We start from the raw sequence: 50,093 nt of genomic DNA, 5'->3' as shown, positions 1-50,093 counted from the left end.
ACTTCAACGGCACCAAGCTGCTGGACGGCTCGTTCTCCAGCCAGCTGTTCCAGGTGGGCGCCAACGCCGGCCAGGCCATCGCCATCGACAAGGTCGTGGATGCCAAGGCCGACGCCCTGGGCGGCGCGCAGTTCGTCACCGCCACCGCCGCTGCCCCGACGGTCGCCGCCGACGGCACCTCGACGGTCGCCGCCTTCAGCCTGACCAGCGCGTCGGGCACGGTGTCCTTCGCCGAGCTGAAGCTGACCGAGACCACCACCGCCAAGGCGGGCCAGTCGCTGGCCGCGCACATCAACGCCAAGATCGGCGAAACCGGTATCTACGCCGAAGCCGATGCCACCACCGGCGCCCTGACCCTGACCTCGGTCAAGGACAGCGTCGACAAGGACGGTGCCGTGGTGCAGCTGAGCGGCACCGACATCACGCTGGCCGGCAACGCCGCGGTTCCGACCAAGCAGTTCGCCGACAAGATCGACGTGTCGACCGTGAAGGGTGCCCAGCAGGCGCTGGAAATCGTTGACAAGGCGCTGAGCTCGATCAACAACACCCGCGCCGACCTCGGTGCGATCCAGAACCGCTTCACCTCGGTCGTTGCCAACCTGCAGACCTCCTCGGAAAACCTGTCCGCGTCGCGTAGCCGCATCAAGGACACCGATTTCGCCAAGGAAACCGCAGAGCTGACCCGCACCCAGATCCTGCAGCAGGCCGGTACGGCCATGCTGGCCCAGGCCAACCAGGTGCCGCAGAACGTGCTCAGCCTGCTGCGCTGATCCACGCGTCCACGCCGCCGGCCAACGCCGGCGGCGCGGGCAAACCCCGAAAAGACAGCCAACTGTCGCGCAGGAACGGGCCATGGCCATGGGCCGGACTCTCTCCCGGTCGCCACATCCACCGTGGCCATGGCCCGCCCCTGCGGCCCAACCGTTATCAGCGCTGCTTGTTTGACTGAACTCCCCGGGTGGCTTCGTCTCCCCCCGCTTTTCAGTAGCCTGAGCCCTCCTCTACTTTGGAGGAGGGTTTTTTACAGACCCCTGGCCGGACCTGCACTGCGTCCCGCCCCTATGCCCCTGCAAAGCGCGTGCCATTCCTCCGCGCCACGCCACTGGCACAACTCCTGCATCAACGTGGTTCTAAAGACCTGGCGGCTACGGCCGCTACCTTCGTTGACAGCACGGCCACGCGGCAACGCCGCGGCGGCACACAGACAGGAGATACAACGTGGCTGACTTTGGTTACGGCGGCATCGGTTCCGGACTGGATATTTCCGGCATGGTCGCCAGCCTGGTGGCGGCAGACCGCAAACCTTCGGACAACGCACTCAACCTGCAGCAGTCCAAAGCCAAGATGCAGCTGTCGGCGGTGGGCACGGTCAAGTCCGCGTTCGACCTGCTGAGCACGTCGCTGAAGGCGCTGAAGGCCTCTACCGCGTTCGACGCCCGCCTGGTCAGTGCGACCAAGGAAGGCACCGACGATATCTTGACAGTCAGCAGCACCAACTCGGCCGCCACCGGCAACCATGTCATCCAGGTCGACCAGCTGGCCACGGCGAACAAGTGGATCGCCGACACGGCGGTGTCCAAGACCAAGACCTTCGGCGCCGGCACCCTGTCGCTGGAGGTGGGCGTCGGCGACAAGAAGAAGACGCTGGAGATCCAGGTCGAAGCCGATGACACCCTGTCTTCGATCCGCACCAAGATCGAGAAGGCCGGCCGCAGCCTGGGCGTGCAGTCGACCCTGATCGCCTCTGGCGACAACCAGTTCCTGTCGTTGTCGCAGGAGAAGTCCGGCACCGCCAATGCGATCAAGCTCAGCGCCGGGTCCGGCAACGCCGAGCTGACCGCGCTGGCCAACAGCCTGACCGAACGCACCCCGGCCGCCGACGCCAAGCTCACCATCGACGGGGTGGAGGTGGTGTCCAGCGAGAACACCGTCGCCGACGTGGTGCCCGGCCTGACCCTGAACCTGAAGAAGCCGGGCAAGAGTACCGTTACCGTCAGCACCGACGTGGCGGCCGCGCGCAAGGTGATGCAGGACTTCGTCACCGCCTACAACGGCGCGATCAGCGCAATCAGCACCGCCACCAAATACGACATCGAGAACAAGGAGCCCTCCTCGCTCACCGGCGATGCGCAGATGCGCGGGGCCTCCAGCCAGCTGCGCGCGATGATGGGCGGCGTGCTCAAGGACCTGGCCGCCGTTGGCCTGGACCCCAAAACGCTGGGCCTGCAGACCCGCGCCTATCCCAATGCCGATGGCAGCCTGGTGCTGGATGCCACCAAGTTCGAGGCGGCGCTGGTCAACCAGGCCGGTGCGGTGCGCCAGGCGCTCACCGGTGATGATGGCGCGGCCACCAAACTGTTCAACATGGTCGACGGCTACGTCAGCACCACGGTGGGCAAGGAAGGCGCCTTTGTTTCGCGCACCAAGAGCATCAACGCCACCCTGACCGACATCGACAAGCGCCGCAAGGCACTGGACGTGCGCATGGCCGGCGTGGAGGAACGCTATAAAAAGCAGTTCCTGGCACTGGATGCGTTGATGGGCAAGCTGAGCCAGACCACCTCCTCGCTCACCTCCCAGCTCAGTCAGCTGGCCCGCTGATCGACACGGCCGCCTGCTCAAGTAAATCGCACACGCGGCCGATACTGGTACCAACGCAGCAGCCATTGCAGCAGCCAACGCAGGCTCCACCCCGGTGCCGCAGACCCCGCAAGGCACGCGGCCCCGCACGAAGGAGACATGATTGATGTACGGTTCAAACCGTCAATTCACCGAGCAGTACCGCAAAGTCGGCGTGCAGAGCTCGATCGTCGACGCCGACCCGCACAAGCTGGTGGCGTTGCTGCTGGCCGGTGCGCTGGAACGCGTGCGGCTGGCCCAGGCCTGCCTGGAACGTGGCGATCAGGCGCGCAAAGGCAAGGCGATCGGCGAGGTGTGCGCGATCGTCGGCCACCTCAACGGCTCGCTCGACCATGAAGCCGGCGGCGAAATCGCCGGCAATCTGTCGGCCCTGTACGATTACGTCATGCAGCGCCTGACCGAAGCCAACCTGCACAACGACCCGGAGGCCCTGCGCGAGTCGCTGGAGCTGCTGGGCGAGATCGACGCGGCGTGGAATGCGATCCCGCGCGACCAGCGCGCGCCCGCGCAGGCCGCCGTGTAATGGCCACCGCGCCCACCCTGGCCGACCTCAACACCGCCCTGGACACGCTGGAAGCCGCCCTGCTGGCCGGTGACCACGAGCGTGCCGGCGCCTGCCTGGACACCCTGCACGCCGACCAGACCCAGCTGTTGGCGCAGCCCGGCGGACTGGATGACGTCGCCGGCCTGCGCGCACTGGAAAGCCGCCAGCAGCGCGTCATGGTGATGATCATGAGCCAGCGCGACGAAGCGGCCGGCCACGTGCGCAAGGGCGCTGCGGCCAACCGCGCCGCGCATGCCTACCTCACCGCGGAATCCCTGTCATGAACGAGCCGCGTCCCAGCGCCATCCATCATCCAGCCGAAAGCGAGCTGTTCGATGAAACGCTGAGCTGCGAGGTCGCCTTGCCGGCCGAGTTCCGCCTGGGCAGCGCGGTGGTGCGCCCGGGCAGCGCCGAGACCCTGCTGCGCAGCGTCGCCCTGGTGGAAGATTCGCGCGGCGATGACGGCCACGACGAGCGCGGCGAAGCCACCGCGCAACTGCAGCGCCTGGAGGCCAAGCTGGACCTGACCATGGTCCTGCTCGGGCGGCTGGTGCGACAGACCGCGCAGGACCTGGACCTGCGCCCGCTGCGCTGGTCACGGCGCGGCATCCGCCTGGAACAGGGGATGCGTACCGGCGCGGCGGCCGGCAGCCTGGGCGTGATCCGGCTGCAGCCCTGCGATTGGTTGCCCGACCATATCGACCTGCCGGTGTCGGTGCTGGCCGAAGCGGCCACCGGCGCCGGCGCGCACTTCCTGTGGTTGCGCTTCGAGCCGATGAGCGATGCGCTGGAGATGGCACTGGAACGGCACCTGTTCCGCCTGCACCGCCGCCAGATCGCGCAGGCGCGGCTGGCCGACCGCCGTCCGCTGGACCCCTGAGCGACGTTTTTACGGGTTGCCGGCCAACGGCCGCCACTACCGTGACGGGATCGGCTTGGCGGTAGGCCGCCACTCCGTTAAGGTGGTCACCCCGCCTTAACATCTGCCGAAGCCTGCCTGTGCGCGTTCTCATCGTCGACGATCACACCCTGGTCCGCGCCGGCCTCAGCCGCCTGCTCCAGGGCTTTGCCGACGTGGACGTCGCCGCCGAAGCCAGCAATGCCGAACAGGCGCTGCAGCTGGCCATCCAGCACAGTCCGGATGTGATCCTGATGGATCTGTCCCTGCCCGGCCGCACCGGCCTGGAAGCCCTGAGCGACATCCTGCTGCGCGCGCCCGGCACCCGGGTGGTGATGATGACCATGCATGACGATGCGGTGCACGTGCGCGATGCGCTGGACCGTGGCGCGGTCGGCTTCGTGGTCAAGGATGCCGCGCCGCAGGAGCTGGAGCTGGCCCTGCGCGCCGCGCATGCCGGCCAGGTGTTCCTGAGCCCGCAGATCTCGGCCAAGATGCTGGCGCCGATGCTGGGCAAGGAAAAACCGGTGGGCGTGGCGGCGCTGTCGCCGCGCCAGCGCGAGATCCTGCGCCAGATCGGCCGGGGCGAGAGCAACAAGGAAATCGCCGCGGACCTGGGCATCAGCGTCAAGACGGTGGAGACCCACCGCGCGCGCATGATGGAGTCGCTCGGCTGCCGCCGCGCCAACGATCTGCTGCTGCTCGCCGCGCGCCACCAGCACGAACTGGAGTGAGGCGCCAGGCAGTCGGCGTCGGTTCCCCGACACGCTGAAGGCTTCAGACTTGGCAGCGTCGGGATTTTGAACAGGCCCCAGCCGCCTTGGCGACTGAAACACAAGGGTTTCCGCCGCAGGCAGCGTCAAAAGTCCGAGGTGTTGTAGTGGTTTTCCTGACAAGGTGTCAGGAAACCAACGACACCACTCAGGAACCCCCTGATTACGGTGTCGGGATATCACAAGCAAGATGCGTTCCATAACGCACCGGGGAGTCGGTGCGACGGGGAAAACGCATGAAGCCGACGATGTCGACCCAGCTGGGTCAGCAGCTCCACCTCACGCCGCAACTGCTGCAGTCCATCCGACTGCTGCAGCTGGACGGCATGCAGCTGGAGCTGGAGATCCGCCGCGCACTGGAAACCAACCCGCTGCTGGAACTGGAAGAGGCGCCCGACGCCCCGGCCGATGACACCGCCGAAACCACCACCGTGCAGGAAATGGCCGCCTTCGACGAGCTGCCGGAAAGCGCGATGTGGGACGTGCCCGGCGCCAGCTGGCAGGACGGCGACGACGACCGCATGCAGCGCATTGCCGCCGACGAATCCAGTGACCCCCAGCTGCGCGCCCTGCAGCGCCTGTCGCTGGAGCTGGATGCGCGCGAACTGGGCGTGGCCAGCTTCTGGCTGGAGCACTGCGACGACGCCGGCTACCTGGACGCGCCGCTGGCGCAGCTGCAACTGCTGGCCAGCGCCCACTGCGATGTGGATGCCGCCGGTGTCGAAGCCGTGCGCCAGCAGATCCTGCACGGCGAGCCGGCCGGGCTGGCCGCGTGCGACCTGCATGAATGCCTGAGCGTGCAGCTGCGCGCCCTTCCCGGCCGCGTGCCGGCCCGCCACCTGGCCCAGCGCGTGCTGGATCAGGGTCTGGCCAGCCTGGCTGCGCACGACTACGTTGCCCTGGCCCGCGAACTGGATGCCGAAGTTGCCGACATCCATGAAGCGGTGCGGCTGATCCTGTCGCTGCAGCCGCGCCCCGGCGACAGCCTGCGCCCGGACGACACCGGCGTGGTCATCCCCGATGTGATCGCCTGGCATGCCGACAACCAGTGGCGCGTGGCGCTCAACCCGGCCACCAGCCGTCGCCTCAGCATCAACCCCGGTTACGAAAGCGCCCTGGCCGAGGCCGGCGATGCCGCCCAGCCGCTGCGTGACATGCTGCAGGAGGCGCGCTGGCTCACCCGCGGCCTGTCGATGCGCTATGACACCCTGCTGCGCACCACGCGGGTGATCATCGAACGCCAGGCCGGGTTCCTGACCCGCGGCGAAGAGGCGATGGCACCGCTGACCCTGAAGGAAGTGGCCGATGCGATCGGCATGCACGAGTCCACCGTCTCGCGCATCACCACCGGCAAGTACCTGCAGACCCCGCGCGGCACCCTGGAACTGAAGCACTTCTTCGCCGTGCGTCTGGAAGGTGCCAGCGTCTCCGGGCAGGCGGTCAAGGCCATGGTGCGCCGCCTGATCGATGCCGAGCCGTCCGCTCGCCCGCTGGCCGACGAAGCCATCGCCGGCCTGCTGTCCCGCCAGGGCGTCAACATCGCGCGCCGCACCGTTGCAAAATACCGCGAACAACTGGACATCGCTCCGGCTCGCGAACGCCGTCGGATCAATGCCCGCACCCCGCAACTGGCCCGGGTGGGCTGAAGGAAATGGAAGACATGAACAAGCTCACCGTCCTGCTGGTCGATGACCACGAAGGCTTCATCAACGCGGCGATGCGCCACTTCCGGAAGGTCGAGTGGCTGGACGTGATCGGCAGCGCCGCCAATGGGCTTGAAGCCATCGAGCGTTCCGAATCGCTGCGCCCGCAGGTGGTGCTGATGGATCTGGCCATGCCGGAGATGGGCGGCCTGCAGGCCACCCGCCTGATCAAGTCGCAGGACGACGCGCCGTACATCGTCATCGCCAGCCACTTCGACGATGTCGAACACCGCGAGCATGCCCTGCGTGCCGGCGCCGACAACTTCGTCAGCAAGCTGTCCTACATCCAGGAAGTCATGCCGATCCTGGAAGGCCTGAAGGGGAATGGATCATGAGTGAGTCGCGCATCTTGGTGCTGGATAACGACGCCGTGCGCGCCGAGCGCACCGTCGCCCTGCTCGAATTCATGGATTTCAACCCGCGCTGGGTGGCCGACGCGGCCGACATCGACACGGCCCGTCACCGCCCCAACGACTGGGTGGCGGTGATCATCGGCAGCCTGGACCCGGGCGCGGGCAGCGATGCGCTGTTTGCCTGGGCCGGCAAGGGCGCGCTGCCGCCGCCGGTGATGCTGATCGACGGCGATGCCGCCCGCTTTGCCCAGCAGCACGGCCTGCACGAAGCCAACGTGTGGCCGCTGGAGGCACCGCTGCGCCACGCGCAGATGGAGGCCCTGCTGCGCCGCGCCAGCCTCAAGCGCCTGGATGCCGAGCACCAGGCCGGTGCCGTGCAGGAAACCGGCCCGACCGGCGACGGCGCGGCGGTGAGCGCCTTGCGCCTGATGATCGAACAGGTCGCCGCATTCGACACCACCGTGCTGGTGCTGGGCGAATCGGGCACCGGCAAGGAAGTGGTGTCGCGCTCGATCCACCAGCGCTCGCCGCGTCGCGATGGCCCGTTCGTGGCGATCAACTGCGGTGCGATCCCGGCCGAGCTGCTGGAGAGCGAGCTGTTCGGTCACGAAAAGGGTGCTTTCACCGGTGCGCTCAGCGCCCGCAAGGGCCGTTTCGAAATGGCCGAAGGCGGCACCCTGCTGCTGGATGAAATCGGTGACATGAGCCTGCCGATGCAGGTCAAGCTGCTGCGCGTGCTGCAGGAGCGCAGCTTCGAGCGCGTGGGCGGCAACCAGACCATCCGCTGCAACGTGCGGGTGATCGCCGCGACCCACCGCGACCTGGAGTCGCGCATTGCCGACGGCAAGTTCCGCGAGGATCTGTTCTATCGCCTCAACGTCTTCCCCATCGACGTGCCGGCGCTGCGCGAGCGCAGTGAAGACCTGCCGGCACTGGTGACCACCATCGCCGCGCAGCTGGCACGCACCGGTCGCGGCGAAGTGCGCTTCACCGCCGAAGCGCTGCAGGCGCTGGCCACGTACGAATGGCCGGGCAACGTGCGTGAGCTGACCAACCTGGTCGAGCGCCTGGCCGTGCTGCATCCGAGCGGCAACGTGCGCGTGCAGGACCTGCCGGCGCGCTACCGCGGTGATTTCACCGCCGCCGCGCCGGTGGTCGTGGCCGCCCCGGCACCGGTGGCCGACGAGCGCCTGGACCTGCGCAGCTTTTCCTTCCACACCCCGGCCCCGGGCGTGGCTGCTTCGCTGGAAAACGGCATCGGCCCGGTCACCCGCGCCGCCGGCCTGCCCGATGCCGGCCTGGACCTGCGCAACCACATGGCCAACATCGAGTTGACGCTGATCAACGAGGCCCTCGAGCGTACCCAGGGCGTGGTCGCCCATGCCGCCCAGCTGCTCGGCCTGCGCCGTACCACCCTGGTGGAGAAGCTGCGCAAATACGGCATCGAACGCGACCAGACCGAACTGGCCGGTTGAGCCCACCGCACGCTGGAATGACACAGAAGCCCGGGCCTGTCCCGGGCTTTGTCGTTGTGGCGTTCGCGGCAACGGCCGGCAGACAGATTGCAACGTTTCCTACAGACCCGCGCCATGCACTGACTAGCATCAAAGGCACATCCCCTTGGAGGTCATCCGATGCGCCAGTTCCCCGTGTTGCTCCTGCTGGCCCTGCTGCCCACCACCTCCCTGGCCACCCCGGCCTGCACCTTGCCGACCACGCTCGACGCGCGCCAGTTCATCAATGTCAGCGATCCGCTCTATCGCCCCGACAACCCCAACGCCGGGCGGATGGTGCAGGTGAATTTCGCGGACGACCAGTACGTGCTGGAAATTCTGGGCACCCCGATCCGCGTGCAGGGCACCTATCGCTACCAGCGCCACGCCCCGCACCTCGGTGAAGTCCGCATGCGCGAAGCGTTCCCGGGCGGTGCGGCCGCCTACACCCTGCTGCTGACCTGCCTGACCGACAGCGAGGGCATGTTCGTCTTCACCCAGCACGCCGGTCCCATCGCCCCGGCCCGCCGCCAGAACAGCGGCCGCTGGACGCTGACGCCCTAGGAAGAGCAGCCACCCATGGGGTGGCTCTACCCCGATACCGCCCCGCGGGTAGCCGCACCACCGGCACACCCCCGGTAGAGCCACCCCACGGTTGGCTGCACGTCCCCCCGCCGGTTTTCCGACGCCGGCTCCCCGACACGCACGCCGCGTCAAAACGCCGCAGCAACATTCCGTCGCGCGCCGCGACCGGCCGCCCATTCGCCGTCGCCGCGTGAAGGCGCAAGCCCTTGTGCCACCAATAAAACTGAACCGGTAAACGGTTTCGGCACGGCACTTGCAACGTATTCACTCGAAACCCCATCCCAGCTTCGGAACGTTCCAGATGTCGCACTCCGTCACCTCCGTCCTTTCCCAGATCCGCACCCTCCAGACCCAGATGGGGCAGTCCGCCGTCAGCCCGCTGACCGAGGCGCCGAAGAGCAATGCCATTCAGGGCCTGGTCTCCCCGCAGGACGTCCAGGGCCCGAGCTTCACCGACACCCTGCGTGGCGCCATCGCCGGCGTCAACGAAGCACAACAGAAATCCGGCGCCCTCGCCAAGGCCTTCGAACTGGGTGAACCCGGTGCGGACCTGGCCAAGGTCATGGTCGCCTCGCAGCAGTCCCAGATCGCCTTCCGCGCCACCGTGGAAGTCCGTAACCGTCTCGTCCAGGCTTACCAGGACGTGATGAACATGCCGCTGTAAGGATAGAAACGCATGGCCCTGTCGCTCTCCAAAGAATCCCTGAACACCGAAAAGGCTGGGCAGTGGTTCGACCGGCTGCAAAGCCTGCAGATCACCCGTCGGCTCGGACTGATGGCGATGATCGCCGTGGCCGTGGCGGCAGGCCTGTTCGTGTTCTTCTGGTCGCAGAAGCCGGGCATGGTGCCGCTCTACACCGGCCTGGACCAGAAGGCCACCGCCGAGGCCACCGACCTGCTGCGCACCGCGCAGATTCCGTTCGAACTGGACCCGGCCACCGGTGGCATCACCGTGCCGGAGAAGAACCTGCACGATGCGCGCCTCAAGCTGGCCGGTTCGGGCCTGACCGACAGTGGCCGGCTCGGCTTTGAGCTGATGGAGCGCGATCCGGGCTTCGGCGTCAGCCAGTTCATGGAAAACGCGCGCTACCAGCATTCGTTGGAAACCGAGCTGTCGCGCACCATCAACACCCTGCGCCCGGTGCGTGATTCGCGCGTGCACCTGGCCATTCCCAAGCCCAGCGCCTTCACCCGCCAGCGTGATGTCGCCAGCGCCTCGGTGGTGCTGGAACTGCGCGGCGGCCAGCAGCTGGAACGCGGCCAGATCGATGCGATCGTGCACATGGTGGCCGCCAGCATCCCCGACCTCACCCCCGAGCGGGTGACCGTGGTGGACCAGAGCGGGCGCATGCTCAGCGTGTCCGATCCGAACAGCGAAGCGGCGTTGAACGCGGCGCAGTTCGAACAGGTGCGCCGCCAGGAAACCTCCTTCAACCAGCGCATCCGCGAACTGCTCGAACCCATGACCGGTCCCGGCCGGGTCAATCCGGAAGTCAGCGTGGACATGGACTTCTCGGTGATCGAAGAAGCCCGTGAGCTGTACAACGGCGAGCCGCAGAAGCTGCGCAGCGAGCAGATGAGCGAGAACAGCAGCAGCACCCCCGGTCCGCAGGGCGTTCCCGGTGCGGCCAGCAATACCCCGCCCGGCCCGGCCGCCGCCCCGGCCACGGCTGCGGCACCGACCGAAACCTCGAAGAACGCCACCCGCAACTACGAGCTGGACCGCACCCTGCAGCACACCCGCCAGCCGGCCGGCCGCATCAAGCGCGTGTCGGTGGCGGTACTGGTGGACAACGTGCCGCGTGCCGGTGCCAACGGCAAGATGGCCGACCAGGCCCTGTCGGCGGCCGAACTCACCCGCGTGGAAGCACTGGTGAAACAGGCGGTCGGCTTCGATGCCGAGCGTGGCGATACCGTGTCGGTGATGAACGCGCCGTTCGTGCGCGAAGTGACTCCGGTCGAAGGGCCGAAGTGGTGGGAACTGCCGCAGGTGCAGGACGGCCTGAGGCTGCTGCTCGGTGCGATCGTGGTGCTTGCCCTGGTGTTCGGCGTGCTGCGCCCGGCACTGCGCTCGATCACCGGCCAGCCCAAGAAGGCCGGCGATGACAGCCTGGAACCGCACCGCGCCGACGTGCAGCTGGTCGATGACGGCGAAGGCCTGCCCGCACTGGGCAGCGAACGCCTGAGCGCGGCCGGACATGAAACCCTGGCACTGCCGGTGGACTCCTACGAGGAACGACTGCGCATGGCGCGTGAAGCTGTAAAGACCGATTCCAAGCGCGTGGCCCAGGTGGTCAAGGGCTGGGTGGCCAATGACTGACGCCGGCACCGCCCCCCTGTCCGGCGTCCAGCGCGCCGCCGTCCTGCTGCTCTCGCTGGGTGAACTGGACGCGGCTGAAGTGCTGCGCCACATGGAGCCCAAGGAGGTGCAGAAGATCGGCATCGCCATGGCCACCATGACCGACATCACCCGTGTCCAGGTCGAAGGCGTGATGGACCAGTTCAACAGTGAACTGGGCTCCAAGACCTCGCTGGGCGTGGGCTCGGACGACTACATCCGCAACATGCTGATCCAGGCCCTGGGCAGCGAGAAGGCCGGCAACCTGATCGACCGCATCCTGCTTGGCCGCAACACCACCGGCCTGGACGCGTTGAAGTGGATGGACCCGCGTGCGGTGGCCGACCTGGTCCGCAACGAGCATCCGCAGATCATCGCCATCGTGATGGCCCACCTGGAAACCGACCAGGCCGCCGATGCGCTCAAGCTGCTGCCCGAACGCACCCGCGTGGACGTGCTGCTGCGCATTGCCACGCTGGACGGCATCCCGCCGAACGCGTTGAATGAACTGAACGAAATCATGGAGCGCCAGTTCGCCGGCAACCAGAACCTGAAGTCGTCCAACATCGGCGGCGTGCAGTGCGCGGCCAACATCCTGAACTTCATGGACAGCGGCCAGGACCAGGCCATCCTGGGCGAGATCGCGCGCATCGACGCCCCGCTCAGCGGACGCATCCAGGACCTGATGTTCGTGTTCGACGACCTGGTCGACCTGGACGATCGCGAACTGCAGCTGGTGCTGCGCGAAGTCAGCGGCGAACGCCTGGGCCTGGCCCTGCGCGGCGCCGACATCAAGGTGCGCGACAAGATCACCCGCAACATGTCCCAGCGCGCCGCCGAAATCCTGCTCGAAGACATGGAAGCACGCGGTCCGGTGCGCCTGTCGGATGTGGAAGTGGCGCAGCGCGAGATCCTGGCCATCGTCAAGCGCATGGCCGATGAAGGCACGGTCACCATCGGTGGCAACGCGGAGGCGATGCTGTGAACAACGCCGTGCGCTGGCTTGCCCCGGATCTGCTGGCGGTGCCCGAACCGCCGCAGGACGAGCAGTTCGAACTCACCGGGCCCGATCTGGAGCACGAACCCGAACCGTTGCTGCAGCTGCCCACCCTGGAAGAAATCCAGGCAATCCAGGACAACGCGGAAAAGGATGGCTTCGAGCAGGGGCACGCCGATGGCCTGGCCCAGGGCCAGGCCGAAGTGCGTCGCCTGATCGCGCAGATCGAAGGCATCCTGGACAACTTCAGCCGGCCGCTGGTGCGGCTGGAAAACGAAGTGGTGGCCGCGCTCGGCGAACTGGCCGTGCGCATCGCCGGCACCCTGGTCGGCCGCGCCTACGAAGCCGATCCGGCGCTGCTGGCACAGTTGGTCAATGAAGCGGTGGACGCCGTGGGCGGTGCCAACCGCGAGGTCGAGGTGCGCCTGCACCCCGACGACATCGCCGCACTCGCCCCGCTGCTGCAGCTGTCACCGACCCAACGCCTGACCGCCGACCTCAGCCTCAGCCGTGGCGACCTGCGCGTGCATGCCGAGGCCGTGCGTCTTGATGGCACCCTCGAAGCGCGCCTGCGTGGTGCGCTCGATGCGGTGCTGCGCAAATCCGGAGCCAGCACATGAACACCGAACCCCTGACCGCCCCCGCCGCCGAGTGGGCCGCCGCGCGCAACCTGCGCCTGGCCGCGCGCCTGGACAGCATCAAGCCCGATGGCAACCACGGCCGTGGCCTGATCCGCGAAGGCGTGCTGCGCCGCGCGGTCGGCCTGACGTTGGAAGCGGTCGGTTGCGAATCGCCACTGGGCGCCAGCTGCAAGGTTGAAGTTGCCGATGGCGGCTGGGTGGATGCCGAAGTGGTCGGCTTTGCCGGCGAACGCACCTATCTGATGCCCAGCGCCGAACTGCACGGCCTGCTGCCCAACGCCCGCGTCGTGCCGGCACTGGGCCGCGGTGGCGTGGAAGTCGGTGAAGGCCTGCTGGGCCGGGTCATCGACAGCGACGGCGTACCGCTGGACGGCAAGGGCCCGATCCGCGCCGAAGCCACGGTCGGCATGGCGGGCGTGTCGATCAACCCGCTCGCGCGTGAGCCGATCACCCAGCCGCTGGATGTGGGCGTGCGCGCGATCAACGCGCTGCTGCCGATCGGGCGCGGCCAGCGCGTGGGCCTGTTTGCCGGCTCCGGCGTGGGTAAATCGACTCTGCTGGGGATGATGACCCGGTATACCGCCGCCGATGTGATCGTAGTCGGGCTGATCGGCGAACGTGGCCGCGAAGTCCGCGACTTCGTCGAGAGCACGCTCGGCGAGGAAGGCCTGCGCCGCGCGGTGGTGGTGGCCAGCCCGGCCGACCGCCCGCCATTGGCGCGCCTGCATGGCGCCTACCGTGCCACAGCCATTGCCGAGTGGTTCCGCGACCAGGGCCTTAACGTGCTGCTGTTGATGGATTCGCTGACCCGTTTTGCCCAGGCCCAGCGTGAGATCGGCCTGTCGGTCGGCGAGCCGCCGACCACCCGCGGCTACCCGCCGTCGGTGTTCGCCAAGCTGCCGGCCCTGGTCGAACGCGCCGGCAACGGCGCCAAGGGCCGCGGCTCGATCACCGCCTTCTACACCGTGCTGACCGAAGGCGACGATCCGCAGGATCCGATCGCCGATGCCGCGCGCGCCATCCTCGATGGCCACATCCTGCTCTCGCGCCGGGTAGCCGACAGTGGCCTGTACCCGGCCATCGACGTGGAATCCTCGGTCAGCCGGGTGGTCACCGAAATCGCCGACGAACCGTGGCGCCTGCGCATCCGCAAGCTCAAGCGGCTGGTGTCGGCCTACTCGTCCAACCGCGACCTCATCGCGATCGGCGCCTACCAGCGCGGCAATGACCCGGCCACCGACGAAGCGTTGGAGCGCTGGTCGGACATCGTTGAATTCCTCAGCCAGGACGTCGCCAAGGCCGCCGACCTGCCGCACAGCCAGGCCGCGCTCAAGCGCCTGGTGGAACCAGAGGCATAACCCATGATCCAGTCCAAGCGCATCGATCCCCTGCTCAAGCGGGCCCAGGACCACGAAGACGAAGTGGCACGCGACCTGGCCGAACGCCAGCGCACGCTGGACACCCATCTGTCACGGCTGGATGAGCTGCGCCGGTACGCCGAGGAATACGCCAATGCGCAGATGGCCGCGACCAGTCCGGCGCAGCTGCTCAACCGGCGGGCCTTCCTGGACCGCCTGGACAGCGCGGTGGCCCAGCAAAGCCAGACCGTGGACAGCAACCGCGAGAAGGTTGAAGCCGAGCGCGCCCGCTTGATCCTGGCCAGCCGCGACAAGGCCGTGCTGGAACAGCTGGCGGCCAGCTACCGCGCGCAGGAAAAAGTGGTGACCGACCGCCGCGACCAGCGCGACATGGACGACATCGGCGCACGCCGGAGCCGCCAGGCCCAGCGCGAAGATGCCGACAACGAGACCGGAGGCACGCCGTGATGCCGCCCGCACTGCTGGGCAGCGGCGCTGCCACCGTCACCCCCAAGACCGCCGCCAACAGCCCGCGCAACGACAGTGCTGGCGGCGACCGCCAGGACTTTGACGCGATGCTCAAGGGCGATGCCAACACGCCGAAGCCGTCGGATCCAACCGCCAGCAAGCCGGCCAAGCCAGAGGCGAGCGGCAAGCCGACGCCCGACGCGGACGCGGCCAAACCGGGTGATCCGGGCAAGCGCCCGGTTAGCGAGGACAGCGGCGAATCCGCTAGCGAGGTCGCTGCTGCTACGCCTGCCACCCCGGCCAAGCCGGGCGAGGACACCGCCGAAGACACCGATGCCGCGCCCTGGCCGCCGTTGGGCCTGGCCGGCCTGGCCCTGATCGGGCTGGAACCGGCCGCAGCGCCTGCGCCACCGCGGCCCCCGGCAGCAACCGGCACAGCCACCGATCCGCTGTTGGCCGCGGCCCCGCCTGCGACCGCCGCGGCGGCACCCGCGCTTCCCGCCACGGGCGCTGCCGGCACCGCCGCCCCTGCCGCACCGGCCGCTGCGATCGTGCTGCCGACCGATGCCGAGGTGACCGACGACCGCCAGCTGCTCAAGGCCGTCACCGATGCCATCGCCGGCAACGACGGCGGCGATGCACCGGCCACGCCACTGCTGCACGCCCTGCATGCCGCCGCGGAACTCAAGGGCACTGCGGTCAGCGCCGCCTTCACCGGCAGCCCGACCGCCACCCCCGATGTCGGCGCCGATGACTTCGGCGACGCCATGAGCGCGCGGGTCGGCTGGCTGGCCGACCAGAAGATCGGGCATGCGGTGATCCGCGTCACCCCGCACGACCTTGGCCAGGTGGAAGTGCGCCTGCAGATCGACGGCGACAAGGTCCACGCCAGTTTCAGCAGCGCCCATGCCGAGGTCCGGCACGCGCTGGAAACCAGCCTGCCACGCCTGCGGGAAATGCTCGGCGAGCAAGGTTTCCAGCTGGGCAACGCTGATGTCGGCCACCAGCACACGGCACAGGATGGCAAGGCGGGGGGAGACCGCACCGGCCACGGCGGTGGTGACGGGGAACCGACGTTGGCCGATATCACCGTGTCCCCCGCGCAGCTGATGCGCCAGCGCGGCCTGGTCGACGCCTACGCCTAAGCGCCCCAGGTAGTGCCGGCCGCTGGCCGGCTCCCCGCAATGCCGGACGGAGCCGACACGGCCGGTAATGCCGGCCGCTGGCCGGCTCCCCGCAATGCCAGACGGGGTAGATAAGGCCTCACCCACGCATGGCGTGGCTCCACCCGTAGGCGGGCGGACCGGTAGAGCCACGCCATGCGTGGCTGCCTTTCGTTCCGACCACGCCATGCGCGCAACACCGCGCACCCGCCAGAAACACGACGCGCCCCGCCTCCGGCATTCAGGCACGCCCTTTGCATGTAGCCAGGAAGCAATCCAATGGAGCTTCCCCTCGTGGCCGCAGCCGCCGACAAAACCAAGAAATCCGCCGACAAGGACAAGGCCGCCAAGCCGCGCAGTCCGTTGTTGATCACTGCCCTGGTGGCCGTGCTGGCTGCCGGTGCCGCCGGTGGCGGTGCGTGGTATTTCGCCACGTCTTCCCAGCACGACACGAAGACAGCCAAGCCCGCCGCCACCAAGGCCGTGCCGGCCCCGGCGCAGTACTTCGGCCTGGAGCCGCCGTTCGTGGTCAACCTCAACAGCAGCTTCGACGGCCCGCGCTACCTGCAGGTCGAAGTGCAGCTGATGACCCGGGACCCTGCCGCGCTGGAGGCGATCAAGCTGCATGCGCCGGCCATCCGCGCCAAGCTGCTGATGCTGTTCTCGCAGGTCGAGCCGACCCAGATCGCCGATCGTGCCGGCAAGGAACGCCTCCAGGCCGACTCGCTGGCCGAAGTGCAGAAGCTGCTCAAGGCCGAAACCGGCACCAAGGGCGCCGACGAACTGCTTTTCACCAGCTTCGTCACCCAGTAAGGGCACACCATGAATGACCTGCTTTCCCAGGACGAGATCGATGCGCTGTTGCATGGCGTGGATTCGGGTGCGGTCGAAACCGATGTGGATGCCCCCACCCCCGGCGAGGCGCGCAATTACGATTTCGCCAGCCAGGACCGCATCATCCGTGGGCGCATGCCGACCCTGGAGATGGTCAACGAGCGCTTCGCGCGTTTGTGGCGGATTGGCCTGTTCAACCTGATCCGGCGCTCGGCCGAGCTGTCGGTGCGCGGCATCGAGCTGATCAAGTTCAACGACTACATGCACTCGCTGTACGTGCCGACCAACCTCAACCTGATCCGCTTCAAGCCGCTGCGCGGCACCGGGCTGATCGTGTTCGAACCCACGCTGGTGTTCGCCATCGTCGACAACTTCTTCGGCGGCGACGGACGCTATCCGACCCGCATCGAAGGCCGCGAATTCACCGCGACCGAAATGCGCGTCATCCACCTGCTGCTCAAGCAGACCTTCGCCGACCTGCAGGAAGCCTGGGCGCCGGTGATGGACGTGGAACTGGAGTACATCAACTCCGAGATCAACCCGCACTTCGCCAACATCGTCACCCCGCGCGAGTACGTGGTGGTGTGCCGCCTGCACGTCGAACTCGACGGCGGTGGCGGCGACATCCACGTCACCCTGCCCTACTCGATGCTCGAGCCGATCCGCGAGCTGCTCGATGCCGGCATCCAGAGCGACCGCAACGACCGCGATGCCAGCTGGGGCGTGATGCTGCGCGAACAGCTCAACGTCGCCGAAGTCACCCTGTCCAGCGTGCTGGCCACCAAACGCATGAGTCTGCGTGAGCTGACCCGGCTGAAGATCGGCGACGTACTGCCGATCGAGCTGCCCAAACAGGTGCCGGTGTGTGTGGAGAACGTCCCGGTGTTCACCGGTGAGTTCGGCGTCGCCAACGGTTTCAACGCGGTGAAGATCACCGCCACCCATCCGCCGGGCACCCGCCCGCGTGCTCCCGTACTGCAGGAAGACCCGCAATGAACGATATCGACACCAACGAACCGGCACCGGCGCAGTTCACCCAGCTGCAGTCCGACGACACCTCGATCGGCGACGAGCTCAACCTGGATGTGATCCTGGACGTGCCGGTGACGCTGTCGCTGGAAGTAGGCCGCGCCCGCCTGCCGATCCGCAACCTGCTGCAGCTCAACCAGGGCTCGGTGGTGGAACTGGAACGCGGCGCGGGCGAATCGCTGGACGTGTTCGTCAATGGCACCCTGATCGCGCATGGCGAAGTGGTGGTCATCAACGATCGCTTCGGCGTGCGTCTCACCGATGTGGTCAGCCCCAGCGAACGGATCCGGAGACTGCGTTGATCGCATCGCTGCTCATCGCCGCCGGCACGCCGGCGGCCAAGGTCGGCCAGCACGCGGCCGCCGCACCGAGCATGTTCGGTGCGGTGCTGGCGCTGCTGGCGGTGCTGGCCTTGATCGTCGGCCTGGGCTGGCTGCTCAAGCGCATGCCCGGCAGCGGCTTCCGCCCGGCCGAGGGCCTGCGCGTGGTGGCCAGCCTCAACGTGGGCGCCAAGGAGCGCGTGGTGGTGGTGGAGGTCAACGGTGAGCAGCTGCTGCTGGGCGTCACCACCGGTGGCATCAACACCCTGCACCACCTGCCCGAAGCGCTGCCGACGCCGGTCCCGGCACGCCTGCCCGACTTCAAAAACCTCCCGAATTTCGCCCAGCTGCTGCAACAGCGGCTGCGCAAGGAACCCTGATCATGCGTGGCCCGAACGCCTCCTGGACCCGTTACCTGCCGTTGCTGCTGACCCTGCTGCTGTGCGCGCTGCCCGCGCTGGCGATGGCCGCCCCCGGCCTGCCCGGCACCCCGTCGCTGCCGGACGTGAATGTCGGCAAGATCGGCGGCCAGGCGGTCAGCCTGCCGCTGCAGACCCTGCTGCTGATGACCGCGATCACCCTGATCCCGTCGATGCTGCTGGTGCTGACCGCCTTCACCCGCATCATCATCGTGCTGGGCCTGCTGCGCCAGGCGCTGGGCACCGGCCAGACCCCCTCCAACCAGGTGCTGCTGGGCCTGGCCCTGTTCCTCACCGCGATGGTGATGCTGCCGGTCTGGCAGAAGGCCTGGGGCAGCGGCATGGCGCCCTACCTCAACGGCGAGATCGACTTCCAGACCGCCTGGACACTGACCACCGAGCCGCTGCGTGCCTTCATGCTGGCGCAGATCCGCGAGACCGACCTGATGACCTTTGCCGGCATGGCCGGGCACGGCACCTACTCCGGCCCGGACGCGATTCCGTTCCCGGTGCTGGTGGCCTCCTTCGTCACCAGCGAGCTGAAGACCGCGTTTGAAATAGGCTTCCTGATCTTCATTCCGTTCGTGATCATCGACCTGGTCGTGGCCAGCGTGCTGATGTCGATGGGCATGATGATGCTGTCGCCGATGCTGGTCTCGGCACCGTTCAAGATCCTGCTGTTCGTGCTGGTCGATGGCTGGGTGCTGGTGGTCGGAACCCTGGCGGCCAGCTTCAACGCGGTGCAGTGACATGACGCCCGAACTTGCCCTGACCGAACTGCGTGGTGGCCTGATCGTGGTGCTGTGGGTCGCCGGCCCGCTGCTGCTCACCGTGCTGATCGTCGGCGTGGTGGTCGGCGTGGTGCAGGCCGCCACCCAGCTCAACGAGCCGACCATTGCCTTCGTCGCCAAGGCCGCCGCGCTCACCGCGGTGCTGTTCGCGCTCGGCAGCCTGCTGCTCGGCCAGCTGGTGGAATACACCACGCTGCTGTTCCAGCGCATTCCCCACCTGATCGGGTAGCAACGATGGATTCTGCCACCCAGATGGCCGCCGACGGCCTGCAGGCTTTCGGCATGATCGGCACCATCCTGTGGACCATGCTGCGCATCGGCGCGATGATCATGGCCATGCCCTTGATCGGCACGCGTGCGGTGCCGTCACGGGTGCGCGTGGTGCTGGCCGGCGCGCTGGCCGTGGCGTTGTCGCCCATGCTGCCGCCGGTGCCGGCGTGGACCGGTTTTGATGCGGCCACCGTGCTGGGCATCGCACGCGAGCTGGCGATCGGCGTGTCGATCGGCTTCCTGCTGCGGCTGGTGTTCGAGGCCGGCGCGATGGCCGGCGAACTGGTCGCCCAGGGCACCGGCCTGGCCTTCGCGCAGATGAGCGATCCGCTGCGCGGCGGCAGCTCGGGCGTGATCGGGCAGTGGTTCTACCTGCTGTTCGGCCTGCTGTTCTTCAGCAGCAACGGCCACCTGGCGCTGATCTCGCTGTTGATGGACAGCTACAAGGCGGTGCCGATCGGTGCATCGCTGCCGGATATCGATGCCTTCCTCAGCGCGGCGCCGACCTTCGCGCTGCAGGTGTTCCGTGGCGCGCTCGGCCTGGCCCTGCCGTTGACGGTGGCGATGCTGGCGATCAACCTGGCCTTCGGCGTGCTCGCGCGCGCGGCGCCGGCGTTGAACCCGATCCAGCTGGGCCTGCCGGTGGCCCTGCTGCTGGGCCTGTTCCTGCTCACCGTGCTGGCCGGCGAAATGGGCCCGCCCGTGCAACGCCTGTTCGATGCCGCCTTCCAGGCCGCCGACGGCGTGACCCGCTGATTCACCCCGCCCTCACGAAAAAGTGTGCGCGGACACTTGCTCTCCCCCCCATCGTTGGCGGTAGGCTGTAGTCACCGCCCGCGTTCCGGGGCCGGGAGCCGCACACGCCGGGGAATGGCACGTGTGGCCTGCATGCCCAACGCCATTGCAGATGTGCGGACCAAGGAGAGTCATCGATGCTCGACGGCAGCTACACACCGTGGTTGGTCGTGGTTTCGCTGCTGGTCGCCATGCTCGCGTCGTTCACCGCGCTGGACATGGCCAATCGGATCACCACCGCGCCCAGCGCGCGGTTGAGCACCTTGTGGCTGTTCGGCGGTGGCTGCGCGATGGGGCTGGGCATCTGGTCAATGCACTTCATCGGCATGCTCGCCTTCCGCCTGCCCATCCCACTGGGCTACGACCTGGGCTGGACCGCAGTGTCGCTGCTGGCCGCGATGGCCTCCTCGATCTTCGCGCTGTGGCTGGTGTCACGCCCCACCCTGCCGCACTCGCGGCTGGCGCTGGGCGCCCTGCTGATGGGCAGCGGTATCGCCTCGATGCACTACCTGGGCATGGCGGCGATGCGCATGCAGCCCGGCATCGATTACCACCCCGGCTGGGTCACCGCGTCGCTGCTGATCTCGCTGGCGGCCTCGTGGACCGCGCTGTTCGTTGCCTTCCGGCTGCGCCACAGCCAGCGCCGCATGCGCCACCGGCTGATGCCGGCCGTGCTGCTGGGCAGCGCCATTGTCGGCATGCACTACACCGGCATGGCCGCCGCACGCTTCCCGGCCGACAGCATCTGCGGCGCCGCCGCCGGCGATGGCCTGCAGGCGCAGTGGCTGGCCGCGCTGGTGCTGGTGCTCACCACGGCGATCCTGGCTGTGGTGCTGATCGTGTCCTGGCTGGACCAGCGCATGCAGGCGCAGCTGCTACGGCTGCGCAACGACACACTGCGCAGTTCGCTGGACGTCGCCCAGGCCGAACTCACCCAGGCCGCCCTGCACGACCCCCTGACCCGCCTGCCGAACCGGCTGCTGCTGCAACAGCGCATCGAGCAGGCCCTGGCCGAGGCCGAGCAGCGCGGCAGCCGCTTCGCGGTGATGTTCATGGACCTGGACGGGTTCAAGCAGGTCAACGACGCCTACGGCCACCAGACCGGCGACGCGCTGCTGGTGGCCGTGGCCGAGCGCACCCGCCTGCTGCTGCGCCCTTCGGACGTGCTGGCCCGGCTCGGCGGCGACGAGTTCGTGCTGGTGGTGCGCATCGACAATGACGAGGACATCGCCACCCTGGCCAGCCGCATCATCCAGACCGTCGGTGGCGGCCCGCTGCTGCCCGACCACGATCTGCAGGTCACCGCGAGCATCGGCATCGCCATCTGCCCCGACCATGCCGCCAGCGAACGCCAGCTGATGGCCTTTGCCGACGCGGCGATGTACCAGGCCAAGGAAGCCGGGCGCAACGCCTACGCGGTATTTGCCGATTGGATGAACGACAGCGCCGAGCAGCAGTTCCAGCTGCTGGCCGACCTGCGCCGGGCGATCGGCACCGAGCAGCTGTTCCTGCATTATCAGCCCAAGATCCGCGTCGCCGGCCACGGCGTCAGCGGTGCCGAAGCACTGATCCGCTGGCATCACCCGCAACAGGGCCTGATTCCCCCGGACCGTTTCATCCGTCTGGCCGAACGCAGCGGCGTCATCAACGAAATCGGCCGCTGGGCGTTGGACGAAGCCTGCCGCCAGCTGCGCCAGTGGCAGAACGCCGGTCACGAAAGCTGGACGGTGTCGGTGAATCTGTCGCCCATCCAGTTCAGCGCGCCGCACCTGCTGCAGGAAGTGCGCGAGGTACTCAAGAAACACCGCCTGGAGCCGCGCCGGCTGGTGCTGGAAATCACCGAAAGCACGGTCATGCGCGACACCGACGCCAGCCTCAAGCTGCTGCAGGCGATGGCCAGCCTGGGCGTGGGCATCTCCATCGACGACTTCGGCACCGGCTATTCCAGCCTGCTCTACCTCAAGCGACTGCCCGCCACCGAGATCAAGATCGACCACGCCTTTGTGCGCGACCTGGAAAACAGCTCCGAGGACGTGGTGATCGTCTCGGCCATCGTCGCCCTCGGCCACGCGCTGGACATGGACATCGTCGCCGAAGGCGTGGAAACCGCCGGGCAGCGCGCGTATCTGGAGCGGCTGGGCTGCGATTACCTGCAGGGCTACCTGCTCGGCCGTCCGGTGGACCCGGCGCGCTTCATGCAGCTGCATGACCATCGGCGACCGCGGGTGGAGGTCGCGGCTGGCGCTACCGGCAACGCCGCGGGCGCCAGCAGCCGGTAGGGTCGCGCCGCACCCGACTGCCGATCTTCGGCAAACGTTCGAGGTTGGCATGACCATTGAACGCGGCCGGCGGCAGGCAACCAGCGCGCCAGGATCGGTCCCGGCCGCTGGCGGATTGTCCATGGGACCTTGAGGCATCGCCTGGAGCCGGCCAGCGGCCGGCACTACCCGGATCGCGCGCGGCCGTGGGTGGCCGGCCCCCGTCACGGAACGGTTCTTGCACGACACGGGTAGTCCCCCCGTGTCGTGCAGCCCATGTCCGAAAACGAACAAGCCGGCGAAAAGACCGAGCTCCCTACCGAAAAGCGCCTGCGCGATGCCCGCGAGCAGGGCAATATCCCGCGTTCGCGGGAGTTGGCCACCGCTGCGGTGTTCGGTGCCGGCGTGCTGGCCCTGATGGCCTACTCGGGCAGCATCAGCACTGGCGCCAAGGACTGGATGAAGCTGGCACTGAGCCCGGAGCCTGGCCTGCGCATGCACCCCCAGGCGCTGTTTGGCCACTTCGGCCAGTTGCTGCTGCAGTTGCTGCTGGCGATGTGGCCACTGGTGCTGATCTGCCTGCTGGCCAGTTTCCTGGCGCCGGTGGTGATGGGCGGGCTGCGCTGGTCCAACAAGTCGCTGATGCCCGACCTGACCCGGCTCAGCCCGATGGCCGGCCTGAAGCGCCTGTACGGCCCGGAGGCGATCGCCGAATTCACCAAGTCGCTGCTGCGCATCGCCTTTGTCGGCACCGCCGCCGGGCTGGTGGTGTGGCATGGCATCCGCCCGCTGCGCGACCTGCTCAACCAGCCCCTGGAAGCGGCCATGGTGCACGGCCTGGGCTTCACCCTGAAGCTGATGCTGGCCACCGGCGGGGCCATGATGCTGCTGGCCGCCATCGATGCGCCGTACCAGCGCTGGAACTGGATGCGCAAGCTCAAGATGACCCGGGAAGAGCTGCGCCGGGAAATGAAGGAAAGCGAAGGCAGCCCCGAGGTGAAGGGCCGCATCCGCCAGCTGCAGCAGCAGCTGTCCAACCGCCGGATGATGGAAGCGGTGCCCACCGCCGACGTGGTGGTGGTCAACCCCACCCACTACGCGGTGGCCCTCAAATACGAGGGCGGCAAGATGGGCGCCCCCACCGTGGTGGCCTTGGGCGTGGACGAAACCGCCCTGCGCATCCGTGAAGTGGCCGACGGCAACAAGGTCGCCATCGTCTCCGCCCCGCCTTTGGCACGCGCCTTGTATCGGGAAGGTCAACTTGGAAAGGAAATTCCCGTGAGACTGTATTCGGCCGTGGCCCAGGTTCTGTCCTACGTGTACCAGCTGCGCACCTGGCGCGGCGGGCCGATGCCGGCTGCGCCCAGCATCGATGTGGATGAATTCGGCAAGGGAGGCCGCCCATGAGCGCCCAGCCCGCCAGCGCCGGCATGAACGCGCGCAAGGCCCTGGACATGATCCGCAACGGCCTGGGCGCGCCCCTGATCGTGCTGGCGCTGCTGGCCATGGTGGTGGTGCCGCTGGCCGCGCCGGTGCTGGACGCGCTGTTCACCTTCAACATCGCCATCTCGCTGATGGTGCTGCTGGCGGTGGTGTACGTGAAGCGGCCGCTGGACTTCACCATCTTCCCGATCGTGCTGCTGATCACCACCATGCTGCGGCTGGCGCTGAACGTGGCCTCCACCCGCGTGATCCTGCTCAACGGCCAGAACGGCCACGAGGCAGCCGGCAAGGTGATCGCCGCCTTCGGCGAGTTCGTGATCGGCGGCAACTACGCCGTCGGCATCGTGGTGTTCGCGATCCTGACCATCATCAACTTCGTGGTCATCACCAAGGGCGCCGGGCGCGTGTCCGAAGTGACCGCCCGCTTCATCCTCGATGCCATGCCCGGCAAGCAGATGGCCATCGATGCCGACCTCAACGCCGGTTTGCTGACGCGCGAGGAGGCCAAGGCCCGGCGCGAGGAAGTGCGCGAGGAAGCCGACTTCTACGGTGCGATGGACGGTGCCAGCAAGTTCATCCGCGGCGACGCCATCGCCGGCATCCTGATCCTGTTCATCAACCTGCTCGGCGGCCTGGCGGTGGGCGTGCTCCAGCACGGCATGCCGTTCGGCGAAGCCGCCGCAACCTACACCCTGCTGTCCATCGGTGACGGCCTGGTGGCGCAGCTGCCCGCCCTGCTGGTGTCCTCGGCGGTGGCGATGCTGGTCACCCGCGCCTCGCGCTCGCAGGACATGGCCCAGGCCATGATGGGCCAGGTGTTCGGCCAGTACCGGGCACTGACCATCGCCGCGGCGATCATGGGCGTGGTCGGCCTGGTCCCGGGCATGCCCAACGTCGCCTTCTTGACGCTGGCCGCGATCCTGGGCTTCGTGGCCTGGAAGGCCTGGAAGAAGAGCAACGCCGCTGCACGTGCCGCCGAGACCCCGGCCGCCGGTCGCAGCGACGCCCTGGGCCTGCCCGGTGCCACGCCCTCGCCCACTGCCGAACTGACCTGGGACGAACTGCGCCCGGTCGATCCGCTCGGCCTGGAAGTGGGCTACCGGCTGATCCCGCTGGTGGACAAGAACCAGGGCGGCGAGTTGATGGCGCGCATCAAGGGCGTGCGCCGCAAGCTCACCCACGACATCGGCTTCCTGATCCCCTCGGTGCACATCCGCGACAACCTGGAGCTGCCGGCCAGCGGGTACCGCCTGCTGATCCACGGCGTGCCGGTGGCCACCGCCGACATCCATCCCGACCGCGAGCTGGCACTGGACCCGGGCAGCGCGCTGGGCACGCTGGAGGGGATTGCCGGCAAGGACCCCGCCTTCGGGCTGGACGCCACCTGGATCCAGCCGCACCAGCGTGCGCATGCCGAATCGATGGGCTACACGGTGGTCGATCCGGCCACGGTGGTGGCCACCCACCTGTCGCACCTGATCCGCGAACACGCCCCGGAACTGCTCGGCCACGAGGAAGTGCAGCAGCTGCTGGCCAACCTGGCCAAGAGCGCGCCCAAGCTGGTGGAAGACCTCACCCCCAAATCGCTGCCGCTGTCGGCCGTGGTGCGCGTGCTGCAGAACCTGCTCATCGAGCGCATCCCGATCCGCCAGCTGCGCAAGATCGTCGAATCGCTGGTGGAGAACGCGCCGGTCAGCCAGGACCCGACGGTACTGACCGCCGCGGTGCGCAACGCGCTGGGACGTTTCATCGTGCAGGAGATCGCCGGGATGTCCGCCGAGCTGCCAGTGTTCACCCTCAACCCGCAACTGGAACGCGTCTTGCAGGAGTCCACACAGGGCAACGGCGCTGCACTGGAACCCGGACTCGCCGAGCGACTGCATCAAAGTCTGGCCGATTGTGTCAGCAAGCAGGAAGCGAAGAACGAGCCCGCGGTCGTGCTGGTTCCCGGCCCGGTACGTGCCGCGCTGGCACGGCTGGTGCGCCACAGCGTCCCCTCGCTGTCGGTGCTGGCCTACAGCGAGGTGCCCGAGGACAAACGCTTGAAGCTGGTCGGCACGATCAGCTGACGCCGGAACGCCGACGGCAACGCGCCAGAAAACAGACACACCCCATTCGATATCAACGCAGCAGGACATAAAGGGAAACCCGGACCGTGCAGACCACCGACAACCAGCGCTTCCCTTCGACTACTCCGCCGCCCCAGTCCCGGTACCACAGCATGAAAATCAAACGCTTCGTCGCCTCCGATATGCGCTCGGCCATGAACCTGGTGCGCAAGGAACATGGTCCTGATGCGGTGATCCTGTCCAACCGGCGGATCGAGGAAGGCGTCGAAATCGTGGCGGCGGCGAACTACGACGAAGGCGCGGTGCAGCGTGCGCTGGAAGCGGCACGCAAGGATGTCGCGCCGCCGCCGGTGCCGCGTCCGCGCAATGCCGCCGATGCAGTCATTGCCGCAGTGACCCGTCGCCGGCCCGCCGCCGCCGCGCCGGAACCGGTGGCCGCCACCACCTCGGCCGTGGCCGCCCTGGCCCGCGCCGCCGTCGGCGCGACCGGTCGCACCCTGGATTCGGCCAACGAAATCGTGCCGCCGCGCGGCAGCAGCGGTTTCGCCGCCACCCTGGCCCACGCCAGCGCACCGTCGATGGCCGCAGCGTCGCTGCCGGAACAGATCTTCGCCCCCTTCAATGTCGAACAGGCCGCCGCCGCTGCGATGGCGCAGGACGAGCCCGCCGTGGCGATCGCCGTCGCTGCACCGGCCGCCGTCGCTGCCCCGGCCCCGATCAACCGCGCCCGCTTCATCATCGATCCGCCGATGGACGATGAGCCGCACTTCCAGATGCACGTGCCGGCCGCGCAGGTCGCCATGCCGCCGCTGCCGGTCAGCATGGCGGTGCCGGTCGAGCTCACTCCGATGGCCGCCCCCATCGTCGAGGCCTTGCCCACCCCGGTGCCTGCCGTACTGGCTCCGCCGGTTGAGACCGCGCTGCAGGCGCCGGCGCCGCTGGCCGCCGCCGAACCGGCGCAGGCCCAGCCGCTGCCGGTGACCACCGAACTGATGATGGTGCCGCGCGATGACGAAGAGATCCGCCAGCTGCGCCACGAAGTGGCCGGCATGCGCCAGGTCATCGAACGCGAAATGCACCGCTTCACCGACGAGCGCCTGCGCGGCGCGCCGGTGCGTGCCGCCGCGCTGGACCTGATGGACGAATACGGCTTCGACGCCGGCATCAGCCGCGACGTGGCCATGCAGATTCCGCTGGACACCGAAGCCCACCGTGGCCGCGGGCTGATGCTGGGCCTGCTGTCCAGGAAGCTGCCGATCGCCCCGGTCGATCCGCTCGAGGCCGGCGGCGTGATCGCCCTGGTCGGCCCGACCGGCGCCGGCAAGACCACCACCATTGCCAAGCTGGCCTCGCGCTTCGCCGAGAAGCACGCCGCCCGCGACGTTGCCCTGGTCACCACCGACACCGGTCGCATCGGCGCCCGCGAGCAGCTGTACGGCTTCGGCCGTCAGCTTGGCATCGCCGTGCACGAGGCCAGCAGCGGCAGCGACCTGAACCGGCTGCTGGAGCGCCTGAAGGACTACAAGCTGGTGCTGATCGACACCGCCGGGCTGGGTCCGCGTGACCGCGCCCTGGCCGCCCAGCTGCAGTGGCTGCGCGCCGCCGAGCAGATCCGCACCCTGCTGGTGCTGCCGGCCAACACCAGCTTCGGCGACATGGACGAGGTTGTCCGCCGCTTCAGCGCCGCCAACCCGCAGGGCGTGGTGCTGAGCAAGCTGGACGAAACCGGCCGCTTCGGCACCGCCCTGTCGGTGGCCGTGGACCACCGCCTGCCGATCACCTGGGTCACCGATGGCCAGGACGTTCCCGAAGACCTGCACCGGGCCAGTGCCGCCAATCTTGTACTTCGCCTTGAAGATTTGCGCCGCGCGGCCGATATGCCCTGCAACCCGGAGTTCAACCATGCCGTCGCGTGAGTACGCCAAGCTGACCAAGACCTTCCCGCTGTCTGCCACCCGCAGCCAGCCGCTGGGCCCTGTGCGCACCATCGCCGTCACCGGCGGCAAGGGCGGCGTGGGCAAGACCAACGTCTCGGCCAACCTGGCCGTGGCGCTGGCCGACATGGGCAAGCGCACGCTGCTGCTGGATGCCGACCTCGGGCTGGCCAACATCGATGTGATCCTGGGCCTGCAGCCCAAGCTGACCCTGGCCGACCTCGTCGCCGGGCGCTGCACCTTGGAAGAAGTGATCCTGGAGGGCCCGGGCGGCGTACTGGTGGTACCGGCCGCGTCCGGTCGCCGCCACATGGCCGAACTGCAGCCGGCCGAACACGTCGGCCTGGTCAACGTGTTCTCCGAACTGGAGCGCGAGCTGGACTTCATGGTGGTGGACACCGCCGCGGGCATCACCGATGGCGTGCTGACCTTCTGCCAGGCCGCGCAGGATACCGTGGTGGTGGTCTGCGACGAGCCGGCCTCCATTACCGACGCCTACGCGCTGATCAAGGTGCTCTCGCGCGAGCGCGGCGTGGACCGCATCCAGGTGGTGGCCAACATGGTCCGTGACCCGAACGAAGGCCGCGTGCTGTACGAAAAACTGACCCGGGTCTGCGAGAAGTTCCTCGCCGATGTGTCGCTGAACTACCTCGGCTGCGTGCCGCAGGACGACTGGCTGCGCCTGTCGGTGCAGCGCCAGCAGCCGGTGGTCAAGGCCTACCCGTCCAGCCCGGCCGCGCTGGCCATCACCGAGATCGCCCGCCGCACCGCCCGCTGGCAGGCACCGACCGAGCCACGTGGCGGGGTCGAATTCTTCCTGGAACGCATCCTCAAGCAACGCGGGGTGACCGCATGAAAGGCGCCGCAAGATACAAAGAAGTCCAGCGCACGGCCGCCAACGAGTGCATCGCACAGCACTCCGACCTGGTCCGGCGCATCGCCCACCACCTTGCCGCGCGCCTGCCGGCCAGCGTGGAAGTGGATGACCTGATCCAGGCCGGCATGATGGGCCTGATCGAGGCTTCGCGCAGCTACGATGCCGACCAGGGCGCCTCGTTCGAGACCTACGCCTCGATCCGCATCCGCGGCTCGATGATCGACGAGATCCGACGCGGCGACTGGGTGCCGCGTTCGGTGCACCGCCGTGCCCGCGATGCCGCCTCCACCATCCGTCGCCTGGAACAGAGTACCGGCCGCGCCGCCAGCGCCACCGAGGTGGCCGCCGCGATGGACATGCCCCTGCCCGACTACCTGCGGCTGATGGAAGACGCCGCACGCGGCCAGGTGCTGAGCCTGGAGTCCCGCATTGAAGACCAGGGCGAGCTGGACACCGTCGCCCAGGGTGGCCCGACCCCGCAGCAGGTGCTCGAACGCGGCGAGTTCGGCCGCGAGCTGGGCAATGCGATCGGGCTGCTGCCCGAGCGCGAACAGCTGGTGCTGTCGCTGTACTACGAGCAGGAACTGAATCTGAAGGAGATCGGCGCGGTACTCGGTGTGAGCGAGTCGCGTGTCTGCCAGATCCACGGCCAGGCGGTATTGCGCCTGCGTGGCCGACTGAAGATCTTCGAGGCGGCCGACGCCGGCCTCGAGAACCATTGATACCGAGGAAAGTGCTTTGAACAAGAACATGCGTATCCTGATCGTCGACGACTTCTCGACCATGCGTCGTATCGTCAAGAACCTGCTGGGCGATCTGGGCTTCACCAATACGGCCGAAGCCGAGGACGGGCATGCCGCACTGTCTCTGTTGCAGAGCCAGTCGTTCGATTTCGTGGTCACCGACTGGAACATGCCGGTGATGACCGGCATCGACCTGCTCAAGGCGATCCGTGCCGACGCCAAGCTCAAGACGTTGCCGGTGCTGATGGTGACCGCTGAAGCCAAGCGCGAGCAGATCATCGAAGCGGCCCAGTCCGGCGTCAACGGCTACATCATCAAGCCGTTCACCGCCCAGACCCTGGAAGAAAAGCTGGGCAAGATCTTCGAACGCCTGGCGGCGAGCGCCTGATGGAAACCCTTCGCGACAAATCGGCGCTGGTGCAGCGCCTGCAGGATGCCCTGGCCGCGCTGGAAAGCGGCGATGAAGCCGGCTGGCGTCGGGAAATCGACGCCCTGGCCGCGCTGCGCACCCAGCCGATGATGGCCGGGCTGAACCGGCTCGCCCGCGAACTGGGCCAGGCATTGGGCGAACTGCCCAGCCTGCCCAGCGAAGCCGGCGAGCTGGACGATGCCTGCGCGCGCCTGGACCACGTGGTGGCGATGACCGAACAGGCCACCCACCGCACCCTGGACCTGGCCGAGGAATGCCGCGCGCTCACCGAGCAGCTGCGCGCCAACGGGTTGACGGCCGACCAGGACCAGCAGCTGGACAAGATCCGCCACAACCTCACCGAGATCGCGCTCACCCAGAGCTACCAGGACCTCACCGGGCAGATCATCCGCCGCGTGGTCGGCATCGTGCGCCGCGTGCATGAGGGCTTCGGTGCGCTGGGCCTGCCGCCGCAGGACGACAACGCGCACAAGCGCGACAACGGCCTGGCCGGCCCGGCCGTGAGCGGCCTGGATCGCCACCAGGTGTCACAGGTCGACGCTGACGACCTGCTTTCCGATTTGGGGCTGTAAAACCATGAGTGCTGTTCCAGACGATATTGCTGCCGATTTCATCCTCGAGGCCCAGGAAATCCTGGATCGCCTCGGCGAACAGCTGGTGTCGCTGGAGCAGTCGCCCCAGGACAGTGACCAGCTCAACGCGGTGTTCCGCGGTTTCCACACGCTCAAGGGCGGTGCCGGCTTCCTCGGCATCCAGGCCATGGTCGAGCTGTGCCACGCCGCCGAGGAAACCCTGGGCATGGCACGCTCGGGCAAGGCGGTGCTGCAGGCCCATCATTTCGATGCGGCCCAGCAGTCGCTGGATTACCTGCAGTCCATGCTCGATTCGGTCGCCGCCGGCACCGAGCCGGGCTATGCACCGCCGGAGCTGATCGCGCAGTTCGACGTCAACGGCCCGGCGGTGCCGGCACCGGCCGCCGCCGCGCCCGGCGGCGACGGGCTGATCACCGACGACGAATTCGAAGCCCTGCTGGACACCCTGCACGGCGGCGCCGCACCGACGGCGGTGACACCACCGAAGAAGACCGACGACGGCCTGATCGGCGAAGACGAATTCGAAGCGCTGCTCGACCAGCTGCACGGCGGCGGCGCCCCCGGCGCCAAGCCCGGCGCTGTCGCCGCACCACCGGCACCGCGCGCCCCCGCCGCCGCGCCGGCACCGGCGGCCAAGCCCGCCGCCAACAAGCCGGTCGCCGAAGCCGAGCACACCGTGCGCGTGGATACCAAGCGCCTGGACGCGATCGTCAACCTGATCGGCGAACTGGTGCTCTCGCGCAACCGCCTCAAGACCCTGCGCGCGCGCCTGCACGATGAGGAGCTGGACCGCGCCGTGTCCACGCTGGATATCGCCACCGCCCGCCTGCAGTCAGCGGTGATGCGTACCCGCATGCAGCCGGTCGGCAAGGTGTTCTCGCGCTTCCCCAAGGTTGCCCGTGACGTGGCCCGCAACCTGAAGAAGGAAGTGGAACTGGAGCTGGTCGGCGCGGAAACCGAACTGGACCGCAACCTGGTCGAGGCGTTGGCCGATCCGCTGGTGCACCTGGTGCGCAACGCGATCGACCACGGCATCGAAACCCCGGACCTGCGCGAAGCCCAAGGCAAGCCGCGCAACGGCCACGTGCGCCTGTCGGCGCAGCAGGAAGGCGACTACGTCAGCATCGAGGTGCAGGATGACGGCGCCGGCATCGATCCGGAACGGCTGCGCCAGAAGGCCCGCGAAAAGGGCCTGATCGATCCCGAAGCCGCCGCCCGCCTGAGCAGCGAGGAATGCCTGCACCTGGTGTTCCTGCCCGGCTTCTCGACCAAGCAGGAAGTGACCGACATTTCCGGCCGCGGCGTCGGCATGGACGTGGTGCAGTCGCGCATCCGCGAACTCAGCGGGCAGATCCAGATCCAGTCCGAACTGGGCCGCGGCAGCCGCTTCATGATCCGCGTCCCGCTCACCCTGGCGATCCTGCCGACCCTGCTGGTACAGGCCGGCGAAGACGTCTACGCCCTGCCGCTGGCGCGCGTGATGGAGGTGCTGCACGCCCCCAACACCTCGCTGGGCTGGTTCGACGGCCGCGCCGTGCTGGACCGCAAGTCGCACACCCTGCCGCTGGTGGACCTGCGCCATTGGCTGGCGGTGGAACCGGCGGCCTCGCCGCTGCTCACCATCGTGGTGCTGCAGGCCGGCGAAGCCCGCTTCGGGCTGGTGGTGGACCAGGTCCGTGGCCGCGAGGAAGTGGTGATCAAGCCATTGCCCAAGGCACTGCGCGGGCTGCGCGGCTATGCCGGGGCGACCCTGATCGGCGACGGACGGATGTCGCTGATCCTGGACGTGGACGGGTTGCGCACCCAGCACGATTGACCGCCTGACCCCTATAAAAGTGTGACCGCTGCAACACCTGCCGCCGTCGGTGTCTCAAGTCCCATTCACACAAGCCGATAACGGACCCATGGACAGACTCAGCCTCATTGGACTTTTCCTCGCCCTGGCCTCACTGGTCGGCGGCAGCATCCTCAAAGGGGCCGGCCTGGCGTCGCTGTGGTCGCCGGCGGCCTTTGTGATCGTGATTGTCGGCACCATCGCCTCGATCCTGCTGCACACCTCCCCGGCGGTGTTCAAGCACGCCTTCAAGATCGTGCGCTGGGTGATCCTGCCGCCCAGCAGCGACCGCCACGACCTGATCAAGCAGATCGTCGAGTGGAGCAACATCGCCCGCCGCCAGGGCCTGCTGGGCCTGGAAGCGCACGTCGACGCACAGAGCGACCCGTTCCTGCGCAAGGGCCTGCAGCTGCTGGTGGACGGCGTGGAGCCGGAGACCATCCGCCACATGATGGAAATCGAGCTGAGCAGCCAGGAACACCAGGACCTGGCCGCCTCCAAGGTGTTCGAGGGCATGGGCATCTACGCCCCTACCCTGGGCATCATCGGCGCGGTGCTGGGCCTGATCGCGGTGATGAAGAACCTCGCCGACCCGAGCAAGCTCGGCCACGGCATCGCCGCGGCATTCACCGCCACCATCTACGGCATCGCCTCGGCCAACCTGCTGTTCCTGCCGGTGTCGGCCAAGCTCAAGAGCGTGATCCACCACAACAGCCGCGACCGCGAAATGATCATCGAAGGGCTGATCTCCATCGCCCAGGGCGAGAATCCGCGCAACATCGAAACCAACCTGTCCGGATTCCTGCACTGACATGGCCCGTCGCAAGCACCACGAAGAGCATGCCAACCATGAGGCCTGGGCGATTCCCTATGCCGACCTCATGACGCTGCTGCTGGCCTTTTTCGTGGTGATGTACGCCATCTCCTCGCTCAACGAAGGCAAGTACCGGGTCATGGCCGACGCGCTGACCACCGCCTTCGGCGGCGCGCCACGCACCATCAACCCGGTGCAGGTGGGCAACCAGCAGGTGCAGGGCGGCGGCTGGGACAGCCCGTCGGTGATCAAGGCCGGCAACCGCGTCGGCCCGTCCGCACCGGCCCCGTCCAACGACCCCACGCTGCTGCCGGCGATGGCCTCGCAGATGCGCATGCCGGTATCGGTGCGCAACCAGGAACAGCTGCAGCGCGCCGAGCGCCAGCTCAACACCATCGCCGACAAACTCACCGCCACGCTGGCCCCGCTGATCGATCGCGGCATGATCACCGTGCGCCGCACCGAGCTGTGGATCGAGGTGGAGATCAACAGCGACATCCTGTTCCCCACCGGCTCGGCCACGCTGGACGTGCATGCGCGCGACACGCTGTCCACGCTGGCCCAGGTGCTGCGCGATGCGCCCAATGGCGTGCGCGTGGAAGGCCACACCGACAACATCCCGATCGCCACCTCGCTGTTCCCCTCCAACTGGGAACTGTCGGCCGGGCGCGCGGCCAGCGTGGTGCACCTGTTCGCCGACCAGGGCCTGCAGCCGGCGCGGCTGGCGATGGTCGGCTATGGCCAGTTCCGTCCGCGCGAAGACAACGCCAGCGCCGAAGGCCGCAACCGCAACCGGCGCGTCATGGTCATCATCCTGGCCGATACCGCCCAGGGCGTGGACCCGATCGGCCCGCAACTGACCGCCGGGTCCGCACCGGCGCCGAAGGCCGCATCCCCCTCCCTTACCCCCCTCGCCCCGGTGCAGTTGCCACCGGTGCCGGCCGGCAGCCGCGTTGGCGCCGCCGTTCCCCCTGCAATGAAGGAGTGAACCGAATGCGCATCTGGGCAATCGCCAATCAGAAGGGCGGCGTGGGCAAGACCACCACCTCCCTGGCCCTCGGCCGTGGCCTGGCCACGCTGGGCCACCGGGTGTTGCTGATCGACCTCGATCCGCATTCCTCGCTCACCCGCGCCTTCGGCGTGCCGCTGGATCCGCCGCCGCAGGGCGTGCTGGAACTGTTCGGCGCACCGCCGGCCGAGCTGTCCACGCTCAGCCACCGCAGCGACATCCCCGGCCTGGACTACGTCTGCGCACAGGCCGCGCTGGCCACCCTCGAACGCCGCAGCGCCAACCAGCCCGGGCTGGGCCTGGCGCTGCAGAACGCGCTGGGCCGCCACCAGGGCCAGCACGACTACATCCTGCTGGACTGCGCGCCCACCCTGGGCCTGCTGATGATCAACGCCTTGGCCGCGGCCGACCGCCTGATCATCCCCACCCAGGCCGAGCCACTGGCCCTGCACGGGCTGGATGGCATGGTCCGCACCGGTGAAATGGTGGAACGCTCGCGTCGCCGCACGCTGCCGATGTCGATCCTGCCGACGCTGTTCGACCGCCGCACCCGCGCCGGCAATGAAACGGTCAAGCAGATGCAGGACAAGCACGGCCACCGCGTCTGGGAGGACGCGATCCCGGTCGACACCCGCATCTGCAACGCCGCCAGCCTTACCGTGCCGCCGCAGTCCGAGGACTACCCCGGTCGCGGCCTGGCCGCCTACCGCCGCGCGCTGGAATGGATCCTGGCCGACGACGCGCTGCAGATGGAGCGCGCGGCATGAACACCGCCGGCGTGCTCGACGACTACCTGGAGCAGCTGCTCGGCGATGCCGTGCCGACCGCGCCGGCACCGGCTGACGTGCCCGCCGCCCCGGCGGCCGCGGTGGTCGCGCAGGACGGCGCTGAAGCGGCAGGCGTCGCGCTGGCGATCAGCGCCGAGTTCGTCCGTTCGACCGCGCCCGCGGCCGACGCCATGCGCGACGCGGCTGTCGACACCACCCTAGGCGCACCGGCCGAGAGCCTCGCGACCGCTCACCAAACCCCCACCTCGCCCGGCAGCCCGGCCAACCTCGCGCTGCTCGACGAACTGATGAACGACCCTGCGCTCGGACCACCCGTCGATAACCGCGCGACCGCTCACGAAACACCGACCTCGCCCGGCAGCCCGGCCAACCTCGCGCTGCTCGACGAACTCATGAACGACCCTGCGCTCGGCCCCCCGGTCGATTCCCGCCCGATCGCTCACCAAACACCGACCTCGCCCGGCAGCCCGGCCAACCTCGCGCTGCTCGACGAACTACCTCGCCCGGCAGCCCGGCCAACCTCGCGCTGCTCGACGAACTCATGAACGACCCTGCGCTCGGCCCCCCGGTCGATTCCCGCCCGATCGCTCACCAAACACCGACCTCGCCCGGCAGCCCGGCCAACCTCGCGCTGCTCGACGAACTGATGAACGACCCCGCGCTCGGCCCCCCGGTCGATACCCGCGCGACCGCTCACGAAACACCCACCTCGCCCGGCAGCCCGGCCAACCTCGCGCTGCTCGATGAACTGATGAACGACCCCGCGCTCGGCCCGCCCGGTAGAGCCGAGCCACGCTCGGCTGCTCTAGCCGCTGCCGACGCCGCCCGCCCCAGCTGGGACGACCTGCCGGACGAGGTGCTGCACGACAGCGCGCCCGCCCCCACGCGCGCACCGATCGCCGCTCCCGCTCCGCTGCCTGCCGCCCGCTCCATGCCGACGACGATGCCAATGTCCGCCCCAAGCGCCCGTGCCGCAGCGCCCGCCCCGGCGCACACCCGCCCCGGCAGCTGGCAGGAACTGCAGGCGCAGGCCCGCAACCCGGCCTCCAGTCCGCGCGAGAACCGCCGCGCCGCCGAACGCACCTCGCGCTGGCTGCGGCTGCGCTGTGGCGCCCAGGCCTATGCGCTGGAACTGCTCAAGGTGCAGGAAGTGGTCCTGCCGGTCCCGCTGCTGCCGCTGCGCGGTAGCGCTGCGGCCATGCTCGGCATCATGAACCTGCGCGGCCAGGTGGTGCCGGTGATGGACCTGGGCATCCACCTCGGCGCTGGCCCGGCCCAGGACGACGCCAGTACCCGCATCGTCGTGCTCGAAGAGGATGGCGAAACCATGGGCCTGCGTGTCTCGGCCGTGGAGGATGTCGCCAACCTCACCGATTCGCAGATCGAACCGCCGGACACCGCGCGCATCTGCCAGATCTCCAACGACCTGTTCCGCGGCGTGGCGCGCGTCACCGCACAGCCGATGATTCTGCTGGATGCGACGCAGCTGTTGAATTGACCGCGTTCCGTTGGGCAGCCACCCATGGGGTGGCTCTACCTCGGCACTCTTCATCCTGTGGGGCGGCGCTACGCCGGCACCTGTTCGCCGGTAGAGCCACGCCATGCGTGGCTGCTCTCCGATCCGGCGCCAGGACGCCCGCGGGCGCCCGAACAGGTGCGCCGCGCTGGCGCGCCAACCACCCATGGGGTGGCTCTACCCGGCCATTGCCTCCCCCCTTGAAGATCCCTTGGCCCCTCCCCCTAAAGCTTCTCCGCTTTGGGCCGTTATAAACCTCGGAACCGTTTGTCCGGAGCAACGATGAGCATTGTGGCCCTGGGTGGTGATCTCGGTATCGAGACCAGCACCGAGCTGAAAACCCGCCTGGCCCCTTTGGTGGACCAGGCCGGCGAACTGACGCTGGATGCCAGCGAAGTGAGCCGGATCCATACCGCAGCAATGCAGGTCCTGTGCGCATTCGTCGACGCCCGCCGCAAGGCAGGCCACCCGACCGGATTCGACGGTTGCACTGCAACCTTCCGTGACGCCGCGCGACTGCTCGGCGTCACCCAGGCCCTTGGCCTGGACGCAACCCATGACAACCTGAAATCTGTGGAGAACGCTGCATGAGCGCACGTATCTTGGTGGTGGACGATTCGGCGTCGATGCGCCAGATGGTCTCTTTCGCCCTCACCTCGGCCGGTTTTTCCGTCGAAGAAGCCGAGGACGGTGCCGTCGCGCTGGGCCGTGCGAAGGGCCAGCGCTTCAACGCGGTGGTGACCGACGTCAACATGCCCAACATGGACGGCATCTCGCTGATCCGCGAGCTGCGCCAGCTGCCGGACTACAAGTTCATCCCGATGCTGATGCTGACCACCGAATCGGCCGCCGACAAGAAGTCCGAAGGCAAGGCCGCCGGTGCCACCGGCTGGCTGGTCAAGCCGTTCAATCCCGAACAGCTCGTGGCCACCGTGCAGAAAGTCCTGGGCTGAGCCCAGCAACGCGTCCCGCCCCACCCTTCCCTTCCCCGCAACCGGACCCCACGCATCATGAGCATGGATCTGCAACGTTTCCACGCCACGTTCTTTGAAGAAAGCCGCGAGGGGCTGGATGCGATGGAGGCTGGCCTGCTGGCGCTCGAATCGGGCCAGCAGGACCCGGAAATCATCAACTCGGTGTTCCGCGCCGCGCACTCGATCAAGGGCGGCGCCGGCACCTTCGGCTTCGACGCGATCGCCGCGCTCACCCACGTGCTGGAAACGCTGCTGGACGAACTGCGCGCCGGCAAGCGCGCACTCGAAGCCACCGCCGTGGATGCGATGCTGTCCTCGGTGGACGTGCTGCGCGCCCTGCTGCGCGAAGCCGAACACGGCCAGCCGGCCGACCCGCAGGCGGTGGCGGCGATCAAGGCGCGCCTGGAAGCGGTGCTGTCCGGCCAGGCCGCCGCCAGTGCCCCGGTCGCGGCGGCCAAGGTCGACGACACGCCCGAAGCATGGCAGATCGGCTTTGTTCCCTCGCCGTCGCTGTTCATGAGCGGCAACGACCCACTGCGCATCATCCGCGAACTCGAACACCTGGGCTCGCTGCAGGTCGCCGCGCGCATGGAGCGCCTGCCCGGCTTCGACCAGCTCGACCCGCTCGAAGCGCACCTGGCGTGGGACCTCGGCCTGGTCGGCAAGGTGCCGCGCAGCAAGATTGAAGACACCTTCGCCTGGGTCGTGGACGACTGCGAACTGGACATCCGTCCGGCCGCACCGCCCAGCCTGGCCACCAGCGCACCGGCTGCCCCGGTAGCGGCGTCACCCGTTGCGTCTGCTGCCGCTCCTGCGCCCGGCGCGCCGGCGGCCGCCGCGCACGAAGCGGAAACCTCGATCCGCGTCGCGGTGGAAAAGGTCGACGCACTGATCAACCTGGTCGGCGAACTGGTCATCACCCAAGCCATGCTCAAGCAGGTCTCGCATGCACTGGACCCGGTGCACGCCGAACAGCTGTTCGCCGGCCTGGACCTGCTCGAACGCAACACCCGCGACCTGCAGGAAGCGGTGATCGGCGTGCGCATGCTGCCGGTGGATGCGGTGTTCCGCCGCTTCCCGCGCCTGGTCCGCGATCTCTCCTCGCGGCTGGGCAAGCAGGTGCGCCTGCGCACCATCGGCGAAGGCACCGAGCTGGACAAGGGCCTGATCGAAAAGATCGCCGATCCGCTGGTCCACCTGGTGCGCAACTCGATCGACCACGGCCTGGAAATGCCCGACGTCCGTCGCGATGCGGGCAAGGACGAAACCGGCACCATCACCCTGGCGGCCTCGCACCAGGGCGGCCACATCGTGATCGAAGTCAGCGACGACGGCCGCGGCCTCAACCGCGAAAAGATCCTGTCCAAGGCGCTCGAACGCGGCCTGAGCGTGCCCGACAACCCCACCGACGCGCAGGTCTGGGACCTGATCTTCCAGCCGGGCTTCTCCACCGCCGATGCCGTCACCGATCTGTCCGGCCGTGGCGTGGGCATGGACGTGGTCCGCCGCAACATCCAGGCGCTGGGCGGCGAAGTGCAGCTGGAAAGCAAGGCCGGCAACGGCACCCGCGTGCTGATCCGGCTGCCGCTGACCCTGGCCATCCTCGACGGCATGACCGTGGCGGTGGCCGGTGAAACGGTGATCCTGCCGCTGGCCTACGTGCTCGAAGCGCTGCAGCCGCAGCCTGAGGACGTGCGCACCATGGCCGGCGAAGGCCGCGTGCTGCGCGTGCGTGGTGAGTACCTGCCGATCCTCTCGCTGAGCGAGTACTACGGCTTCGGCGCCCGCACCAAGGACGACTCGCTGGTGGTGGTGGTCGAAGGCGATGGCCAGAAGATCGCGCTGGAAGTGGACGAACTGGTCGGCCAGCAGCAGGTCGTGGTCAAGAACATCGAAAACAACTACCGCCGCATCAGCGGCGTGTCCGGCGCCACCATCCTCGGCGATGGCCGGGTGTCGCTGATCGTGGACATCGGCGGCCTGGTGCGCTCGCTGCGGGTGCCGCAGGCGGCGTGATCTTTCGCAGTCGCGAAACATCCCCACGGTGTGCGCTGCAAACCGCGGGCCCCGGCTTACCCGCACCCAACACCCCCGCCTGTCGACGCGCCCCCGCTACCCGCGGGGGCGCTTCGTCCGTGGGTTCGGCGGCCTCGGGCGCGCGTCCTGCGGCTCACCATGACCTGCGGAACCGGTAGTGCCGGCCGCTGGCCGGCTCCTCGCATTCTCTCCTGCGCCGATACATCAGGCCGTTCCAATGTTACGTGCTGCCGGCCAGCGGCCGGCACTACCGGGGCGTGTGGCCATGCATCGCGGGCTACGTCTGCCGACCCCGCGGCTCCGGTAGTGCCGGCCGCTGGCCGGCTCCTCGCATTCCTTCCCACGCCGATACACCAGGCCGTTCCGGCGTTACGCGCTGCCCGCCAGCGGCCGGCACTACCGGGGCGTGTGGTCATGCAGCGCAAGCTATGTCTGCCGATCCCGCGGCTCCGGTAGTGCCGGCCGCTGGCCGGCTCCTCGCATTCTCTCCCACGCCGGTACATCAGGCCGTTCCAATGTTACGTGCTGCCGGCCAGCGGTCGGCACCACCGGGGCGTGTGGTCATGCAGCGCAGGCTACGTCTGCCGACCCCGCGGCTCCGGTAGTGCCGGCCGCTGGCCGGCTCCTCGCATTCCTTCCCACGCCAATACATCAGGCCGTTCCGGCGTTACGTGCTGCCGTCCAGCGGTCGGCACCACGGGGTTATGGGCCGCATTCGCGCCCCTTTTAAAACTGTGACCTCGAACTTTCCCGATACGCGGGCGTACTGACGCGCAATGTGTGCGCCTCAAGCGGAAACCTTGCCATTGCTTGCTTCTGCAACCAACGCGGCGGGATCTGCGGTGGGTCGCTTTCAGAAAAAATGTGACATGGAACACTCAAGTTAGGACCGCCCAGCGCCGTTATCCCGAGAGAGCGATGACGCCATCGTCACGCGGCCCCGCCCCATCCGCACTCGCAACGCCTTTCGCCCAGCACCCCACGGCTGTGCGCCACCGCCCTGCCCGGAGTTCACACCATGAAGTGGTTCCACAATCTGCCCATCGCCCGAAAGCTGGCGGTGGGGTTCACGCTCACGACCCTGATGACCGTCATCCTGGGCGTATTCGCCCTGGTCCGCCTCAACGGCGCCAATGCAGAACTGGCCGCCATGGCCGGCAACAACATCCCAACCCTTCAGCACCTGGGCGAAGCGCGCGCGGTGCTTGGGGAGTTCCGCACCTACGAACTGGCCCAGGTCAGCATGCTCGACCAGCCGGACAAGATCGCCGACTACAACAAGCGCATGGACGACTCGGCCAAGCTGGTCCGCGATGAGCTGGCCGCCTATGCCGCACTGCCGGCCAATGATCGCGAGCGTGCGTTGTATGCCAAGGTCGCCACCGACACCGACGCCTACTTCCGCGCCAACACCGACCTGCGCGCTGCCGTGGCCGCTGGCGACGCCGCCGCCGCCCGCGACATCTCCGACAACAAATCGCGTCCGGCGCGGCGCCAACTGTTCGAGGATCTCAAAGCGCTCGGCATATACAGCAACAGCCTCATGGCCGGCCGCATCGATGCGGCCAACGCCACCCACCGCACCAGCGTGACCGCGATCATCGCCTGCATGGTGCTGCTGTCACTTGTTGCCGCCGCCCTGGCCTTCGTCATCTCGCGCGTGATCACCCGTCCGCTGTCGCAGGCCGTGCATGCCATCAAATCGGTCGCCCGGGGCGATCTCAGCGTCAGCACCCGCGCCACCAGTACCGATGAAGTCGGGCAGATGCTGGTGGCCACCGGCGAGATGACCAGCATGCTGCGCCGCTACTCGGATGAAACCCGTCAGATGTCGGCCATGCACGCCGGCCCGGACATCTCCCACCGCATGCCGGTGGACTTCCCGGGCGTCTACGGCGAACTGGCGGTGGGCACCAACACGGTAGTGTTCGACCACCTGGACGCGATCAAGGACGCCATCGCCGTACTCAACCAGTACGCGGCCGGCGACCTGTCGCAGAATGCGCGCCGCCTGCCGGGCAGCCGCGCGATCCTGCACGAATCGATGGACGCGGCCAAGGCCAGCCTGCTGGCGATCAACACCCAGATCCAGTCGCTGGCCCAGGCGGCAGCCGCGGGCGATTTCAGCCAGCGTGGCGATGCGCTGCGCTTCGATCACGATTTCCGGGTGATGATCGAACACCTCAACACCATGATGGAAGTGGCCGACGGCAACCTGTCCCAGCTCTCGCACCTGCTGCAGGCGATTGCCAATGGCGACCTGACCGCACGCATGCAGGGCCAGTTCCACGGCGTGTTCGCCAGCATGCGCGACGACGCGAACTCCACCGTCGCCCAGTTGACCCAGATCGTCGGTCGCATCCAGCAGGCCTCCTCGAGTATCAGCACGGCGGCCGGCGAGATCGCCTCGGGCAACAACGACCTGTCGCGTCGCACCGAGCAGCAGGCCGCCAACCTGGAAGAGACCGCCGCCTCGATGGAGGAGCTCACCTCCACCGTGCGCCAGAACGCCGAGCACGCCCGTCAGGCCAACCAGCTGGCGATCGGCGCGCATGGCGTGGCCTCGCAGGGTGGCGAAGTGGTCGGCCGCGTGGTCAGCACCATGCATGAAATCGATGCGTCCTCGCGTCGTATCGCCGACATCATCACCGTCATCGACGGCATCGCCTTCCAGACCAACATCCTGGCGCTGAACGCCGCGGTGGAAGCGGCACGTGCCGGCGAACAGGGTCGTGGCTTTGCCGTGGTGGCCTCGGAAGTGCGCACCCTGGCACAGCGCTCGGCCAGCGCCGCCAAGGAGATCAAGGGCCTGATCGATGAATCGGTCGGCAAGGTCGCCGAGGGCTCGGCACTGGTCAACCAGGCCGGCCAAACGATGGGCGAGATCGTCGCCTCGGTGCAGCGGGTGACCGACATCATGGCCGAGATTTCGGCGGCCTCGCAGGAGCAGTCGGCGGGCATCGAACAGGTCAACCAGACCATCACCCAGATGGACGAGACCACCCAGCAGAACGCGGCCCTGGTCGAAGAAGCCACCGCCGCCGCGCGCTCGATGGAAGAGCAGGCCGGCCACCTCACCGACGCGGTGTCGCTGTTCAAGCTGGACGGCCAGTCCGCGCCGTCGGCCAGCGCGGCAGTCGTGGCCGCCCGTGCCCCGGCCGCCGCCGTACCGCGCCCCCGCCAGGCAGCCGCCCCGGTGCGTCGCACGGCGGTACGCGAGCCGGTGCTGGCCAACGAAGGCGACTGGCAGGAGTTCTGATGGTCTGCCGTTGGTTTGCGTGATGCCCACGACACCCCGCTCCGGCGGGGTGTCGTCGTTTTGCACGCCGACATACCGCGTCACGGTGCGACTGATGCCGCCCTGGCCGGACAGCGCAGTCGGACCGCTCACAATTCCCCCTACATAAACGTGAACTACTGCCGATAAACGGACAGAGCCCCGGCAATCTTCGCCGACGGCGCCCGCCCAACACAGCAAGAGTCCATGTCCGAAGGCAGCCTTGACGCACACGACGGAACCCATGCCGCCCACGATGACGGCACGGATGATCGTTACCTGGTCCGCAATCCCCGGCAGATCCGCCAGTTGTTGCAGGCGCTGATCGACCAGCGTTCGCTGATCAACGCGCACCTGGGCGGCCGCGACCAGTCCTTCCCGACGGCGATCCTGGAGCTGGACGAGGACGAGGATTGGCTATTGCTGGACGGCAGTCCGTCCGAGCCCGCCAACCGGGCGGCCGAAGAGGCCGGGCATCTGCTGTGTTTTGCACAGCTGGACCGGGTGATGGTGCGGTTCCGGCTGGATCATCTTGAACGGACCGGCGGCAGCGGCCATGTGGCCTTCCGGGTGGCCTTCCCCAGTGAGCTGGTGCATCTGCAGCGGCGTGAGCTGTACCGGCTGGAGACGCCGATCACCGATTCGCCGCACGTGCGTTTTCCGGTCAACGAGGATCGCAGCGAGGCGCTGCACCTGCGGGTGGTGGACATCAGCGGCGGTGGCCTGGCGGTGACGGTGCCGCCGGACTGCAATGTGTTTTCGATGCAGAAGCGCTACCAGGCGCGGCTGGACATGCCCGACAGCGGTCCGCTGGAGGTGTCGTTGATCGTCTGCAACCAGCTGGCGGTGAAGCTGCCCAACGGGGTGGAGATGAAGCGCGTGGGGATGCGCTTTGACAACCTGCCGCGCGGTGGGGACAGCGCGATCCAGCGCTATATCTTCCGCATCGACCGGCAGCGCAGTGCGCGCAAGAACGGGGAGAGTTGAGTGGTTGGTTTTTTGCCAGCGGCAACGGCAACGGCAACGGCCAAGCAGCGGTGCGATTGTGTCGCGCTGGGTCGGTACGGGTGGGTTGGCGGGACACGCTGCAAGTCCCGCTCCGCGGCCCGGTCCAGCCGCTGGCGGCTGTCCGTTCAGTCGTATGCGAGGCAGTGCCTCGCAAGCAATGCGCCTTCACCCCTGTAAGCTCGCATACGCCATCCATGGCGCATGACGGTCCCGCCAACCCACCCGTACCGGCCTTCGAGAGATCGCTTTCGCCGCGTTGAGATCAAGAGCACGCGGCGGATGGGGGGTTTGGTTGAGGTGCCGAGCATGGCTCGGCACTACCCTCCCCCAATCATCGGGGCGGCTTCTCCCATCCGGTCGCGGCAAGGTGTCAGGGCGGGCGCCGCGCGTCAGCAGCGAATCGCTGGACCTCGCTCGCCACACCCCCTCTAAAGTCGCCCCCATCCAGGCCGATATCCAGCGTGACGCCCGGTTTTTCTACCGCCACGCCCGACCCAGGATTCCTTCGATGAACGACAGCAACCTAAATGCCGCCAGCAGCGGTGGTGAGTACCTCAGCTTCACCCTCGGCGCCGAGCACTACGGCGTGGATATCCTCAAGGTGCAGGAAATCCGCGGCTACGACTCGGTCACCCGCGTTCCCGACGCACCGGATTACATCAAGGGCGTCATCAACCTGCGCGGCACCATCGTCCCGGTCATCGACCTGCGCCTGAAGCTGCGCCTGGAAAAGGCCACCTACGATGCCTTCACCGTCATGATCGTGCTCAACGTCGAAGACCGCGTGGTCGGCATCGTCGTGGACAGCGTCTCCGACGTCATCCCGCTCAGCGCCGACCAGATCCGCCCCACCCCCGAGTTTGGCGCCGCCGTCGATACCCGCTTCATTTCCGGCATCGGCACCCAGGACGATCGCATGCTGATCCTGCTGGATATCGAAACCCTGCTCGACAGCGCCGACATGGGCCAGCCCAGCCACGTCGAAGACGCTGCTGCCTGATCGTGCCCGTTCCGCTCACCACCGCGTGGACGCGGGGTGAAAAAAGTTCTTCAGTTCCGTCCAGGACGGCCGATAGCTGCTTCAGGACCCGGCTGTGTAGGGCTGCCCAAGGCCGGGCCAATTCGTCCATTTTCCCCGGAGATTTTTCCCGATGAAGTCCCTGCTTGCGCTGTTCTCGGTTGCCGTTCTCGCCACCTCCGCCTCGTCCGCTTTCGCCCAGTCGGCTGAAATGATCCCGCCGGAGATGGCACCGCGCTCGGTCGGCAAGGACGGCATGGTCTGCGGCAAGGTCGAAAAGGCCCGCTACGCCGAAGGTTCCGAAGGCCAGCCGACCTTCCTGTACATGGGCGGCGCCTTCCCGCGCCACACCTTCTCGGCCCGCATCGCCGGCGCCAACCGAGGCAAGTTCAGCTTCCCGCTGGAAAGCCTGGAAGGCAAAACCGTCTGCGTGATCGGCAAGATCGCCCGTGACGCATCGCGCGCTGAAATCGAAGTCAGCTCGCCGGCCGGCCTCAAGCTCGCCAACATCAAGTAATCCGCTGTACGCCATGCCACGCCGGCACCGTCCGGCGTGGTCGCTGCAACCGGGCACGATGCCCGGACGCGTTTGCCCTTGGAGATCGCACCGCCCATGCCCTGGATCAACAACCTCAAACTGATGCCGAAGTTGATGCTGACTTTCGGCGTCCTCCTGCTGGTGATGCTGCTGCAGGGCATCGTGGCCTATCGTGGCTTGTACTCACTCAACAACGTCACCACCGAACTGGCGGGCCACCGGATGGAAAGCATCCGTACTGCCGGTGAAATCCGCGGCATGGTCGGCGAATACCGCAACTCGGCCTACCAGGGCCTCATCCGCGCCAGCGCAGACGTCAAGGCCGAAGCCAAGACCCGTGCCGCCGACCTGCGCGGCAAGATCGACCTGGCCATCAAGAAATACCCCGAACTGATCGACAATCCCCAGCAGAAGAAGCTGTTTGACACCTTCGCCAAGGATTGGAAAGACTCGCTGGTTTCCTACGATGCGGTCAGCGAAATGCTGGAGCTGGACCTGCCCGACGATGCCATCGACACCTTCGTCGGCGAGACCCGCAGCAAGCACCAGAAGGCCTCGTCCGCGCTCGAAGCACTGATCGCCGAAGACAACCGGCTGGCCCGCGCCTCGCGCGAGGAAGCCGAGTCCACCTACGCCGCCTCTGCCACCCTGACCGTCATCGCCCTGCTCGGCGGCGCCGGCCTGGGCCTGGTGCTGGTGTTCCTGTTCGCCCGTTCGCTGGTGGGCAGCATGCGCGGCGCCGTGTCGGTGGCCAACGATGTCGCCAGCGGCAAGCTCGATGGCCACATCGACGTCAGCCGCAAGGATGAAGTCGGTGACCTGATGCAGGCCATGCAGCGCATGCAGCGCGACCTGCGCGAGCGCACCGAGACCGACCAGGCCATCGCCCGCGAGAACCTGCGTATCCGCACCGCGCTGGATTACAGCTCCACCGGCGTGTACCTGACCGACAACCAGCTCAACATCGTCTACGCCAACCGCGCCCTGGAGCAGAGCCTGTCCCAGTACCAGGACGAGCTGCGCAAGCACCTGCCCGAGTTCGACGCGGGCGCCTCGCTGGTCGGTCGTCCGCTCACCGTGCTGGAGCATCGCGGCGAAATGGATGCCAGCCTGCTGGCCAACCTCAAGCAGCATGGCGTGGCCCGTCGCGCGATGCAGTTCGGTGATGCCCAGTTCGCCCAGGTGGTCTCGACCATCCGCAACGAAGAAGGCGAGAGCGTCGGCCACGTCGTGGAATGGCGTGACCGTACCCCCGAAGCGCTGGTCGAGGCCGAAGTGGCACGCGTGATCGCCCAGGCCGCTGCCGGCGACCTGTCCGGCCGCATCGTCGCCGAAGGCAAGGAAGGCTTCTTCCTGCAGCTGGCACAGCAGATCAACGGCCTGCTGGACGCCAACGCGGCCAGCATCGAACAGATCTCCGGCCTGCTCACCGCGCTGTCGCAGGGCGACCTGACCGTGCGCATGCACGGCGATTTCCAGGGCGTGTTCGCCACCATGCGCGACGATGCCAACGCCACCGCCGAACAGCTCAGCGGCATCGTTACCAGGATCAAGCACTCCAGCCAGGCCATCAGCTCGGCCGCCAGCGAGATCGCCACCGGCAACAGCGACCTCTCCCGCCGCACCGAGCAGCAGGCCGCCAACCTGGAAGAAACCGCCGCCTCGATGGAGGAGCTCACCTCCACCGTGCGGCAGAACGCCGAGCATGCCCGCCAGGCCAACCAGCTGGCCATCGGCGCGCACACCGTTGCCAGCCAGGGCGGTGACGTGGTCGGCCAGGTGGTCACCACCATGAGCGCGATCCAGACCTCGTCCAAGAAGATCGCCGAGATCATCTCGGTCATCGACGGCATCGCCTTCCAGACCAACATCCTGGCGCTCAACGCGGCAGTGGAAGCGGCGCGCGCCGGCGAACAGGGCCGCGGCTTTGCGGTGGTCGCCTCCGAAGTGCGCACCCTGGCCCAGCGTTCGGCCGGTGCCGCCAAGGAGATCAAGGGCCTCATCGACGACTCGGTCGGCAAGGTCAACGACGGCTCGGCGCTGGTGCACAAGGCCGGCGCGACCATGGGCGAAATCGTTGCCTCGGTGCAGCGCGTGACCGACATCATGGCCGAGATCTCCGCAGCCTCGCAGGAACAGTCCGCCGGCATCGAGCAGGTCAACCAGACCGTCGTGCAGATGGATGAAACCACCCAGCAGAACGCCGCGCTGGTGGAAGAAGCCACTGCCGCCGCCCGCTCGATGGAAGAGCAGGCCGGCCACCTCAGCGATGCGGTGTCGATCTTCACCCTCGACGCGCAGGACGTGGTGGCACCGGTGGCGTTCGCCCCGCCAGCCTCGCGCGCCCCGGTGCGCCAAGTTGCCGCCGCACCGGCACCGGCCCGCCGCCCTGCCGCCCGCCCGGTTGCCACCGAACTGGCCGACGGCGACTGGCAGGAGTTCTAAGGCCGCCAGCGGACTGTAAACCGGCACGGCAGAAGGCCCCGATACCCATCGGGGCCTTTTTGTTGACCCCCAGGTAGCGCCACGCCATGCGTGGCTGCTCTTCCTCCGGGCGCCGCACGCAGCCACCCGTGGGGTGGCTCTACCAACGCAACCCACACACCGGGTAGAGCCACGCCATGCGTGGCTGCTCTTCCTTCCGGGCACCGTTCGCAGCCACCCATGGGGTGGCTCTACCACGCGCCACCCACTTCAATCTGAATACGCTCAGTCACTGCACCTCAATCAGCGCGCTCCCCGGCCGATAACAGCATTGCCTCGACACGATTGTCGACCCAAGACGCCCTGCACATGAATCTGATCAGCCGCTGGAACCAGTATTTCTCCAACCTGTCCGTCAGGCGCAAGCTCAACCTGCTTACCGCATTGATTGCCGTCGGCGTGATCGCCCTGGCCGTGATCGCTGCCCGCATGCAGTACCTGGACCTCACCGACACCCGCAAGGACAGCCTGAAGATCCAGGTCGAACTGACCTACGGCATCCTGGACCATTACCACCGCCTGGCCGAAACCGGCGAGCTGGATGACGCGGCAGCGAAGAAGGCCGCGCTGGAAGCCATCGAGCGCATGCGCGCCGACAACGATGCCTACTACTACAGCGTCTACGACACCGGCTACCACGTGCTCATGCATCCGTTCCGCAAGGACCTGATCGGCAAGGACATGAAGGACTTCCGCTCCGAAGACGGCGTGCGGCTGTTCCATGACCTGGTCCAGGTCGCAGGCCAGGGCGGCGGCGTGATCTCCTACAAGTGGGCCAAGGCCGGCGCCGACGGGCTCTATGACAAGTCCTCCTACGCAGGCCTGTACAAGCCGTGGCAGTGGGTGATCAGCAGCGGCGTCTACATGGAAGACGTGCAGAAGCAGGCCTTGGTCTTCACCGCCATCATGACCGTCAGCGGCGGCGTCGTGGTTCTGATCGTGCTGGCGCTGAGCTGGCTCATCGGCAACCGCATCACCCTGCCCCTGCGCCAGGCCACCCACGTGGCCGAGAGCATCGCCGCCGGCAAGCTGGACAGCCGCATCGGCGCCCAGGCCCACGACGAACCCGGCCGCCTGCTCGAAAGCATGGGCCGGATGCAGAAACAGCTGCACGCGGTCATCAGCGGCCAGCGCGACATGGCCAGCCAGCACGAGGCCGGCCAGACCCGCTTCCGTATGGACGAAAGCGCCTTCCCCGGCGAATACGGCCTGATGGTGCATGAAACCAACGCGCTGGTCGGCGCGCACGTGCAGACCATGGACGACGTCCTGCAGGTGGTGCAGCGCTACGCCGTGGGCGACCTGCACGCCGACATCGCCCGCTACCCGGGCGAGAAGGCGGAAATCACCGCCACCGTCGATACCGTCAAGCGCAACCTGGGCAGCATCAACGACGAGATCAAGCGCCTGGCCGGCGCTGCCGCTGCCGGCGACTTCAGCCAGCGCGGCGATGCCACCCGCTTCGATCACGACTTCCGCCTGATGATCGGCAACCTCAACGCGATGATGCAGGTCAGCGACGACAACCTCGGCAAGCTCTCGCAGCTGCTGTCGGGCATCGCCGAAGGTGACCTCACCGTGCGCATGCACGGCGACTTCCAGGGCGTGTTCGCCAGCATGCGCGACGACGCCAACGCCACCGTCGCCCAGCTCACCCAGATCGTCGGCCAGATCCAGGGCGCGGCCGGCAGCATCACCCAGGCCGCCGGGGAGATCGCCAGCGGCAACAGCGACCTGTCGCGTCGGACCGAGCAGCAGGCCGCCAACCTGGAAGAGACCGCCGCCTCGATGGAGGAACTGACCTCCACCGTGCGCCAGAACGCCGAGCACGCCCGCCAGGCCAACCAGCTGGCCATCGGCGCGCACAGCGTGGCCTCGCAGGGCGGTGAGGTGGTCGGCCAGGTGGTGACGACCATGAGCGCGATCGAAACCAGCTCCAGGCGCATCGCCGAGATCATCTCCGTCATTGACGGCATCGCCTTCCAGACCAACATCCTGGCGCTCAACGCGGCAGTGGAAGCGGCGCGCGCCGGCGAG

At 67.9% G+C, this 50,093-nt stretch carries 46 protein-coding genes and 1 pseudogene; all 47 read left to right on the top strand.

All coding sequences use genetic code 11. The annotated features are described in order from the left end of the window. A partial coding sequence (locus tag NR101_RS03755) for a flagellin (protein WP_256777706.1) occupies positions 1-770 on the top strand: 770 nt, incomplete at its 5' end. A 448-nt stretch (positions 771-1,218) separates the two neighbouring features. After that, complete coding sequence (gene fliD / locus NR101_RS03750) at positions 1,219-2,601, top strand: flagellar filament capping protein FliD (protein ID WP_256776979.1); 1,383 nt, start codon at positions 1,219-1,221, stop codon at positions 2,599-2,601. 145 nt (positions 2,602-2,746) lie between these two features. Then, positions 2,747-3,163 (top strand): flagellar export chaperone FliS, encoded by a 417-nt coding sequence (fliS, locus tag NR101_RS03745; RefSeq protein ID WP_256776978.1) that lies wholly within the window; start codon positions 2,747-2,749, stop codon positions 3,161-3,163. After that, positions 3,163-3,468, top strand: a complete 306-nt coding sequence (locus tag NR101_RS03740) for a hypothetical protein (protein WP_256776977.1) — start codon at positions 3,163-3,165, stop codon at positions 3,466-3,468. The genes fliS and NR101_RS03740 overlap by 1 nt, the downstream gene beginning before the upstream one ends. Then, the gene (locus tag NR101_RS03735) at positions 3,465-4,064 is read left to right on the top strand and encodes a PilZ domain-containing protein (protein ID WP_256776976.1); all 600 of its coding nucleotides are present in this window, start codon (positions 3,465-3,467) and stop codon (positions 4,062-4,064) included. Before NR101_RS03740 ends, NR101_RS03735 begins: the two co-directional genes overlap by 4 nt. Before the next feature lie 119 nt (positions 4,065-4,183). After that, on the top strand, positions 4,184-4,816 hold the full coding sequence (locus NR101_RS03730) for a response regulator transcription factor (protein WP_256776975.1): 633 nt from the start codon (positions 4,184-4,186) through the stop codon (positions 4,814-4,816). A gap of 275 nt (positions 4,817-5,091) precedes the next feature. Next, positions 5,092-6,501 carry an RNA polymerase factor sigma-54 gene (rpoN, locus tag NR101_RS03725; RefSeq protein ID WP_256776974.1) on the top strand — a complete coding sequence of 470 codons (1,410 nt, stop codon included), beginning with the start codon at positions 5,092-5,094 and terminating at the stop codon, positions 6,499-6,501. A gap of 14 nt (positions 6,502-6,515) precedes the next feature. Next, positions 6,516-6,893, top strand: a complete 378-nt coding sequence (locus NR101_RS03720; protein ID WP_256776973.1) for a response regulator transcription factor — start codon at positions 6,516-6,518, stop codon at positions 6,891-6,893. After that, a complete protein-coding gene (locus NR101_RS03715; RefSeq protein ID WP_256776972.1) occupies positions 6,890-8,386 on the top strand; it encodes a sigma-54 dependent transcriptional regulator in 1,497 nt (498 codons plus the stop codon). Before NR101_RS03720 ends, NR101_RS03715 begins: the two co-directional genes overlap by 4 nt. Positions 8,387-8,545: 159 nt before the next feature. Then, entirely contained in the window at positions 8,546-8,968 is a 423-nt protein-coding gene (locus NR101_RS03710) for a hypothetical protein (RefSeq protein ID WP_256776971.1), read from the top strand. A 322-nt stretch (positions 8,969-9,290) separates the two neighbouring features. Further along, positions 9,291-9,653 (top strand): flagellar hook-basal body complex protein FliE, encoded by a 363-nt coding sequence (fliE, locus tag NR101_RS03705; protein ID WP_256776970.1) that lies wholly within the window; start codon positions 9,291-9,293, stop codon positions 9,651-9,653. A 12-nt stretch (positions 9,654-9,665) separates the two neighbouring features. After that, positions 9,666-11,309, top strand: a complete 1,644-nt coding sequence (fliF, locus tag NR101_RS03700; protein WP_256776969.1) for a flagellar basal-body MS-ring/collar protein FliF — start codon at positions 9,666-9,668, stop codon at positions 11,307-11,309. 16 nt (positions 11,310-11,325) lie between these two features. Then, complete coding sequence (gene fliG, locus NR101_RS03695; protein ID WP_256776998.1) at positions 11,326-12,312, top strand: flagellar motor switch protein FliG; 987 nt, start codon at positions 11,326-11,328, stop codon at positions 12,310-12,312. After that, positions 12,309-12,944 (top strand): FliH/SctL family protein, encoded by a 636-nt coding sequence (locus tag NR101_RS03690; RefSeq protein WP_256776968.1) that lies wholly within the window; start codon positions 12,309-12,311, stop codon positions 12,942-12,944. The genes fliG and NR101_RS03690 overlap by 4 nt, the downstream gene beginning before the upstream one ends. Further along, positions 12,941-14,323, top strand: a complete 1,383-nt coding sequence (locus NR101_RS03685; protein ID WP_256776967.1) for a FliI/YscN family ATPase — start codon at positions 12,941-12,943, stop codon at positions 14,321-14,323. The genes NR101_RS03690 and NR101_RS03685 overlap by 4 nt, the downstream gene beginning before the upstream one ends. Before the next feature lie 3 nt (positions 14,324-14,326). Further along, positions 14,327-14,791, top strand: a complete 465-nt coding sequence (fliJ, locus tag NR101_RS03680; protein WP_256776966.1) for a flagellar export protein FliJ — start codon at positions 14,327-14,329, stop codon at positions 14,789-14,791. Then, the gene (locus NR101_RS03675; RefSeq protein ID WP_256776965.1) at positions 14,791-15,936 is read left to right on the top strand and encodes a flagellar hook-length control protein FliK; all 1,146 of its coding nucleotides are present in this window, start codon (positions 14,791-14,793) and stop codon (positions 15,934-15,936) included. The genes fliJ and NR101_RS03675 overlap by 1 nt, the downstream gene beginning before the upstream one ends. A 297-nt stretch (positions 15,937-16,233) precedes the next feature. Further along, positions 16,234-16,767, top strand: a complete 534-nt coding sequence (locus NR101_RS03670; RefSeq protein WP_256776964.1) for a flagellar basal body-associated FliL family protein — start codon at positions 16,234-16,236, stop codon at positions 16,765-16,767. Positions 16,768-16,776: 9 nt separating this feature from the next. After that, a complete protein-coding gene (fliM, locus tag NR101_RS03665) occupies positions 16,777-17,784 on the top strand; it encodes a flagellar motor switch protein FliM (protein WP_256776963.1) in 1,008 nt (335 codons plus the stop codon). Further along, on the top strand, positions 17,781-18,119 hold the full coding sequence (gene fliN, locus NR101_RS03660; protein WP_256776962.1) for a flagellar motor switch protein FliN: 339 nt from the start codon (positions 17,781-17,783) through the stop codon (positions 18,117-18,119). The genes fliM and fliN overlap by 4 nt, the downstream gene beginning before the upstream one ends. After that, the gene (fliO, locus tag NR101_RS03655; protein WP_256776961.1) at positions 18,116-18,517 is read left to right on the top strand and encodes a flagellar biosynthetic protein FliO; all 402 of its coding nucleotides are present in this window, start codon (positions 18,116-18,118) and stop codon (positions 18,515-18,517) included. The genes fliN and fliO overlap by 4 nt, the downstream gene beginning before the upstream one ends. Before the next feature lie 2 nt (positions 18,518-18,519). After that, on the top strand, positions 18,520-19,305 hold the full coding sequence (gene fliP, locus NR101_RS03650; protein ID WP_256776960.1) for a flagellar type III secretion system pore protein FliP: 786 nt from the start codon (positions 18,520-18,522) through the stop codon (positions 19,303-19,305). 1 nt (position 19,306) lies between these two features. Continuing rightward, entirely contained in the window at positions 19,307-19,576 is a 270-nt protein-coding gene (locus NR101_RS03645; protein WP_256776959.1) for a flagellar biosynthetic protein FliQ, read from the top strand. Positions 19,577-19,581: 5 nt separating this feature from the next. After that, on the top strand, positions 19,582-20,373 hold the full coding sequence (gene fliR / locus NR101_RS03640; protein ID WP_256776958.1) for a flagellar biosynthetic protein FliR: 792 nt from the start codon (positions 19,582-19,584) through the stop codon (positions 20,371-20,373). Positions 20,374-20,549: 176 nt separating this feature from the next. After that, positions 20,550-22,691 carry a bifunctional diguanylate cyclase/phosphodiesterase gene (locus NR101_RS03635; RefSeq protein ID WP_256776957.1) on the top strand — a complete coding sequence of 714 codons (2,142 nt, stop codon included), beginning with the start codon at positions 20,550-20,552 and terminating at the stop codon, positions 22,689-22,691. Positions 22,692-22,946: 255 nt separating this feature from the next. Then, positions 22,947-24,077 (top strand): flagellar biosynthesis protein FlhB, encoded by a 1,131-nt coding sequence (gene flhB, locus NR101_RS03630; RefSeq protein ID WP_256776956.1) that lies wholly within the window; start codon positions 22,947-22,949, stop codon positions 24,075-24,077. A 23-nt stretch (positions 24,078-24,100) separates the two neighbouring features. Continuing rightward, the gene (flhA, locus tag NR101_RS03625; RefSeq protein ID WP_256776997.1) at positions 24,101-26,182 is read left to right on the top strand and encodes a flagellar biosynthesis protein FlhA; all 2,082 of its coding nucleotides are present in this window, start codon (positions 24,101-24,103) and stop codon (positions 26,180-26,182) included. A 152-nt stretch (positions 26,183-26,334) separates the two neighbouring features. Further along, positions 26,335-28,098, top strand: coding sequence for an AAA family ATPase (locus tag NR101_RS03620; protein ID WP_256776955.1), 1,764 nt, complete (start codon positions 26,335-26,337; stop codon positions 28,096-28,098). Beyond that, entirely contained in the window at positions 28,085-28,972 is an 888-nt protein-coding gene (locus NR101_RS03615) for a MinD/ParA family protein (protein ID WP_256776954.1), read from the top strand. The genes NR101_RS03620 and NR101_RS03615 overlap by 14 nt, the downstream gene beginning before the upstream one ends. Next, entirely contained in the window at positions 28,969-29,715 is a 747-nt protein-coding gene (locus tag NR101_RS03610) for an RNA polymerase sigma factor FliA (protein ID WP_256776953.1), read from the top strand. The genes NR101_RS03615 and NR101_RS03610 overlap by 4 nt, the downstream gene beginning before the upstream one ends. Before the next feature lie 16 nt (positions 29,716-29,731). Then, entirely contained in the window at positions 29,732-30,124 is a 393-nt protein-coding gene (cheY, locus tag NR101_RS03605; RefSeq protein ID WP_256776952.1) for a chemotaxis response regulator CheY, read from the top strand. Beyond that, positions 30,124-30,738, top strand: coding sequence for a protein phosphatase CheZ (locus tag NR101_RS03600; RefSeq protein WP_256776951.1), 615 nt, complete (start codon positions 30,124-30,126; stop codon positions 30,736-30,738). The genes cheY and NR101_RS03600 overlap by 1 nt, the downstream gene beginning before the upstream one ends. Positions 30,739-30,742: 4 nt before the next feature. Beyond that, a complete protein-coding gene (locus tag NR101_RS03595; RefSeq protein ID WP_256776950.1) occupies positions 30,743-32,575 on the top strand; it encodes a chemotaxis protein CheA in 1,833 nt (610 codons plus the stop codon). 88 nt (positions 32,576-32,663) lie between these two features. Beyond that, positions 32,664-33,404, top strand: a complete 741-nt coding sequence (locus NR101_RS03590; protein ID WP_256776949.1) for a flagellar motor protein — start codon at positions 32,664-32,666, stop codon at positions 33,402-33,404. A 1-nt stretch (position 33,405) separates the two neighbouring features. Then, a pseudogene (gene motD / locus NR101_RS03585) lies at positions 33,406-34,293 on the top strand (flagellar motor protein MotD); the annotation flags it as partial. 107 nt (positions 34,294-34,400) lie between these two features. Then, on the top strand, positions 34,401-35,183 hold the full coding sequence (locus tag NR101_RS03580; RefSeq protein WP_256776947.1) for a ParA family protein: 783 nt from the start codon (positions 34,401-34,403) through the stop codon (positions 35,181-35,183). Beyond that, a complete protein-coding gene (locus NR101_RS03575) occupies positions 35,180-35,749 on the top strand; it encodes a hypothetical protein (RefSeq protein ID WP_256777705.1) in 570 nt (189 codons plus the stop codon). Before NR101_RS03580 ends, NR101_RS03575 begins: the two co-directional genes overlap by 4 nt. Then, the gene (locus NR101_RS03570) at positions 35,746-36,702 is read left to right on the top strand and encodes a chemotaxis protein CheW (protein ID WP_256777704.1); all 957 of its coding nucleotides are present in this window, start codon (positions 35,746-35,748) and stop codon (positions 36,700-36,702) included. Before NR101_RS03575 ends, NR101_RS03570 begins: the two co-directional genes overlap by 4 nt. Positions 36,703-37,002: 300 nt before the next feature. Next, the gene (locus NR101_RS03565; protein ID WP_256777586.1) at positions 37,003-37,311 is read left to right on the top strand and encodes an STAS domain-containing protein; all 309 of its coding nucleotides are present in this window, start codon (positions 37,003-37,005) and stop codon (positions 37,309-37,311) included. Then, entirely contained in the window at positions 37,308-37,673 is a 366-nt protein-coding gene (locus NR101_RS03560; RefSeq protein ID WP_159496673.1) for a response regulator, read from the top strand. The genes NR101_RS03565 and NR101_RS03560 overlap by 4 nt, the downstream gene beginning before the upstream one ends. A gap of 57 nt (positions 37,674-37,730) precedes the next feature. Continuing rightward, a complete protein-coding gene (locus tag NR101_RS03555; protein WP_256777585.1) occupies positions 37,731-39,710 on the top strand; it encodes a chemotaxis protein CheA in 1,980 nt (659 codons plus the stop codon). A gap of 1,039 nt (positions 39,711-40,749) precedes the next feature. Then, positions 40,750-42,990 carry a methyl-accepting chemotaxis protein gene (locus tag NR101_RS03550; RefSeq protein ID WP_256777581.1) on the top strand — a complete coding sequence of 747 codons (2,241 nt, stop codon included), beginning with the start codon at positions 40,750-40,752 and terminating at the stop codon, positions 42,988-42,990. 225 nt (positions 42,991-43,215) lie between these two features. Beyond that, the gene (locus NR101_RS03545; protein WP_256777580.1) at positions 43,216-43,995 is read left to right on the top strand and encodes a flagellar brake protein; all 780 of its coding nucleotides are present in this window, start codon (positions 43,216-43,218) and stop codon (positions 43,993-43,995) included. A 529-nt stretch (positions 43,996-44,524) separates the two neighbouring features. Continuing rightward, the gene (locus tag NR101_RS03540; protein ID WP_256777579.1) at positions 44,525-45,016 is read left to right on the top strand and encodes a chemotaxis protein CheW; all 492 of its coding nucleotides are present in this window, start codon (positions 44,525-44,527) and stop codon (positions 45,014-45,016) included. Positions 45,017-45,167: 151 nt separating this feature from the next. Then, the gene (locus tag NR101_RS03535; protein ID WP_256777578.1) at positions 45,168-45,551 is read left to right on the top strand and encodes a hypothetical protein; all 384 of its coding nucleotides are present in this window, start codon (positions 45,168-45,170) and stop codon (positions 45,549-45,551) included. A 96-nt stretch (positions 45,552-45,647) separates the two neighbouring features. Continuing rightward, positions 45,648-48,017 (top strand): methyl-accepting chemotaxis protein, encoded by a 2,370-nt coding sequence (locus NR101_RS03530; RefSeq protein WP_256777703.1) that lies wholly within the window; start codon positions 45,648-45,650, stop codon positions 48,015-48,017. Between the two features lie 348 nt (positions 48,018-48,365). After that, positions 48,366-50,093, top strand: a 1,728-nt coding sequence (locus NR101_RS03525; protein WP_256777702.1) for a cache domain-containing protein, incomplete at its 3' end; no start/stop codon positions are given.

Origin of the sequence: Stenotrophomonas sp. Ste86, assembly GCF_024519465.1 — a bacterium.
In the GTDB taxonomy this organism is placed as follows: Bacteria; Pseudomonadota; Gammaproteobacteria; order Xanthomonadales; family Xanthomonadaceae; genus Stenotrophomonas.
The sequence above is the reverse complement of the archived record's forward strand: the minus strand, read 5'-3'. Positions and strand labels throughout refer to the sequence as shown.

What these genes read in the sequence shown, in the direction of transcription:
- fliS (WP_256776978.1), top strand. Translation starts at nt 2,747, where the DNA reads ATGTACGGTTCAAACCGTCAATTCACCGAGCAGTACCGCAAAGTCGGC.
- NR101_RS03740 (WP_256776977.1), top strand. Translation starts at nt 3,163, where the DNA reads ATGGCCACCGCGCCCACCCTGGCCGACCTCAACACCGCCCTGGACACG.
- NR101_RS03735 (WP_256776976.1), top strand. Translation starts at nt 3,465, where the DNA reads ATGAACGAGCCGCGTCCCAGCGCCATCCATCATCCAGCCGAAAGCGAG.
- rpoN (WP_256776974.1), top strand. Translation starts at nt 5,092, where the DNA reads ATGAAGCCGACGATGTCGACCCAGCTGGGTCAGCAGCTCCACCTCACG.
- NR101_RS03720 (WP_256776973.1), top strand. Translation starts at nt 6,516, where the DNA reads ATGAACAAGCTCACCGTCCTGCTGGTCGATGACCACGAAGGCTTCATC.
- NR101_RS03715 (WP_256776972.1), top strand. Translation starts at nt 6,890, where the DNA reads ATGAGTGAGTCGCGCATCTTGGTGCTGGATAACGACGCCGTGCGCGCC.
- NR101_RS03710 (WP_256776971.1), top strand. Translation starts at nt 8,546, where the DNA reads ATGCGCCAGTTCCCCGTGTTGCTCCTGCTGGCCCTGCTGCCCACCACC.
- fliE (WP_256776970.1), top strand. Translation starts at nt 9,291, where the DNA reads ATGTCGCACTCCGTCACCTCCGTCCTTTCCCAGATCCGCACCCTCCAG.
- fliF (WP_256776969.1), top strand. Translation starts at nt 9,666, where the DNA reads ATGGCCCTGTCGCTCTCCAAAGAATCCCTGAACACCGAAAAGGCTGGG.
- NR101_RS03685 (WP_256776967.1), top strand. Translation starts at nt 12,941, where the DNA reads ATGAACACCGAACCCCTGACCGCCCCCGCCGCCGAGTGGGCCGCCGCG.
- fliJ (WP_256776966.1), top strand. Translation starts at nt 14,327, where the DNA reads ATGATCCAGTCCAAGCGCATCGATCCCCTGCTCAAGCGGGCCCAGGAC.
- NR101_RS03675 (WP_256776965.1), top strand. Translation starts at nt 14,791, where the DNA reads ATGCCGCCCGCACTGCTGGGCAGCGGCGCTGCCACCGTCACCCCCAAG.
- NR101_RS03670 (WP_256776964.1), top strand. Translation starts at nt 16,234, where the DNA reads ATGGAGCTTCCCCTCGTGGCCGCAGCCGCCGACAAAACCAAGAAATCC.
- fliM (WP_256776963.1), top strand. Translation starts at nt 16,777, where the DNA reads ATGAATGACCTGCTTTCCCAGGACGAGATCGATGCGCTGTTGCATGGC.
- fliN (WP_256776962.1), top strand. Translation starts at nt 17,781, where the DNA reads ATGAACGATATCGACACCAACGAACCGGCACCGGCGCAGTTCACCCAG.
- fliP (WP_256776960.1), top strand. Translation starts at nt 18,520, where the DNA reads ATGCGTGGCCCGAACGCCTCCTGGACCCGTTACCTGCCGTTGCTGCTG.
- NR101_RS03645 (WP_256776959.1), top strand. Translation starts at nt 19,307, where the DNA reads ATGACGCCCGAACTTGCCCTGACCGAACTGCGTGGTGGCCTGATCGTG.
- fliR (WP_256776958.1), top strand. Translation starts at nt 19,582, where the DNA reads ATGGATTCTGCCACCCAGATGGCCGCCGACGGCCTGCAGGCTTTCGGC.
- NR101_RS03635 (WP_256776957.1), top strand. Translation starts at nt 20,550, where the DNA reads ATGCTCGACGGCAGCTACACACCGTGGTTGGTCGTGGTTTCGCTGCTG.
- flhB (WP_256776956.1), top strand. Translation starts at nt 22,947, where the DNA reads ATGTCCGAAAACGAACAAGCCGGCGAAAAGACCGAGCTCCCTACCGAA.
- flhA (WP_256776997.1), top strand. Translation starts at nt 24,101, where the DNA reads ATGAACGCGCGCAAGGCCCTGGACATGATCCGCAACGGCCTGGGCGCG.
- NR101_RS03620 (WP_256776955.1), top strand. Translation starts at nt 26,335, where the DNA reads ATGAAAATCAAACGCTTCGTCGCCTCCGATATGCGCTCGGCCATGAAC.
- NR101_RS03615 (WP_256776954.1), top strand. Translation starts at nt 28,085, where the DNA reads ATGCCGTCGCGTGAGTACGCCAAGCTGACCAAGACCTTCCCGCTGTCT.
- NR101_RS03610 (WP_256776953.1), top strand. Translation starts at nt 28,969, where the DNA reads ATGAAAGGCGCCGCAAGATACAAAGAAGTCCAGCGCACGGCCGCCAAC.
- NR101_RS03600 (WP_256776951.1), top strand. Translation starts at nt 30,124, where the DNA reads ATGGAAACCCTTCGCGACAAATCGGCGCTGGTGCAGCGCCTGCAGGAT.
- NR101_RS03595 (WP_256776950.1), top strand. Translation starts at nt 30,743, where the DNA reads ATGAGTGCTGTTCCAGACGATATTGCTGCCGATTTCATCCTCGAGGCC.
- NR101_RS03590 (WP_256776949.1), top strand. Translation starts at nt 32,664, where the DNA reads ATGGACAGACTCAGCCTCATTGGACTTTTCCTCGCCCTGGCCTCACTG.
- NR101_RS03580 (WP_256776947.1), top strand. Translation starts at nt 34,401, where the DNA reads ATGCGCATCTGGGCAATCGCCAATCAGAAGGGCGGCGTGGGCAAGACC.
- NR101_RS03575 (WP_256777705.1), top strand. Translation starts at nt 35,180, where the DNA reads ATGAACACCGCCGGCGTGCTCGACGACTACCTGGAGCAGCTGCTCGGC.
- NR101_RS03570 (WP_256777704.1), top strand. Translation starts at nt 35,746, where the DNA reads ATGAACGACCCTGCGCTCGGCCCCCCGGTCGATTCCCGCCCGATCGCT.
- NR101_RS03565 (WP_256777586.1), top strand. Translation starts at nt 37,003, where the DNA reads ATGAGCATTGTGGCCCTGGGTGGTGATCTCGGTATCGAGACCAGCACC.
- NR101_RS03560 (WP_159496673.1), top strand. Translation starts at nt 37,308, where the DNA reads ATGAGCGCACGTATCTTGGTGGTGGACGATTCGGCGTCGATGCGCCAG.
- NR101_RS03555 (WP_256777585.1), top strand. Translation starts at nt 37,731, where the DNA reads ATGAGCATGGATCTGCAACGTTTCCACGCCACGTTCTTTGAAGAAAGC.
- NR101_RS03550 (WP_256777581.1), top strand. Translation starts at nt 40,750, where the DNA reads ATGAAGTGGTTCCACAATCTGCCCATCGCCCGAAAGCTGGCGGTGGGG.
- NR101_RS03545 (WP_256777580.1), top strand. Translation starts at nt 43,216, where the DNA reads ATGTCCGAAGGCAGCCTTGACGCACACGACGGAACCCATGCCGCCCAC.
- NR101_RS03540 (WP_256777579.1), top strand. Translation starts at nt 44,525, where the DNA reads ATGAACGACAGCAACCTAAATGCCGCCAGCAGCGGTGGTGAGTACCTC.
- NR101_RS03535 (WP_256777578.1), top strand. Translation starts at nt 45,168, where the DNA reads ATGAAGTCCCTGCTTGCGCTGTTCTCGGTTGCCGTTCTCGCCACCTCC.
- NR101_RS03530 (WP_256777703.1), top strand. Translation starts at nt 45,648, where the DNA reads ATGCCCTGGATCAACAACCTCAAACTGATGCCGAAGTTGATGCTGACT.